Origin of the sequence: Flavobacterium sp. (assembly GCF_043756175.1) — a bacterium.
Lineage (GTDB): Bacteria > Bacteroidota > Bacteroidia > Flavobacteriales > Flavobacteriaceae > Flavobacterium.
In genome coordinates this window covers 1-52811 of sequence record NZ_JAYURN010000030.1, presented here as the reverse complement: position 1 = coordinate 52811, position 52811 = coordinate 1, and the positions used below count along the sequence as shown (strand labels likewise).

55 protein-coding genes and 1 tRNA gene are annotated in these 52811 nt (G+C 31.9%); 17 read left to right on the top strand and 39 right to left on the bottom strand.

Annotated features, from left to right (window positions below; translation table 11 throughout):
• Positions 1 to 453: 453 nt before the first annotated feature.
• The 4 genes from ACH2BP_RS01795 to ACH2BP_RS01780 all read right to left on the bottom strand — a co-directional run bounded on the left by ACH2BP_RS01795 (position 454) and on the right by ACH2BP_RS01780 (position 4269).
• Complete coding sequence (locus ACH2BP_RS01795) at positions 454 to 1305, bottom strand: S1 RNA-binding domain-containing protein (RefSeq protein ID WP_395056422.1); 852 nt, start codon at positions 1303 to 1305, stop codon at positions 454 to 456.
• Between the two features lie 105 nt (positions 1306 to 1410).
• Positions 1411 to 1755, bottom strand: coding sequence for a DUF2853 family protein (locus ACH2BP_RS01790; RefSeq protein WP_395056420.1), 345 nt, complete (start codon positions 1753 to 1755; stop codon positions 1411 to 1413).
• A gap of 66 nt (positions 1756 to 1821) precedes the next feature.
• Positions 1822 to 3474, bottom strand: coding sequence for a 2-succinyl-5-enolpyruvyl-6-hydroxy-3-cyclohexene-1-carboxylic-acid synthase (gene menD, locus ACH2BP_RS01785; protein WP_395056418.1), 1653 nt, complete (start codon positions 3472 to 3474; stop codon positions 1822 to 1824).
• Between the two features lie 120 nt (positions 3475 to 3594).
• The gene (locus tag ACH2BP_RS01780) at positions 3595 to 4269 is read right to left on the bottom strand and encodes a hypothetical protein (protein ID WP_395056416.1); all 675 of its coding nucleotides are present in this window, start codon (positions 4267 to 4269) and stop codon (positions 3595 to 3597) included.
• A gap of 76 nt (positions 4270 to 4345) precedes the next feature.
• Here ACH2BP_RS01780 and ACH2BP_RS01775 point away from each other — a divergent pair, with 76 nt between their 5' ends.
• The 5 genes from ACH2BP_RS01775 to ACH2BP_RS01755 are packed head-to-tail and all read left to right on the top strand — an operon-like array spanning position 4346 to position 8032.
• A complete protein-coding gene (locus ACH2BP_RS01775) occupies positions 4346 to 4843 on the top strand; it encodes a GNAT family N-acetyltransferase (protein ID WP_395056414.1) in 498 nt (165 codons plus the stop codon).
• A gap of 48 nt (positions 4844 to 4891) precedes the next feature.
• Positions 4892 to 5725 (top strand): 50S ribosomal protein L11 methyltransferase, encoded by an 834-nt coding sequence (gene prmA, locus ACH2BP_RS01770; RefSeq protein WP_395056412.1) that lies wholly within the window; start codon positions 4892 to 4894, stop codon positions 5723 to 5725.
• A 40-nt stretch (positions 5726 to 5765) separates the two neighbouring features.
• On the top strand, positions 5766 to 6041 hold the full coding sequence (locus ACH2BP_RS01765) for an ATP-dependent Clp protease adaptor ClpS (protein WP_395056410.1): 276 nt from the start codon (positions 5766 to 5768) through the stop codon (positions 6039 to 6041).
• Between the two features lie 40 nt (positions 6042 to 6081).
• Positions 6082 to 7371 (top strand): sterol desaturase family protein, encoded by a 1290-nt coding sequence (locus ACH2BP_RS01760; protein WP_395056408.1) that lies wholly within the window; start codon positions 6082 to 6084, stop codon positions 7369 to 7371.
• Positions 7364 to 8032, top strand: coding sequence for a lysoplasmalogenase (locus ACH2BP_RS01755; RefSeq protein WP_395056406.1), 669 nt, complete (start codon positions 7364 to 7366; stop codon positions 8030 to 8032). Before ACH2BP_RS01760 ends, ACH2BP_RS01755 begins: the two co-directional genes overlap by 8 nt.
• Here the strand turns inward: ACH2BP_RS01755 and ACH2BP_RS01750 are convergent.
• Both ACH2BP_RS01750 and ACH2BP_RS01745 read right to left on the bottom strand, forming a co-directional pair.
• Complete coding sequence (locus ACH2BP_RS01750; protein WP_395056404.1) at positions 8029 to 8442, bottom strand: DUF6691 family protein; 414 nt, start codon at positions 8440 to 8442, stop codon at positions 8029 to 8031. The genes ACH2BP_RS01755 and ACH2BP_RS01750 overlap by 4 nt on opposite strands.
• A 4-nt stretch (positions 8443 to 8446) precedes the next feature.
• Positions 8447 to 9004: a YeeE/YedE family protein gene (locus ACH2BP_RS01745; protein ID WP_395056430.1), complete on the bottom strand. Its 558-nt coding sequence runs from the start codon at positions 9002 to 9004 to the stop codon at positions 8447 to 8449.
• 68 nt (positions 9005 to 9072) lie between these two features.
• Here ACH2BP_RS01745 and ACH2BP_RS01740 point away from each other — a divergent pair, with 68 nt between their 5' ends.
• On the top strand, positions 9073 to 9525 hold the full coding sequence (locus ACH2BP_RS01740) for a 2-dehydro-3-deoxyphosphooctonate aldolase (RefSeq protein WP_395056402.1): 453 nt from the start codon (positions 9073 to 9075) through the stop codon (positions 9523 to 9525).
• A gap of 67 nt (positions 9526 to 9592) precedes the next feature.
• Here the strand turns inward: ACH2BP_RS01740 and ACH2BP_RS01735 are convergent, their stop codons facing one another.
• Positions 9593 to 9928, bottom strand: a complete 336-nt coding sequence (locus ACH2BP_RS01735; RefSeq protein ID WP_395056400.1) for a c-type cytochrome — start codon at positions 9926 to 9928, stop codon at positions 9593 to 9595.
• Positions 9929 to 9985: 57 nt separating this feature from the next.
• Entirely contained in the window at positions 9986 to 11176 is a 1191-nt protein-coding gene (locus ACH2BP_RS01730; RefSeq protein WP_395056398.1) for a pyridoxal phosphate-dependent aminotransferase, read from the bottom strand.
• 127 nt (positions 11177 to 11303) lie between these two features.
• Between ACH2BP_RS01730 and ACH2BP_RS01725 the strand changes: the two genes are divergently transcribed.
• Positions 11304 to 12620, top strand: coding sequence for an aspartyl protease family protein (locus ACH2BP_RS01725; protein ID WP_395056396.1), 1317 nt, complete (start codon positions 11304 to 11306; stop codon positions 12618 to 12620).
• Between the two features lie 32 nt (positions 12621 to 12652).
• On the opposite strand, the gene ACH2BP_RS01720 is transcribed toward ACH2BP_RS01725, so the two are convergent.
• The gene (locus ACH2BP_RS01720) at positions 12653 to 13087 is read right to left on the bottom strand and encodes a DUF1573 domain-containing protein (RefSeq protein ID WP_395056394.1); all 435 of its coding nucleotides are present in this window, start codon (positions 13085 to 13087) and stop codon (positions 12653 to 12655) included.
• A gap of 323 nt (positions 13088 to 13410) precedes the next feature.
• On the opposite strand from ACH2BP_RS01720, the gene ACH2BP_RS01715 reads away from it, so the two are divergent.
• On the top strand, positions 13411 to 16044 hold the full coding sequence (locus ACH2BP_RS01715) for a valine--tRNA ligase (protein WP_395056392.1): 2634 nt from the start codon (positions 13411 to 13413) through the stop codon (positions 16042 to 16044).
• Positions 16045 to 16119: 75 nt separating this feature from the next.
• Here the strand turns inward: ACH2BP_RS01715 and ACH2BP_RS01710 are convergent, their stop codons facing one another.
• The 17 genes from ACH2BP_RS01710 to ACH2BP_RS01630 form a co-directional block, all read right to left on the bottom strand.
• Positions 16120 to 16692, bottom strand: a complete 573-nt coding sequence (locus tag ACH2BP_RS01710) for a pentapeptide repeat-containing protein (RefSeq protein WP_395056390.1) — start codon at positions 16690 to 16692, stop codon at positions 16120 to 16122.
• Positions 16693 to 16718: 26 nt separating this feature from the next.
• Positions 16719 to 17102 (bottom strand): response regulator, encoded by a 384-nt coding sequence (locus ACH2BP_RS01705; RefSeq protein WP_395056388.1) that lies wholly within the window; start codon positions 17100 to 17102, stop codon positions 16719 to 16721.
• Complete coding sequence (locus ACH2BP_RS01700; RefSeq protein WP_395056428.1) at positions 17074 to 18561, bottom strand: PAS domain S-box protein; 1488 nt, start codon at positions 18559 to 18561, stop codon at positions 17074 to 17076. Before ACH2BP_RS01700 ends, ACH2BP_RS01705 begins: the two co-directional genes overlap by 29 nt.
• A gap of 23 nt (positions 18562 to 18584) precedes the next feature.
• Positions 18585 to 19454 (bottom strand): CHASE domain-containing protein, encoded by an 870-nt coding sequence (locus ACH2BP_RS01695; RefSeq protein WP_395056386.1) that lies wholly within the window; start codon positions 19452 to 19454, stop codon positions 18585 to 18587.
• Between the two features lie 103 nt (positions 19455 to 19557).
• Positions 19558 to 19631, bottom strand: a tRNA-Arg gene (locus ACH2BP_RS01690).
• A 77-nt stretch (positions 19632 to 19708) separates the two neighbouring features.
• Entirely contained in the window at positions 19709 to 19852 is a 144-nt protein-coding gene (locus tag ACH2BP_RS01685; protein WP_395056384.1) for an SsrA-binding protein, read from the bottom strand.
• A gap of 87 nt (positions 19853 to 19939) precedes the next feature.
• Positions 19940 to 20767 carry a DUF4249 domain-containing protein gene (locus ACH2BP_RS01680; protein WP_395056382.1) on the bottom strand — a complete coding sequence of 276 codons (828 nt, stop codon included), beginning with the start codon at positions 20765 to 20767 and terminating at the stop codon, positions 19940 to 19942.
• Positions 20768 to 20771: 4 nt separating this feature from the next.
• A complete protein-coding gene (locus ACH2BP_RS01675) occupies positions 20772 to 23144 on the bottom strand; it encodes a carboxypeptidase-like regulatory domain-containing protein (protein ID WP_395056380.1) in 2373 nt (790 codons plus the stop codon).
• A 144-nt stretch (positions 23145 to 23288) separates the two neighbouring features.
• The gene (locus tag ACH2BP_RS01670; protein WP_395056378.1) at positions 23289 to 24515 is read right to left on the bottom strand and encodes an isocitrate dehydrogenase (NADP(+)); all 1227 of its coding nucleotides are present in this window, start codon (positions 24513 to 24515) and stop codon (positions 23289 to 23291) included.
• 217 nt (positions 24516 to 24732) lie between these two features.
• On the bottom strand, positions 24733 to 25083 hold the full coding sequence (gene rplS / locus ACH2BP_RS01665) for a 50S ribosomal protein L19 (protein ID WP_395056376.1): 351 nt from the start codon (positions 25081 to 25083) through the stop codon (positions 24733 to 24735).
• 123 nt (positions 25084 to 25206) lie between these two features.
• Positions 25207 to 26340, bottom strand: a complete 1134-nt coding sequence (locus tag ACH2BP_RS01660; protein ID WP_395056374.1) for an agmatine/peptidylarginine deiminase — start codon at positions 26338 to 26340, stop codon at positions 25207 to 25209.
• 93 nt (positions 26341 to 26433) lie between these two features.
• Positions 26434 to 26754: a hypothetical protein gene (locus ACH2BP_RS01655; protein ID WP_395056372.1), complete on the bottom strand. Its 321-nt coding sequence runs from the start codon at positions 26752 to 26754 to the stop codon at positions 26434 to 26436.
• A gap of 94 nt (positions 26755 to 26848) precedes the next feature.
• Positions 26849 to 28273 (bottom strand): agmatine deiminase family protein, encoded by a 1425-nt coding sequence (locus ACH2BP_RS01650; RefSeq protein WP_395056370.1) that lies wholly within the window; start codon positions 28271 to 28273, stop codon positions 26849 to 26851.
• A 75-nt stretch (positions 28274 to 28348) separates the two neighbouring features.
• The gene (locus ACH2BP_RS01645) at positions 28349 to 29173 is read right to left on the bottom strand and encodes a GyrI-like domain-containing protein (RefSeq protein ID WP_395056368.1); all 825 of its coding nucleotides are present in this window, start codon (positions 29171 to 29173) and stop codon (positions 28349 to 28351) included.
• Positions 29174 to 29196: 23 nt separating this feature from the next.
• Positions 29197 to 29874 (bottom strand): tRNA (guanosine(37)-N1)-methyltransferase TrmD, encoded by a 678-nt coding sequence (gene trmD / locus ACH2BP_RS01640; protein ID WP_395056366.1) that lies wholly within the window; start codon positions 29872 to 29874, stop codon positions 29197 to 29199.
• A 123-nt stretch (positions 29875 to 29997) separates the two neighbouring features.
• Positions 29998 to 30441, bottom strand: coding sequence for a DUF1569 domain-containing protein (locus tag ACH2BP_RS01635; RefSeq protein WP_395056364.1), 444 nt, complete (start codon positions 30439 to 30441; stop codon positions 29998 to 30000).
• Between the two features lie 2 nt (positions 30442 to 30443).
• Positions 30444 to 31238, bottom strand: a complete 795-nt coding sequence (locus tag ACH2BP_RS01630; protein WP_395056362.1) for a class I SAM-dependent methyltransferase — start codon at positions 31236 to 31238, stop codon at positions 30444 to 30446.
• A 196-nt stretch (positions 31239 to 31434) separates the two neighbouring features.
• On the opposite strand from ACH2BP_RS01630, the gene ACH2BP_RS01625 reads away from it, so the two are divergent.
• On the top strand, positions 31435 to 32367 hold the full coding sequence (locus ACH2BP_RS01625; RefSeq protein WP_395056360.1) for a peptidylprolyl isomerase: 933 nt from the start codon (positions 31435 to 31437) through the stop codon (positions 32365 to 32367).
• A 160-nt stretch (positions 32368 to 32527) separates the two neighbouring features.
• On the opposite strand, the gene ACH2BP_RS01620 is transcribed toward ACH2BP_RS01625, so the two are convergent.
• Positions 32528 to 35947 (bottom strand): T9SS type B sorting domain-containing protein, encoded by a 3420-nt coding sequence (locus ACH2BP_RS01620; RefSeq protein ID WP_395056358.1) that lies wholly within the window; start codon positions 35945 to 35947, stop codon positions 32528 to 32530.
• 1 nt (position 35948) lies between these two features.
• Positions 35949 to 36389, bottom strand: coding sequence for a hypothetical protein (locus tag ACH2BP_RS01615; RefSeq protein ID WP_395056356.1), 441 nt, complete (start codon positions 36387 to 36389; stop codon positions 35949 to 35951).
• 172 nt (positions 36390 to 36561) lie between these two features.
• Between ACH2BP_RS01615 and folE the strand changes: the two genes are divergently transcribed.
• The 4 genes from folE to lgt all read left to right on the top strand — a co-directional run bounded on the left by folE (position 36562) and on the right by lgt (position 40141).
• The gene (gene folE, locus ACH2BP_RS01610) at positions 36562 to 37233 is read left to right on the top strand and encodes a GTP cyclohydrolase I FolE (RefSeq protein WP_395056354.1); all 672 of its coding nucleotides are present in this window, start codon (positions 36562 to 36564) and stop codon (positions 37231 to 37233) included.
• 155 nt (positions 37234 to 37388) lie between these two features.
• Positions 37389 to 38870 (top strand): cysteine--tRNA ligase, encoded by a 1482-nt coding sequence (gene cysS / locus ACH2BP_RS01605; RefSeq protein ID WP_395056426.1) that lies wholly within the window; start codon positions 37389 to 37391, stop codon positions 38868 to 38870.
• A 37-nt stretch (positions 38871 to 38907) separates the two neighbouring features.
• Positions 38908 to 39102: a membrane protein insertion efficiency factor YidD gene (gene yidD, locus ACH2BP_RS01600; RefSeq protein ID WP_395056424.1), complete on the top strand. Its 195-nt coding sequence runs from the start codon at positions 38908 to 38910 to the stop codon at positions 39100 to 39102.
• A gap of 73 nt (positions 39103 to 39175) precedes the next feature.
• A complete protein-coding gene (gene lgt, locus ACH2BP_RS01595; protein WP_395056352.1) occupies positions 39176 to 40141 on the top strand; it encodes a prolipoprotein diacylglyceryl transferase in 966 nt (321 codons plus the stop codon).
• 96 nt (positions 40142 to 40237) lie between these two features.
• On the opposite strand, the gene ACH2BP_RS01590 is transcribed toward lgt, so the two are convergent.
• The 8 genes from ACH2BP_RS01590 to rsfS form a co-directional block, all read right to left on the bottom strand.
• On the bottom strand, positions 40238 to 40861 hold the full coding sequence (locus ACH2BP_RS01590; protein WP_395056350.1) for a hypothetical protein: 624 nt from the start codon (positions 40859 to 40861) through the stop codon (positions 40238 to 40240).
• A gap of 91 nt (positions 40862 to 40952) precedes the next feature.
• Positions 40953 to 41813, bottom strand: coding sequence for a superoxide dismutase (locus ACH2BP_RS01585; RefSeq protein WP_395056348.1), 861 nt, complete (start codon positions 41811 to 41813; stop codon positions 40953 to 40955).
• A gap of 93 nt (positions 41814 to 41906) precedes the next feature.
• Positions 41907 to 42176: an acyl-CoA-binding protein gene (locus ACH2BP_RS01580; protein WP_395056346.1), complete on the bottom strand. Its 270-nt coding sequence runs from the start codon at positions 42174 to 42176 to the stop codon at positions 41907 to 41909.
• Entirely contained in the window at positions 42177 to 42827 is a 651-nt protein-coding gene (locus ACH2BP_RS01575) for a phosphatidylserine decarboxylase family protein (RefSeq protein WP_395056344.1), read from the bottom strand.
• A complete protein-coding gene (locus tag ACH2BP_RS01570) occupies positions 42817 to 43623 on the bottom strand; it encodes a phosphatidate cytidylyltransferase (RefSeq protein WP_395056342.1) in 807 nt (268 codons plus the stop codon). Before ACH2BP_RS01570 ends, ACH2BP_RS01575 begins: the two co-directional genes overlap by 11 nt.
• A 1-nt stretch (position 43624) precedes the next feature.
• A complete protein-coding gene (locus tag ACH2BP_RS01565) occupies positions 43625 to 44230 on the bottom strand; it encodes an LUD domain-containing protein (protein WP_395056340.1) in 606 nt (201 codons plus the stop codon).
• A 109-nt stretch (positions 44231 to 44339) separates the two neighbouring features.
• On the bottom strand, positions 44340 to 46274 hold the full coding sequence (gene ftsH, locus ACH2BP_RS01560) for an ATP-dependent zinc metalloprotease FtsH (protein ID WP_395056338.1): 1935 nt from the start codon (positions 46272 to 46274) through the stop codon (positions 44340 to 44342).
• 11 nt (positions 46275 to 46285) lie between these two features.
• Positions 46286 to 46657, bottom strand: coding sequence for a ribosome silencing factor (rsfS, locus tag ACH2BP_RS01555; protein WP_395056336.1), 372 nt, complete (start codon positions 46655 to 46657; stop codon positions 46286 to 46288).
• A gap of 94 nt (positions 46658 to 46751) precedes the next feature.
• Between rsfS and ACH2BP_RS01550 the strand changes: the two genes are divergently transcribed.
• Positions 46752 to 47483, top strand: a complete 732-nt coding sequence (locus ACH2BP_RS01550) for a biotin--[acetyl-CoA-carboxylase] ligase (protein WP_395056334.1) — start codon at positions 46752 to 46754, stop codon at positions 47481 to 47483.
• Positions 47484 to 47588: 105 nt separating this feature from the next.
• Here ACH2BP_RS01550 and ACH2BP_RS01545 read toward each other — a convergent pair whose 3' ends face one another.
• Positions 47589 to 47981, bottom strand: coding sequence for an SRPBCC family protein (locus tag ACH2BP_RS01545; RefSeq protein WP_395056332.1), 393 nt, complete (start codon positions 47979 to 47981; stop codon positions 47589 to 47591).
• Between the two features lie 35 nt (positions 47982 to 48016).
• Positions 48017 to 48664: an orotate phosphoribosyltransferase gene (gene pyrE, locus ACH2BP_RS01540; protein ID WP_395056330.1), complete on the bottom strand. Its 648-nt coding sequence runs from the start codon at positions 48662 to 48664 to the stop codon at positions 48017 to 48019.
• 7 nt (positions 48665 to 48671) lie between these two features.
• On the opposite strand from pyrE, the gene ACH2BP_RS01535 reads away from it, so the two are divergent.
• On the top strand, positions 48672 to 49271 hold the full coding sequence (locus ACH2BP_RS01535; protein WP_395056328.1) for an NUDIX hydrolase: 600 nt from the start codon (positions 48672 to 48674) through the stop codon (positions 49269 to 49271).
• A gap of 14 nt (positions 49272 to 49285) precedes the next feature.
• Here the strand turns inward: ACH2BP_RS01535 and ACH2BP_RS01530 are convergent, their stop codons facing one another.
• A complete protein-coding gene (locus ACH2BP_RS01530; RefSeq protein ID WP_395056326.1) occupies positions 49286 to 51016 on the bottom strand; it encodes a M14 family metallopeptidase in 1731 nt (576 codons plus the stop codon).
• Positions 51017 to 51139: 123 nt separating this feature from the next.
• On the opposite strand from ACH2BP_RS01530, the gene ACH2BP_RS01525 reads away from it, so the two are divergent.
• Both ACH2BP_RS01525 and ACH2BP_RS01520 read left to right on the top strand, forming a co-directional pair.
• Positions 51140 to 52489, top strand: a complete 1350-nt coding sequence (locus tag ACH2BP_RS01525) for a DEAD/DEAH box helicase (RefSeq protein ID WP_395056324.1) — start codon at positions 51140 to 51142, stop codon at positions 52487 to 52489.
• 55 nt (positions 52490 to 52544) lie between these two features.
• Positions 52545 to 52811 (top strand): hypothetical protein (locus ACH2BP_RS01520; RefSeq protein ID WP_395056322.1); only part of this gene is annotated, 267 nt, incomplete at its 3' end.

The following is a 52811-nucleotide window of genomic DNA, read 5'->3' as shown; positions in this document are numbered from 1 at the left end:
TTGTCGCTCTAGCATTTGGTATCTTTTTCGCAAGTTGTAAAAAAGAAATAGAAACACCAGCTGAGGAAATTACCACAGAGCAAATAACTCCAGAAGTTGTAGATAGTATAGTTACTGATACAGTAGCCCCTATGGTTGAACCAAAAGATTCGATAAGCAAGAAATAATCGCTTCAATCTTTAATATTTATAACTAAACCACAGGCAATAAAGCGAATATTGGTTTTACATTGTGGCAGCTCCGGAGAGTTGTTTAAAAGACAGAGTACAAAAAAATTAGAATAAGAATAGAGTTTGCTCTACATTGAAAGAAATTATTCTAGTTAAGTTTATTTAATTTTTTGATTTTAGTAAAGCATGTTATTATCACTTTACGTATGTTATCGTCTATTTTTGAAAAGAAATAGACAGAAAAATGCCAACCTTGATTATTAAAGTTGGCATTTTTTGTTTTTTATTCTTTTACCAAATATATTCCGTCTTCTTTTATTTCAATCAACTTTTCTTTATACAAAGTCCCAATGGCTTTTTTGAATGTTTTTTTACTCATTTTCAAGACTGTTTTGATATCTTCTGGATGAGAATCATCGTTTAGACGAAGAAAACCTCTGCTTGCTTTTAGCTCGTCGAGAATAACCTGTGCACTTGGTTCTACTTTTTCGAAACCTAATTTTGTTGCCGATACATCTATTTTTCCGTCTGGGCGAATGTTTTTTATGTAGCCTACAATTCTGTCTCCAGTTCGCAAATCATCATATACTTCATTTTTGTAAAGTAATCCTTTGTGTTTTTCATTGATAATCACATTAATCCCTACTTCGGTGATATGAGAAACGATTAGATCTACTTCTTCCCCGTTTTCGACCGTGATATTATCATTATTTAAAAACTGATTGGTTTTGCTAGAGGCTACCAATCGGTTTGTTTTTTCGTCCATATAAAGGTAAACTAAATAACGTTTTCCTTTTTCCATCGGTCTTGCTTGCTCTTTAAACGGAACTAGAATATCTTTTTCCATTCCCCAGTCCATAAATGCACCTACTTGGTTTACATAATTTACACGCAAAAGTGCAAATTCATTCAACAAAATATAAGGTTCTAATGTTGTAGCTACTGGTCTTTCTTCGTGGTCTAAATATACAAAAACGATAAGCTCCTCGCCTATTTCAAATTCGTTCGGGATATATTTTATAGGCAATAAGATGTCTTTACTTGGATCTTTATTTTCTTCGGGCAAACCTAAATATAATCCGACTTTAGTTTCTCTAAGTATCGTTAGCGTGTTGTATTTTCCTATTTCAATCATTTTATTCTATTTTCTTAATGTGGCAAAGGTACAAAGTTTAGAAGTTGTTCCAATAAAAAAGCGTTTCATTTCTGAAACGCTTATATTATATAGGAAAACTAATTACTATTTGTTGTAAACACTTTCTTTTTTGAAATGTATTGCAAGTAAATAATAAACTACTGCTCTGTATTTATTCTTGTTAGACTTACCATATTTTTCCATGACAGCTTCGATTCCATTATCTAAATCAGCACCGTCTTTTAAACCTAATTTCTTAATTAAGAAATTATTTTTCACCGTATCTAATTCAGATTGTTGGCTTCCTGCCACTGTCGCTGCATCTTTATTGTAAATAGATGGTCCGCAACCAACAGTTACTTTTGTTAACAAAGCCATATCGGCAGTATATCCACATTTTTCTTTCAAGTCTGCTGCGTAAACAGCAATAAGTTCGTCTCTTTTGCTCATAATAATAGTTTGTTGTGTTATTTTAAAATCAAATATAATAGATTTTATTATATTTTTTAAAAAAAATCAAGTCAAATTCTTAAAATAATTCAATAATATCGAATCATTAACTTTTGTAGGTGTAAACACTTCTAAAATTATCGATTTCTTAACATTTAGTACGATTTCTACGTTTTCATTTAATGATTTTTCATCAAAAGCCTTTTCATATTCAAAATCATACATTTTAGCAAGATATTCTGCTGTTAAATGATGCGTAGTTTCAAAATACGTATTAAAGGTTTCATTTTCTTCATGTCCTGGTAATATTCTAAAAATGCCACCACCACCATTATTTAGTAAGATTATTTTGAAATTTTTAGGAATATAATTATTCCATAATGCATTACTATCATACAAAAAACTAATGTCTCCAGTAATGAGAATCGTTTCTTTGCCTGAAGCTAATGCAGCTCCAATGGCTGTCGATGTACTTCCATCGATTCCGCTTGTACCACGATTACAAAATACTCCTATATTAGAATCTATAGGTAATAATTGTGCATAACGGATTGCTGAACTATTACTGATTTGCAATTGACTATACTTCGGTAAATTTTTTAATATAATTTCGAAAGCTTTAAAATCTGAAAATGGAATTGTTTCTAAATAGATTTCGGTTTTCTGGGCTCTTACTTTTTTTATTTCTAAAGTATTTTTCAAATAATCACTTTCTACAGGAATTATTTTTGGGATAAGTTCATTAAAAAACACATTTGGCGAAACTTCAAAATGTTTTGTCAAACAACCAAAAGTATCATATGCACGTAAGGCATCGATATGCCAGTGTTCTTGCGATTTGTATTTTCTAAGAAATGCTTTAATCCTTTTAGAAACTATCATTCCGCCAATAGTTACTAATATTTCTGGTTGAAAGTTGATGAAATCATCATCAGTAAATGGTGTTATAATCGTATCTATATTGGTAATAAAATTAGCGTGATGCACGTTTGATGTGACTTCGGTCATTACAACCACCGAATTATCATTTGCTAAAACATCTAGAATAGATTGTTGGATAAAATTTGGATCGCAACCACCAATTAATATTAATTTTTTCTCAGCTTTATTCCATTGGTTTACAAAAAAATCTAATTTTTCTAATTCCTTATTTTTTGTATCAAAATCTATCATTTTAGTATTAACAGAAATTGTATCAACTGTCTCATACAAAGGTTCTTCAAAAGGAGCGTTAATATGAACTGGTCCTTTTTTGGTCACAGCAAAATGTATTGCCTTTTGAATTTTAGCATCGTTTTCTTCCGATGCTTTTTCAACTAAATTAGCATTGTACAAGCTGTGATTAGCAAATACATTTTCCTGACGAATGGTTTGCCCATCACCAATATCTATCTTATTTTGTGGCCTATCGGCAGAAATTACCACTAGTGGAATTTGGCTATAAAAAGCTTCAGCAAAGGCAGGATAATAATTAAGTAATGCAGATCCTGATGTGCACACAACAGCGACTGGTTTTTGCAATTGTTGTGCTATACCTAGTGCGAAAAATGCGGCACATCGCTCATCGGCAATGCTATAACAGGTAAATTCTGGATTATTTGTAAAACCAATAGTGAGCGGCGCATTGCGTGAACCTGGAGAAATTACAATATGGCATAATCCTTTAGCTTTACAAATTTCGATGATACTTTGTGCTAAAGGTATTTTTGGGTAAATCATTTTTTTAGTTTCTTCCGAAAAGTATTTAAAATTTGGTTGTCAGGAACCGCTTTTTCAATTTTACAGGAAGAAAAATTTCTTCATGGCGGTTTCAAAGAACCAAAGTTACAAATATGAAAGCTAATTAACATATTTTTCTTCCTCTTTTAAAATCAAAAATTTATAAAAAGTGAAATGAGAAATGGCAAACGATAATATCACAATTTGATATATTGATTCGGTTTTTATGTAAAATTTATTTACAAAAAAGGCTCCTATTTGAACAACAAACAAAACACCACTTATAAGTAGCCAAAAGCTTTTTTTATCTGAATTATTCAGATAATTAATGATTCCAACCCCTCCTATAAATGAGGTTAAAAATGCATTTATAATCCATATAAAATAAACCTCTCCTAATGATGAAATTACAATTTCGATAATGTATAAATAAAAAACAAAAAAAGGAATCGAAGCTATTGCAAAAGTCAATCTGTTTTTTTTTGTTACCAAATCTAGAATTAAGATGACCAAACAAATTTTAAAAGATACAGAACACAAGGTAGCAAAAATAAAGCCTGATGGCGTATCAAGATAAAAATAAACAGTAGCTAATTGATATAACAACAAAGCAACAACGTAGAGTATTTGTATTTTTCTTGAAGTTATAAAATATAAAATAATTAAAATTGGAATTCTTATTGCCCAAGAAAATATTTTTAATTCCTCTATTCCTATTAAAGAAGAAATACTATATAAAAAAAGATTTATAAAGTATAAAATTATTAATATTTTAGATAGGTTAGTTAACTTCATAACCATAAATTTACTGTTTTTATTTTCAATAAAAAATAAAAACAGTAAATTTAAAACACACAACGCTACAAAAAGTATGTCAATAACTACCCGTTTTGCAACAATTGAAGACATGACTTCAGTATTAGAAATTGTAAATCATGAAATTTTACACTCAACCTCTATTTGGGATTATGATATTAGAACATTAGAACAACAAATCTCTATTTTGAGAAATAAAAAGGAAGATAACTTCCCTTTTATTGTGGCAGAAAAAGAAAGCAAAATTGTTGGTTTTGGGACTTATGGATCATTCAGATTTAAAGTTGGGTATCGATTTACAATCGAACATTCGGTTTATGTACATAAAGATTTTCATGGAAATGGAATAGGTAAATTACTGTTATTAGAATTAATTTCTTTGGCAAAAGCCCAAAAATTGCACACGATGATTGGCGTGATCGATTCTGAAAACCAAAGCAGTATTACTTTTCATGAGAAATTTAATTTCAAAACCGTTGGAATCATTAAGGAATCAGGTTACAAATTCGATCGTTGGTTAGATTCTGTTTTTATGCAATTGATTTTAGATTAACACCAGATTTAAAATTTGATTCTTACCTTTGCAAAAATAAAAATTACCATGTCAAACATATATTTAGGTTATCACTTCTCGATCGAGCCAAAAGAACTAGGTTCAGAAATTCTTATTGCCGAATTAGGCGAAAAAGCTTTTGAGAGTTTCATAGAAACAGAAACTGGTTTTTCAGCTTTTGTACAAAAATCACTTTGGACAGCTGATATTCTTGAAGATATTTCTATTTTAGAAAATCCAGAATTCAAGATTTCTTACACTTTCGAAGAAATTGAGCAAGTAAACTGGAACGAAGAATGGGAAAAAAACTTTGAAGCGATTGATGTAGATGGAAATTGTCACGTTCGTGCACCTTTTCATCCAAAAACCAATGCAGAATTTGATATTATTATCGAGCCAAAAATGAGTTTTGGAACTGGACATCACGAAACGACACACATGATGATTCAGCATTTATTAGAAATAGATGTTACCGGAATGAAAACCTTAGACATGGGTTGTGGCACAGCGATTCTTGCCATTCTTGCCGAAATGAAAGGCGCTCATCCAATAGATGCAATAGATATTGACAATTGGTGTTACCTGAATTCTATCGAAAATGCAGAACGTAATAATTGCAAACACATTACGGTTTACGAAGGAGATGCTGCTTTGCTAAAAGGAAAAAAATACGATTTGATTATTGCTAACATCAATCGTAATATTTTGCTAAACGATATGCAAGCCTATGTAGATTGTCTGAATCCTAAAGGAACGATTCTTTTTAGTGGTTTTTATACCGAGGACATTCCTTTTATAGACGCTTGTTGTACCGAAAAGGGATTAATTTATGTAAAAAAACTGGAACGAAACAATTGGGTATCATTAAAATATGTAAATTAGTCTTAAAATTTTAAATTCAAATGTCTTAAAGTCCTAAAAAATGGCAACAATAGAAAAAACACAAGTAGCAACTGATGTTCTAGAATCGGTAGGGATAAACAACGAAATTGTATTATTTAACGATGATGTAAATACTTTCGATCATGTTATTGATACTTTAATTAGAGTTTGCAATCACGACGAATTACAAGCCGAACAATGTGCATTACTTGTGCATTATAAAGGCAAATGTGTTGTGAAAACAGGAACTTTTGATGAGCTAAAACCGCAATGCTCTTCCCTACTTGAAGCGGGTTTGAGTGCAGAAATAATTTAGCAGCAAAAATAAATTTCAATAAAAGTTTTAAGAATTAAAGATGGAAGAATACGGAAAAATACTAATTATTGCAATGCCCCTTTTTTTATTATTAATAATAATAGAAAAAATATATGGTTATTACAAAGGCATCGACCACGCTCCTTTGATGGATAGTGTTTCGAGTATAAGTTCTGGAATTACAAATTCTGTAAAAGATGTTTTAGGCTTAAGTATTTCGTTATTAAGCTACGAATGGTTGGTTAGTAAACTAGCAATTTTTAGTTTAGAAGCAACTATACTAACCTATATTATTGCTTTTTTTATTATCGATTTTTATGGTTATTGGACACATCGTTGGGCGCATCAAATTAACTTTTTTTGGAACAAACACGCCATTCACCACAGTTCGGAAGAATTTAATCTGGCTTGTGCGTTACGACAAACTGTTTCGAGTTTTATAAATTTATTCACCTTTTTACTTATTCCTGCTGCAATTTTAGGTGTTCCTGCTACAGTTATTGCTATCACACTTCCTATTCAATTGTTTTTGCAATTTTGGTATCATACTAGATATATTGGAAAAATAGGTTTCTTGGAAAAAATATTGGTTACACCATCTCACCACAGGGTTCATCACGCTATTAATCCTGAATATATGGATAAAAATCATTCCCAAATATTCATTTTTTGGGACAAATGGTTTGGAACTTTCCAAGAAGAATTACCAGAAGTCCCAGCCGTTTTTGGAATTACGCGTCCTGCAGAAACGTGGAATCCTTTTAAAATAAACTACCAACATTTATGGATTTTAATTAAAGATGCTTGGTATGCAGAAAGTTGGAAAGACAAATTCAGAATTTGGTTTATGCCAACTGGCTGGAGACCTGAAGGTTTTGATGAAAAATATCCAATTCACAAAATAGATGATGTCTTTAATTTTGATAAATATGGAACTGAAAATTCTAACATGCTAATTGGTTGGTCACTTACACAAATGTTTATTACGCTAATTTTTGTCAGTTACTTGTTTGATAATATTTCAAACATAGGACTAACTAATATTTTTGTTTATGGTACTTTTATATTTGTCACAATATATAGTTATACCGATTTGATGGACAAAAACAAATATTCGTTTGTTTGGGAAATTATCAGATTTATTTTTGCATTAGGAATTATTCGTTATTATGGCGATTGGTTTGGGTTAAACTCAGTAATATCAATAGGAAGTTACTTAGTTTTAGGTTATTTATCTGTTTCATTATTAGTAAATATTTACTTTATAACTATCGATTTCAAATTAGAAACCTCAGAAAACAAAGAAATCTTAAATATTTCAAATGAGTAAATTATTAAATTATTTCATAGCAATAAGTACTTTTTATCTATTATTAATCATTTTTGGTCAAGACAATATTGCTTGGTATTTTAAATCATTTCTATTACCTTTTTTAATTTTAGCAACCTATAAATCTGAGGTATTTCCAACAAAAAAATGGTTGTTGCTTGCCTTGATTTTTTCTTGGATTGGTGATATTATCTTAATGTTTGCAGACAAAGGCGAATTGTATTTTATTTTCGGTTTGGTTTCGTTTTTAATTGCTCATATTTTGTTTATAGTACTTTTTCTAAAACAAAAATCTGAAGGAAATTATGCTAAAAATTGGCCATTTTGGTTGGGTTTTGTAGCGGTTTTGGTTTATTTAGGAAGTATGTTGTCGTTATTGTATCCAAAACTAGGAGATTTAAAAATCCCTGTTTCGGTTTATGCTTTTACCATTTCATTAATGCTTGTTATGGCTATAAAAGGTTATTTTTCTTGGCAAAAACCCATGAATGTATTAATCCTAATTGGCGCCATATTTTTTGTAACTTCAGATAGTTTCCTAGCAATTAATAAATTTTACAATCCTATTTTGAGTACCAACTTCATTATTATGTTTACTTATATTGTAGCACAATACTGTATTACAGTAGGGATTTTAAAACTAAATAAAAAAAAAGATTAATGAGGTAATTTATCTTTTATCACACCATAAAAGAAGGTGCCGAGAAGTGCTCCAATTAATATAATACCAACACTCATAAATCCTGCGCCAATAAGTATAAAAATAGGGCCAGGACAAGAGCCAACTAATGCCCACCCCAATCCGAAAAGCAAACCACCAATCCAATAGCGGAACGAGCCTTTTTCTTTGTCTATAATTTCGATGGGCAATCCATCTATATCTTTCAGTTTGTTTCTTTTAATAATTTGTATTCCGATGACTCCTGTGGTCACGGCAACTCCAATAATTCCGTACATGTGAAACGATTGAAACATAAACATTTCGAATATTCTGTACCAAGAAACAGCTTCAGATTTGGTTAAAACCAATCCGAAAAGAAAACCAACTGCTAAATATTTAAGTAAATTCATTGTCTTAAAATAAAAGTGGAAAAATAAAATGAGCCATAACTAAACCGCCTATAAAAAACCCAACAACTGCTTTTAGCGATGGTAATTGTAAATTACTAAGTCCCGATATTGCATGGCCAGAAGTGCAGCCGCCAGCATAACGAGAACCAAATCCTATTAAGATTCCGCCTGTTAATAAAATAGAAATCATTTTCAGAGATTGAAAAGCTTCCAATCCAAAGATACTATTGGGTGCGATTTTTCCCTCTGGTGCTTCGATGCCAAATTTAGATAACTGATTAATCGTTTCAGGATTTATAGCCACATTTGAAGTGTCTGACAAAAAATGAACCGCTACAAATCCACCCATCATAGCACCAAGAACCACTATTAGATTCCAACGTTGTGATTTCCAATCCCAATCGAAAAACGAAACGTGTTTTCCAACTCCAGTCATAGAACATAAACTCCTAAGATTAGACGACATTCCGAAATGCTTTCCAAAATATATTAATAGAAGCATGACCATTCCGATTAAAAAACCAGAAATTGACCAATGCCAAGTTTGAGAAATAAAATCCATCATTTAATTTTTTACAAAAATAGTAGAATGTTCTTATATTTGTTACAATATATTTAAAGTTTTATAAAATGAAAAAAATATTGTTTGTTATTTTGATATGTTCAATATTCACATCTTGTATTAGTACAAAATCGACTATAAAAAACATTGATGATTCCGTTATTGGACCAGCACTAAATGAAGGTTTCGGTAGTTTTATCATTACAAAAAATGCGACTTCAAAAAAATATGGTTACAATCAAGATTATCCTGTAAATGTAAATTTTACTTCGGTGGAAGATGGTCCGAAAAATCAAATTCGGTTTCTAAATGCTTTGGCAGGACCAAAAGGAGAAAAAATAATTTATGTAAAAAAAGATGCTTGTTGTCCTTTTCCAACTAAAAAAATAGATACTGGAGCTGGTACAATTGACACTTTCGAGATAACTTGGGAAGGACAAGCCAAGCCTTTTTTACTTTACATAAACAAATTCGAAAAAGGCGAATTATTAATTCCTGTTGGACTTTCGGCTCGAAAGTAATTTCAAATTAAAAAATCGCAAATTAAAATAATAATTTGCGATTTTTAATTTAAGTAAAACAGATTTATTACAACTGAGAAAATATATAATTAGAAATTCCAACCATTTGTGCATCATCGAGTCTAGCTTTCTTTTGCATACGAATTAAAACTGGTTTCCAACCTTCTTGTGTATGTCTAGCTACTTGAGGTAATTTATGACATTTTGCACAATTGTTTTCGTAAAGACTTTTTCCTGCAGCTAATTCTGGCGTAAGTTCCACTTTTGGAGCTTCATTTACTGGTGTAACAACTTTTGGCGAACAAGAATATATGAATATCCCTAAAATGGCCACTGCTATAATTCTTGCTGTACTCACAATTTTAAAATTGTTTTTTTTGTGTTCGTGAACCTTCGGTTTCATAATTTTTGGTTTTTTTTGAATTGTAAATATATATAAAAAACAACAGTTTTAAATCAACTAGTTTTTATACACTTTCAAAGCTTCTCCAAGAATTTGAACTGACTTAATTAAGTCTTCTTTTTTCAGTACGTAAGCGATTCTAACTTCATTTTTACCAACATTTGGTGAGGAATAAAATCCTGCAGCTGGAGCAACCATAACGGTTTCTTTATTATAATCGTAACTTTCTAGAAGCCATTGTGCAAAATGATCCGCATCGGTTACAGGAAGCTGTGCGATACAATAAAATGCTCCTTTTGGAGTAGCTACTTTTACGCCTGGAATTTTATTTAATTCAGTGATAAGTGTGTCACGACGTTCTTTGTATTCGGTAATTACTTCGTCGAAATAACTTTGTGGTGTGTCTAGAGCGGCTTCACTGGCAATTTGTTCGTATGTTGGCGGACTTAAACGTGCTTGCGCAAATTTCATCGCAGTTGCCATAACCTCTTTGTTTTTAGAAACAATACAACCAATACGTGCGCCACACATACTGTAACGTTTTGAAACTGAATCGATCATGATAGCATTTTCTTCGATTCCTGCTACATCCATAATAGAATAATGTTTGTATCCGTCGTAAGTAAACTCACGGTACACTTCGTCAGCAATCAAGAATAAATCATGTTTTTTGACTAAAGCGGCTAATTGCTGAATTTCTTCTTCTGAATATAAATAACCAGTAGGATTTCCTGGATTACATATAAGAATTGCTTTAGTTTTTGGTGTAATTAATTTTTCGAAATCCGAAATTGGAGGCAATGCAAAACCTGTATCGATTGTCGAAATTACTGGAACCACTTTTACACCTGATGCAGTTGCAAATCCGTTATAATTAGCATAAAAAGGTTCCGGAATGATAATTTCTTCACCAGTATCTATAGTACTTCCCATCGCAAAAAGTAAAGCTTCAGAACCACCAGTTGTAATGATAATATCTTCTTTGTTTATAGGCAATCCAATCTTCTGATAGCTTAAGGCTAATTTTGTTCTGTAACTATCAAAACCTGCAGAATGACTGTATTCTAATATTTTGATATCTGCATTTTTTACTGCATTTAGCGCTACTTCAGGTGTTTTAATATCGGGTTGACCAATATTTAAATGATATACTTTATTGCCGTTTTTTTTAGCAATTTCGGAATAAGGAACCAGTTTTCTAATCGGAGATTCTGGCATTTGATGTCCTTTGTTTGATATTTTTGGCATGATGATAAATTTTGATATGCAAATTTGCAATTTTTTATTAAATAATTTCCTCAAAAATGATTCAAAATTGTTAATTCTGTTTTTTCTTACAAAATTATTAGTAACTTTATAGAAACATCAGTCCTCAATGAAGAAATTCTATTTACTTTTATTTATCCTATTTACTGTATTATCGTTTTCTCAGGAAGGATTCCAGTTTTCAACTCATAAAAAAAAGATAAAAGTTCCTTTTGAGTTAATTAATAATTTAATAATAATTCCAGTAAGTGTAAATCAGGTAAAACTCAATTTTTTATTGGATACAGGTGTCGAAAATACAGTACTTTTTAGTTTAGATAATGTAGATTCATTAAAATTTAAGCATATTGAAAAAATAAAAATAAGTGGTTTGGGTAGCGGAAACACAATTGATGCTTTCCATTCTAAAAAAAATGACTTTACAGTAAGCGGGTTTGGAGATAACAATCATGAAATATATATTATTTTAGATCAGGAAATTAATTTTTCTTCGCATCTAGGAATACCAGTCCACGGAATTATTGGATATGAATTTTTTAAAAATAATTTTATAGAAATAAATTATAGTAGGAAAATATTAAATATTTATAAAAATAGCCAAGATTTTTCTATCAATAAACTTAAGCAATATGATGAAATTCCTATTTCTTTAGAATTACAAAAACCATATATAAAAACCCTAACAAAGTTAAACGATAAAGATATAAAAACAAAATTGCTTGTAGACTCTGGCGGAAGTGATGCTTTGTGGTTGTTTGAGGATAAAGTAAATATTCTATCTCCAAAAAAATATTTTATAGACTTTTTAGGTAGAGGTTTTAGCGGAAACATATATGGCAAACGGTCTAGAATTGAAAAAATTCAAATAGGGAAACATGAAATATCTTATCCGACAATATCATTTCCAGACTCATTGTCGCTACAAAATGCAAACATGGTCGAAGGTAGGAACGGATCTATAGGAGGCGAAATTCTAAAAAGATTTGATGTGCTTTTTGATTACCCGAACAAAAAAATGTATATCAAAAAAAATACAAATTTTGATGAGCCATTCAATTATAATATGAGCGGAATCGAAATACAACATAACGGATTACAATGGATAAAAGAAGAAGTTGAACTAAAACCTAAATTTGTAAATACAGAATTTGCAGTAATAGAAGACAGAGAAAAAAGTATAAAATATAATTTTTCACTAAAACCAGTCTATGAAGTTTCAAACGTTCGTGATGATTCCCCTGGAGCAAACGCAGGAATTAGAAAAGGAGATACAATTCGCAAAATAAACAGAAATTGGGCTTTCAAATACAAACTAAAAGACATAACGGAACTATTACAATCAGAAGAAGGAAAGATTATTTATATGGAAGTAGAAAGAAATGGCATAATCATAAAAGTCAGATTTGAACTTAAAAAAATACTATAAAAAAAGTCCCTCAATTTTGCGGGACTCATTTTTTAATTACTAGGCAAAGATTTTTTCTTTTCCATCATATTCACTTCTTCTGGGACAACTACCGTACCTTTTATTTTCAAGGGAACCATACCACCCTCGAAGTTTATAGCGTTCGATTCTACAGTAATTGTTTTTCTAATAGGACCAGGATTCATATTATATTTTACATCAATCTTCCCTGTTTTTCCTGGCAAAATTGGTTCTGTTGGCTTGGTAGGAACCGTACAACCACAAGAAGATTTCACGTCTTTAATAATAAGTGGAGCATCACCTGTATTTGTAAACTCAAATGTTCTAATTCCACTATCATCACTTTTTGTTACAGTACCATAATCAATAGTATTATCTTTGGCCGAAAACTCAATTTTAGCACCACTTTGCGCCTGAGATGCAAAACCAAAAGCACCAATTGCTATAAGAGTAAAAATTTTTTTCATTTCAATTTCAATTTCAATTTATTAGTAAAAATAGATTTGTTTCTGTAAACATACAAATGTTTTAACACTCTTTTTATATTTAATCAGTTTACCTACTTTTGCATACAATTACAAAAAGTGTACCAAAATTCTTTTGTACTGAGCTTGTCGAAGTATTAGGAGCAGAACATTCACTTTACAAAACAACATTATTCCTGCTGTACGTTGCAATCTTATCTCGTTAAAGACGAGATAAGGATTTCCACTTCCATCAGGGCTAAAAATAAAGTTAGTCGTTCTCAATAACCGATTAGCTCAATAACCGAATTAAAGAATAAACAAATATGACAATTCCAGCACAATTCAACGCCAAAGAAACTGAACAAAAATGGTATGACTATTGGATGAAAAATAATTATTTTCATTCTAAACCAGATCATCGTACACCATATACCATTGTAATACCTCCACCAAACGTGACTGGAGTATTACACATGGGACATATGCTAAACAACACCATTCAAGATGTACTTATTCGTCGTGCTAGGCTTAAAGGATTCAATGCTTGTTGGGTTCCTGGAACAGATCACGCTTCTATAGCAACAGAAGCAAAAGTTGTAGCCAAACTAAAAGCGGAAGGAATCAATAAAAACGATTTAACTCGTGAAGAATTTCTAAAACACGCATGGGAATGGACCGACAAATACGGAGGAACAATTCTTGAACAACTTAAACAATTGGGTTGCTCTTGCGATTGGGATAGAACCAAGTTCACGATGGATCCTGACATGTCAGCTTCTGTAATAAAATCATTTGTAGATTTATATAACAAAGGACAAATATACCGTGGTTACCGTATGGTAAACTGGGATCCAGAAGCAAAAACTACGCTTTCTGACGAAGAAGTAATTTTCGAAGAACGTCAAGGGAAATTATATTATATCAAATACAAAATCGAAGGAAGCGAAGATTTTTTAACCGTTGCTACCACACGTCCTGAAACCATTTTTGGAGACACTGCCATCTGTATCAATCCAAACGATGAGCGTCACACAAATCTGAAAGGTAAAAAAGCGATTATTCCAATTTCAGGAAGAATAATTCCTATTATCGAAGACGAATATGTTGATTTAGAATTCGGAACTGGTTGTCTAAAAGTGACTCCAGCACACGATATGAATGACAAAACATTAGGAGAAAAACACAATTTGGAAATCATTGATATTTTCAACGAAGATGCTACGCTAAACAGTTTCGGATTGCATTATCAAGGTAAAGATCGTTTTGTAGTTCGCGAAGAAATATCAAATGAACTTGAAACTTTAGGCGCCATTTCTAAAATAGAAAATCACATAAATAATGTAGGGACATCTGAGAGAACAAAAGCGGTTATAGAACCTCGTTTGTCTGACCAATGGTTTTTACGAATGGAAGATTTAGTAAAACCAGCTATCAAAGCAGTTCTTGAGACCGAAGAAGTAAAATTATATCCATCGCGTTTTAATAATACGTATGCACATTGGTTAAATAACATTCGTGATTGGAATATTTCTCGTCAATTATGGTGGGGACAACAAATTCCAGCTTATTTCTATGGTGATGGGAAAGAAGATTTCGTAGTTGCTGAAAACATTGAAGAAGCTTTGGTTTTAGCCAAAATAAAAACTTCAAACTCTCAACTTCAAATTTCTGATTTAACTCAAGATGCCGATGCTCTAGATACTTGGTTTTCTTCTTGGTTGTGGCCAATGGCTGTTTTTGGTGGAATTCTTGATCCTGAAAACGAAGATTTTAAATATTATTATCCAACGAATGATCTAGTTACTGGTCCAGATATTTTATTTTTCTGGGTTGCCAGAATGATCATTGCAGGTTACGAATATACAGGAAAGAAACCGTTTTCGAATGTATATTTAACTGGATTGGTTCGTGATAGTCAACGTCGTAAGATGTCTAAATCATTAGGGAATTCACCTGAACCATTAGGATTAATCGAAAAATTTGGTGCAGATGGTGTTCGTGTAGGATTATTGTTAAGTGCTTCGGCAGGAAACGATATCATGTTCGACGAAGAGTTGTGCAACCAAGGAAAAGGATTTACTAACAAAATCTGGAATGCTTTCAAACTCATAAAAGGTTGGGAAGTTTCTGAAACTATTGCGCAACCGGAATCTTCAAAAGTTGCAATAGAATGGTACGAAGCTAAATTGCAACAAACTTTATTAGCTATCGAAGATGATTTCGAAAAATACAGAATTTCCGATGCTTTAATGGCCATTTATAAATTGGTTTGGGACGATTTTTGTTCATGGTTTCTCGAAATGATAAAACCAGCTTACCAACAACCAATTGACAGCGTAACTTTTGCAAAAGCAATAGAAATGTTAGAAAACAATTTAAAATTATTGCATCCATTCATGCCATTTTTAACGGAAGAAATTTGGCAAATCATTGCCGAAAGAACACCAGAAGAAGCCTTGATTGTTTCTACTTGGCCAGAAATGAAATCTTTTAACGAAAGTTTGATTTCAGATTTTGATACTACGATTGAAGTAATTTCAGGAATTAGAACCATACGAAAAGATAAAAACATACCGTTTAAAGATGTGATTGAACTTAGAATTGTAAACAATGATAAGGCTTCAACTTATTTTGATTCGGTGGTAACCAAATTAGGGAATATATCTTCGTTAGAATATGTTTCTGAAAAAGTAAATGGTGCTTTATCATACCGAGTAAAATCGAACGAATACTTTATTCCCATTACAGGAAATATCGATGTAGAAGCTGAAATTTCTAAATTGACTGAAGAATTAAACTATACTAAAGGCTTCTTAAAATCGGTACAAGGAAAACTATCTAACGAGAAATTTGTGGCTGGAGCTCCAGAAAAAGTACTAGAAATGGAACGAAAAAAAGAAACCGATGCTTTGGCTAAAATTGCTACGATTGAGCAGAGTTTAGCTGGATTGAAGTAAAAATTTCGGCATATAACAATACGAGTTTCACTAATTATCACAAAATTATTCGTGATAATTAGTGAAACTCGTTTTTTAACGTATTATAATTTCATATTTATCCAACAGACCTTTTATATTTTCTGAAGAAAAAATCGCCTTTTTCAACTTTGTTTTTTCAGGATCGATAGAAAAGAAATAACTAGAATAAAAATCGGTTTTATTGGCAATCGCATCGCTAAAAACAGCTAAATGTAAATTACAATTGTCAAATAAAGCTTCGGTAAGATCAGATTGCATAAAATCGACAGCAACCATGCTACAATCTATAAATGACATTCCTCGTAGTTTCAAATCATAAAACTGAACATAATCTAATTTGCAATTTTTAAAATTGAATTCATAAATTATTTGGTCCGTCATCGCAAAATTTACTGAAGTAAAATCACAATCATTAAATAGTACATTCCGCAAACCTACATGTCCAATTTTTGCTTCTTTAAAGTTACAAAAATTGAAAGTGCAATCTACAAAATGCACACCTGTAAAGTTACAAGCTGTTAAATCACAATGGTTAAAAACACAATTTTCGTATTCTTTTTGTGCAATTTCGTATTTAGAAAACATAATGTTGTTGTATTCTTTATCGTAAATATATTCGGCACTCATGTTGAAATTTTTGATACAAATATAACTTAATCTTGTTCAGCTATTTTTTGTAATTTTTCTAAATTGATTGGTTTGCTCAAAAACTCTTTAACACATTTGTATTTTCTGGCTTTCAATTTATCTTCGATAGCAATAGATGAACTGGCAATATAAACCATACTTTCTTTATTGATTCTTTTCTCTAATTTACAAAATTCATCAAGAAATTCCCAGCCATCCATTTCAGGCATTTCTATGTCAAGAAGCAGAATGTCAGGTAAATAAGAAGTGGTTTCAAAATAAATTATGGCCTCATTTCCGTTATTGAATTCTATAGTTTCACTATAAAGTTTGGTTTTTTGAATCAACTTTTTAGTGATTAATTTGTATATCGGGTCATCATCAATGATGCAAATTCTCTTTTGGAGCATTATTAAAATATGTTTTAAAAGTTGTACCTATGTTTATATTACTTTCTACTTCTATTTTACCTTTCAATGTATCAATTTGATTTTTTGTAATAAAAAGACCAATTCCTCTTGATTCTGGGTTATTAGTAAATGTTTTATATAACCCGAATAATTTTTTTCCGTTTTTCTTTAAATCTATTCCTATACCATTGTCTCGGATTTCAAGTATTTGATAATTGTCTTCAGTATATGTTTTAATTTCGATTTCAGGTTTCCGGTCTGGATGTTTGTATCGAATGGCATTTGATATAAAATTAAGTAATACGCTTTCTAGATAAGCTGGATTAAAACTTACTGTCACATCATTTGAAATGGTATTTGTTATAACCGCTTCGTGTTTAACAATTTGATTTCGTAGTACTTCTATTGTTTTATTAACGTATTTATTTAGATTTAATTCTTCAATAATTGGATTTATATCAGTTTGAATGGAAACAACTTCATTAAGGTTGCTCATAGTTTGGTTTAATGTTTCAGAAACCGATTTTAACAAAACTAATAATTCGTTTCGTTCTTCTTGGTCTTCGCTCATTTCAATCAAACTAATCAAGGACTGAATGTTGCTGGTATGTGCTCGTAAATTATGCGAAATAATATGCGAAAAATTTAATAATCGTTTGTTTTGTTCTGTGACTAATTTTAAAGAATTATTCAAATCTATTTCAAATTGTTTAGATTTTGTTGTGTCAATTAAAATTCCTCTAAATTTGATTATATTTTCACTTTCATGATAAACACTTACAATATCACGAACCCAAACGACACTACCATTTTTAGCAATCATACGATATTCGTAATCAAATGGTTTTTTGTCATGCGCATATTTAGTAGTGTAATTAATAACCCAATCTCTGTCATCGGGATGAATTATTTTTCTCCAAAAATATTTATCTGCAATCCATTCTTCAGGAGTATATCCTAAAATGTCTTCCGATTTTTTACTGATATAAGTTACTCCAGACTCTTCCGAATTACCTTCCCAGACAATACCATCAATACTATCTATTAAATCTTTAATTTTTTGTTGTGATTCTTGTACTTGTCTTTCAGATTCTTTTCTACCTGAAATATCTTCAATAATAGCAATGTGATTGTTTGGTTTTTCATTTTTTCCCCATAGAGAAGAGACCGTTATGTTTATCCAAATGATTTTTCCGTTTTTGTGATAATATCTTTTTTCCACAGAAAATTGACCTATCTCTCCATTTCTCATTTTTTTCATGTTCATTAAATCTTCATCCAAATCATTTGGGTGTGTGATCATCATGAAATTCATTTTCTTTATTTCCTCTTGGTTATAACCAATAAGTTCACAAAATTTGTCATTTGCATCGATAAAAGTGCCATCGATAGAATTGGTATGTACAATTCCTAGACCAGCATGTTCAAAAATGGATTTAAATAAAAATTCACTTTGAATTATTTTTTTTGTTTGCAGATTAACTAAATGTTGTAACTCAGAAGGTTTTTTAGTAAGGTATTAACAAAAAGTCCGCAAAGCAAACTCAATAAAAAAGCAATTATCATAACAGGGAAAAAACCTAATAAATAATTTTGCTCTTTAGAGATTATGTAGAGAACCCAATCTCCCTCTGGAATTTCTGCTTTTTCAAATGATTTATCATATAGTGGAGATTTGTTTTCCAGAAAAAACTCTTCAGTATTTGTTATTGGATTTATTTTTGAAAGTTGAAAATAGTACTTATTACTTTTAAAAGACTCAATTCCCGTAGATTTTATAAGGGTTTTAAATTTTACTATTACAGCAGAAAATCCCCAAAATTTACCTTTTTTAAATATAGGTAAACGACCAACAACACCTAAACCTCCTTGTTTTAACTCGACGGGTCCAGAAAAATAAATTGACTTTGTTTCAATGGCTTTTAAAGCAGCTTTACGATGTAAAGGACTATGAAGTATATCGAAATTTGTTGCAACTTCATTACCCTTTAAAGGGTAAGTGTATTTTATAACTCCTTTAGGAACTAACTGTACAGCATCTATATAATTGTTACTATTAATAATTTGTTTGGCAACTTGTTCAAAATCTTTAGGATTTCCATTATCGTCAATGGTTAATGCCAAAGTAATAGTTGCTGCGTAATTAATTTTTAAATTTTGTTCAATATTTTTTTTAACAACAGCTAAAATACTTTCCATTTCGTGTTGTTCATCTTGTTTTAAAGCTTGTTGTTTAAAAAAGAAAATAATGCTTAAAAAAGAAAATAAACATATAAAAACAATAAGCCCAGAGGTTTTTGGACGTGATAAAAACCAACTGACTAGAGCTGTTATTTTCTTTTCGATATTCACAAAAATGTTTTTAGTATACAAATATAGCTAAAAATCAGACAAATAGGGAATTGGGCTAAAAAGAGATTAAAATAAAAAAGCCCACCAATTGGTGAGCTTTTTGTGACCTCGACTGGATTCAAACCAGTAACCTCTTGAGCCGTAATCAAGTGCGCTATTCAGTTGCGCCACGAGGCCTTTTTTGTGAGTGCAAATATAGTTATAAATGTTAAATTTGCAAATCAAAATTCAAAAAGATTTCAAAAAAGATAAAATCAAGAATCTAAAGCCTTTTTGGTAACAAAATAACGGTAACCAATGATTACCATTTGCCATTTTTTAGCTTTGGCTAAATCTAGTCTTTGTTTGGTAAAACTCGGCAAGAGCAGTTTGTTTATTTGAGCTAATATTTTGTACATGTTTTTTTTCAAAGATAAAAAAAGACTGCTGTTGAATTTTAATAATTACAAATATATTTTTCCTTTTTTAAAATAAAAGCAAAATTACTATTGAACAACATAAATATCAGTATCAACTTCACCTAAACTAAAATAGCCTAATGGGAAATTTGCTTCATTTGTTTGGTTTATAATATTTCCTCTTAAGGTTGCTGGCGGTGTTGCAAATGGATTTCCACCATCGATAGCAGCAATATTAAGTAGTTTTTCCATGTAATTATTGTAACGTTCTGATATACCTTGTAGATAAATGTCTAGTTTATCTCCTGCTTTCAATTTATCATCTGTGTAGAAACCAAACATTTGATTTCCTTGAAAAAAACGATCTTTTATAACACCAAATTCTGTAAATGCTTTGGTACTGTTTTTAAAACCAATTAAATAGAAATTATCTTCTAAACCGTTGTCTTGGTAGAAAAATTTTACTTGAATTAAGTCAGTTCCTCCAACGCCTGGAACGGATATCTGGTTTGTAGTATCAATATTTGGTGTGGCTAATAATTTATCGGTAGCTTTATAAGTTTGCCCATTATTGATTACTGTTAACGTGTAATTTTCATTTACAACTGGAACAAAATTAGTACAGATATATTCACCGGTATTTGGAGTTTCTATAAAATTGAAAACTGTATTTGCGCTATTTGTAATGTAAACAGTAGCGCCAGAAACTGCTGGAATTATATTGGTATAAAAATCAGTTGTTGTAGTAAGTTTTATTTTTTGTTCGTTTCCTGAAGTTCCTTTTTGCCATTTTATAACAGCATCTATAACGAGTTTTGGTTGTGCTGTGTCTAAAGAAATATCTACAGGATTTTCACAACTTGTTAAGAAAAGTACAGCTATAATTATAAATAAATAATTTGAAATTGTCTTCATATTTTTAGAATTTGAAATTATAAGAAACGGATGGTACAATTCCGAAGATTGATAGTTTAATCGCTTCGTTACTTCCATTATCAGCATTTTGGCGAAAGCTTATCGAAGCAGCATTTTTTCGAGCATAAACATTATAAATACTAAAAACCCATTCGCCCTGCCTACCTTTCTTTTTGTCAGGTTTGGGCACATAAGTTGCCGAAATGTCTAAATGATGATAAGTTGGTAAGCTATTTTTGTTTCTTAATCCATAACTAGGAATTGTAATGCCTTGATACACGTATTGTCCGTTAGGATAAGTTACTGGTTGACCAGTTTGTAGTGTAAAATTAGCTCCAAAAGTCCATTTTTTATTCAAATTATAAGTACTTGTAACTGCAAGATTATGTAATTTGTCATAAGCAGAGCGATACCAATCACCGTTATTTACTCCAACCTCCGTTGGAGTTCTTCCCGGAGTTTGTTGTTGTGATTTTGAAATCGTACAAGCAATCCAACCATTTAGTTTTCCTTCGTTTTTTCGGATTAAAAATTCTAAACCATAGGAACGCATTCTACCATCTAGAATTACTTGTTCGATGGCTTCATTTGCAATTAGATCAGCGCCATCTATATAATCCATTCTGTTTTGTATTTTTTTGAAAAAACTTTCAATTTCAACAGAATATTTATCATCACTAAAATTATTAAAATAACCAACAGCAACTTGGTCTGCAATTTGAGGTTTTATATAATTGTCACTAGGTGTCCAAACATCTAGAGGAGTTGGTGAGGCTGTATTCGAAATGAGTTGTAAATACTGTACCATTCGATTGTAACTTGCTTTTACCGATTGATTATTATTTAATTCATAAGCTACAGAGAAACGAGGTTCGAGGTTATTAAAACTAGCGATGGTTTTGTTTTTTCCAAAAGATTCAGTTCCAATAGGTTTTGCTTTTTCATAAATTTTCAGATCTGAATCATAAAATACAGGTTGGTCGTTTGTATAAAGATTTACTGTCGAACTTCCTAAACGATAAAACATACTATAACGAAAACCATAATTTACGGATAATTTATCTGTTATTTTTTGCTCTGCATCTACATACAAAGCAGGTTCGAAAGCATATTTTTTTTCTAGCTGTTTGTAGTTTATACCAGATTCGGAATTTATTGGCTCGATGGTTCCAGGATTGAAGTTGTAATAAATACCATTAGCACCATAATTTAGTTTTATTTTATCTGATAAATAATATTTAAAATCATATTTAAGATTGTAATTTTTAATGCCTGAATTCCAATTAAAACCAATAAAATCTAATGTTAATCCGTAATAATAATCACTATAAATCATCGATAAATTGGAGAATAGCTTATCAGAATACAAATGATTCCAGCGTAAGTTTAAAGTCGAATTTCCGTAAGTATTTGTAAAAGTTTTATTTAATGAAAACACATCACGTCCAAAATATCCAGAAACATATAAATTGTTATTCTTGTTTAATTTGTAATTTAATTTTGCATTTAAATCATAAAAGTAAGCAACATTCTTATTGTCTGTTAATTTCAGAAATAAATGTGCATAAGAAGCACGACCGCCTATAAGAAAAGAACCTTTGTCTTTTACAATTGGGCCTTCAGCAAGAAGACGACTGGAAATTAATCCAATTCCACCATTTACATGAAAATTTTTACTGTTTCCATCTTTCTGATAAATATCTAAAACTGATGATGCTCTACCTCCAAAACGTGCCGGAATTCCTCCTTTGTATAATTTTAAATCTTTTATTGCATCTGGATTAAAAACTGAAAAGAATCCAAAAACATGAGAAGAATTAAAAATAGTTGCTTCATCTAATAAGATTAAATTTTGATCTGCACCACCACCACGAACATTAAAACCAGATTGTCCTTCGCCAGCATTTGTAACACCTGGAAGAAACAATATAGCTTTTAGAACATCAACTTCTCCTAGAACAACAGGCATTTGTTTGATGGTTGAAATAGATAATTTATTTACACTCATTTCAGGTTTTCGAATGTTAGATTTTGTTTTTTCGGTAATAACAACTTCTTCTAATTCTTTTCCTGAATCTGATAAACTGTAATTTAGTTTTGTGTTTTCCGTAAGCGAAACAGTCTCTTCGATGGTTTGAAAACCCACGTAACTTATGATGATTTCATACTCTCCTTTAGGAAGTGTTAGTGAATAGAACCCGTATTCGTTTGTGACGGCAAAAGCTTTTGTGTTTTTTGATAAAATATTAACTCCAATAAGGGTTTCATTGCTTTTTGCGTCAGAAATTATTCCTGAAATTGTAAATTTATCTTGCGAAAAACTTGTTGCAAAAGCGAATAAAAAAACGAATTGAATGAGGATTTTTTTTGTAATCATAGCTTTTATATTTTCAATTTCTAGAACTACAAATTTGACGAATTAATACGATTTTTGTTACATATCAACTGTTAATCTATGGTTAAAAAAAAAGACAATCATTTCTGATTGCCTTTTTTGTAATTTATTTAAATATAAGAAAGATTAAACTAATTTCTTATCTAAATTTTCTTTGATTGCTGCTAAGAAATCTTCGGTAGTTAGATAATCAGCACCAGTTAAACCTTCTGGTTTTACTAGTGTAGCTAAATCTTTAGTCATTTTTCCGCTTTCTACAGTTTCTACACAAACTTGTTCTAGTTTTAAACAAAAATCTATTAATTCTTGATTATTATCTAACTTTCCTCTGTGCTCTAAACCACGAGTCCAAGCAAAAATAGAAGCGATTGGATTAGTTGAAGTAGCTCGTCCTTTCTGGTGTTCTCTGTAATGACGTGTTACAGTTCCGTGTGCTGCTTCTGCTTCAACAGTTTTTCCGTCAGGAGTTACTAGTACAGAAGTCATTAGTCCTAATGAACCAAATCCTTGTGCCACAGTGTCTGACTGAACATCACCATCATAATTTTTACAAGCCCAAACAAAACCACCACTCCATTTCATGCAAGAAGCAACCATGTCATCGATAAGTCTGTGTTCGTAAGTAATTTTTAGTGCTTCGAATTTAGATTTATAGTCGCTTTGATATACTTCTTCAAAAATATCTTTGAAACGTCCGTCGTAAGCTTTAAGAATCGTATTTTTTGTAGATAAATATAATGGCCATTTTTTTGTTAATGCCATTTGGAAAGATGAATGTGCAAATCCGTATATACTTTCGTCAGTATTATACATAGACATAGCTACTCCGTCTCCATCAAAGTTATACACTTCCCAGTTTTGAGTTTCGCCCCCGTTTTCAGGAACAAAAGTCATGGTTAGTTTTCCTTTTCCTTTTATAACTGTATCAGTCGCTTTGTATTGGTCTCCAAAAGCGTGACGACCAATTACGATTGGTTTTGTCCAACCTTGTACATATCTGGGAACATTACTCATAATAATCGGCTCACGAAAAACAGTTCCGCCAACAATATTACGGATAGTTCCGTTTGGAGATTTCCACATTTTAGAAAGGTTAAATTCTTTAACACGTTCTTCATCTGGAGTAATAGTAGCACATTTGATACCTACATTGTATTTTTTGATTGCTTCTGCCGAATCGATAGTTATTTGATCCTTTGTAGCTTCACGACTTTCTATTCCTAAATCGTAATATTTGATATCTAATTCAAGATATGGAAGAATTAATTTATCTTTAATAAATGCCCAAATAATTCTTGTCATTTCATCGCCATCCAATTCTACAACCGGATTGGCTACTTTAATTTTTGCCATTATAATGTAAGTTAGTTTATTTTTTTTGTAAATTCTGATAGCAAATATAAGAAATCAATTTTTAAAATAATTACTTTGAATAACTATATCGATTGATTTATGATTTTCGTAATATAGAAAGTTGTAATTATTGAATTCATAATTTAAGACTCATTTTTTTTACATAAAAAAAGCTCCAAATTTCTTTGGAGCTTCTATAATATAAAAAGATATTTGATTATCTTCTTTTATCTCTAATTTTTGCTTTTTTACCAGTAAGTTCTCTGAAGTAGAAAATTCTAGCTCTACGAACTGCACCTTTTTTGTTGATTTCAATTTTCTGTAAAGCTGGTAAGTTTACTGGAAAGATACGCTCTACTCCAACTGCACCTGACATTTTACGGATTGTAAAAGTTTCAGTGTTACCTGAACCTCTTCTTTGAATAACAACTCCTTTAAAAAACTGAGTTCTAGTTTTTTCACCCTCTTTAATTTCGTAATAAACTGTGATTGTGTCTCCAGCTCCGTAAACAGGGAAATTTTTTCTTGTTACAAATTCGTCTTGAACGAATTTCATTAAATCTGCCATGATAATTTTTTTAATTATGGTTTTAAATCAGAACAACATTCACGGATTTCGCCAGAGGTTGGTCTAAGTGGGTGCAAAAGTAAGAAATAATTAGCAATTAATAATTAATAATTGATAATTATTTTATTGCGGTTGTTGTTGTGTTACACAATGTACCATACCGCCATTCTCATATAAGTTTCTAACATCAATTCCTACAACGGTTCTACCTGGATATAAACCAGCAATAATTGCGTTTGCCACAACATCATTCGGGTCATTATAATTGGGTACAAGAACTTTTCCGTTGGCTACATAAAAATTAATATAACAACCTTTGTAACCTAAATTAGTACCGTTTGTAGTTATCACATTGTTTTGCGACAAAGGCAAAATCGTTTTTGCATACACTTGGTTGTTTTTGTTTGAGGCGTTATTTAAAAGATCTATATCGCTTTGTATTAGTCCCCATTCTAATAAATTGGCACTACTCATTGTAACTATTTTAGTATCGGAAACAAATTTTGCCACACCATCTATATGCATATCGGTAACATCTTGTGCGCTAAAACCACCTTCTAACCATATAAATTTGGTAGCTCCTAAGTATTTTGTAAAATAAGCTTCTGCTTGAGCTTGCGTCATTCCTGCATTTCTGACAGAATTGGCTGGACTTTGACTAATTATTGAACTTTTAGTTGCCATAAAAACACCGTGCCCATCTAATTCTACCGAGCCACCTTCGTTTACCATAGAAACATTTACGGGTGTCATACCAATACCAGAACCTATCAAACTTGGGATTGGATTACATTTCGCAAAACCATGTTTACCGCCCCAACCATTGAAACCCCAATCTTGAAGGACAAGTTGACCTGTTTTGTCTTTTACAAAAATAGGCCCATTATCTCTTATCCAAACATCATTTGTTTGGTGTATTTTGAAATTTATATTCGTTAATGGTACTCCAGCAGTTGTTAATAATCCTTCAATTCTGGTTTGTTCGGTAGTATCATAAGCAATAATATGCACTTTTTCTGTCGATTGTAATGCGCTAGTCATAGCAACCCATGTTGCATCTAAACTATTTCTGTATGCCAAGCCATATTCATAATGATGTGGCCATTGTAACCAAGTCCCTTCATGTGTTGCAGATTCTTCGGGCATGGTATATAAAACTTCTGTTGTAATAGGATTTTCAGTACTGTCAGTTTCTTCATTGTTGCATGATACAATTGTCATTGCTGAAATCATAGATAATAAGATTAACTTTTTCATAATTGTTTTATTTAAATTATAAGACAAATTTAGGTTAATGTATTTCTTAAGCGATTGTCCAAAATGGACATTTTTTAAATGGTATAGTCAGTTTTAATTGCTTAATATAGTTTGAAATATAGAAACTATAATTCCTATAAATGCCAAAGACAATCCAGTAATAAAAATCATTAAAGTTTTTCGATAATATAGCGCAACTGTATCTGTTGGAAAATTATTATTTAAGATTCTAAACAAAGCAGTAATCATAAGTACAATGCTTAATAATAATCCGAGAATAACAATATAATCTGTAATTTGTGTTTCTGCAACTGGCTCGGTTGCCCATTTTCCTGTAAAACCTAACACAAAACCTAAAATTATCCCTATTGCGGTAACCATGGGTTGTCTGTAATTTTGAATATTTTCGTCCATAAATGTTTATTTTGATATAAGTTTAATAAAAAAATGAAGTGTTAGAAGAAATTCTTACACTTCATTTGAAAGATATAATGTTTGAATTAAATAACTATTTAGAGATAACTAATTTTGTACTTGCTATTTGTTTTCCTTCGGAACTTATTTGACAGATGTATACTCCGTTGCTTAAGTTACTTGAATTTAATGCTATTGTATTTTCTCCTATATTGTAATTAGTTTCTTTTACTTCTCCAACTTTTGTACCAATGATATTATAAATTTCAACTTTTATAGATTTAGTTTCTGTTAATGAAAAACGAATAGAAGCATTTCCATTAGTCGGATTTGGATATATTCCTAAATCGATTGAATTTTCTAATGTATGGTTTACAGTGCCCAATGCCGTAGTTGGTTGTTGTTGTGTTACACAATGTACCATACCACCGCTTTTGTATAAGTTCCTGCAGTCGATACCTACAACGGTTCTTCCTGGATATAGTCCTGCAATAATAGCATTAGCCACAGCATCATTCGGGTCGTTGTAATTGGGAACTAAAACACGATTGTTTGCCACGTAGTAATTAGCGTAACTCCCGTTATAAGTTAGTGCTGCACCACTTGTCGGTTGTACATTATTTGCAGTAAGCGGAATAATAACTTTCGTATAAACCACATTATTTACGTTTGAAGCGGCATATAATTTATCTATATCAGATTGTGGCGCTCCCCAATATAACAAATCGGCTTGGCTCATAGTAACCAGTTTATTTCCTGGAGCAAATTTTGCAAATCCATCAATATGAGCATCGGTAATGTCATCTTGGCTAAACCAACCATCTAACCAGATAAATTTTGTGGCTCCTATGTATTGAGTAAGTATTGCTTCTACTTGTGCTTGTGTTTTTCCTACATTCCTAAGGGCTTTAATTCCCGTAGGTGTTGTAGGATTAGTTTGTGCTGTAATTGCCGATTTTGTAGCTAAAAAAGTTCCTGCACCATCTAACTCCCATGAACCACCTTCAATAGTTAATATGCTATTTAAGTTTAATGGTGTGAGCCCTGTTGCTGTTCCCATAGCTGTTGGGACGGTATTGTCTTTGTCGAAGGCATAATCTCCTCCCCAACCATTAAAACCCCAATCTTGCATAACTAATGCACCAGCTGAATTGCGAACAAAAATGCCACCAGTATCTCTCATCCAAACATCGTTTGTAGTTTTTATAATGAAATTCACATTAGTTAATGGCACACTTGCAGCGGTTAGGAGGTTTGTTATTCTTGTTCGCTCGGTTGTGTTATAGGCAATGATATGCACTTTTTCGTTGGCTTGTAAAGCATTTGTCATTGCAACCCAGGTGGCATCATTCTCGTTTCGATAGGCAGCTCCGTATTCGAAACTATGTGGCCAAGCCAACCATGTTCCTTCATGTGGCTCTGATTCGTCTGGGAAAGTGTAAGTTTGAGCGTAGTTACTATTCATAGAAAAAAGGAATATTACTAATAGGGTTTTTGCAAAAGTAAATGTAGCTTTCATTGTTTTATTTTTATGTAGTTAGACAAGACAAAACTATATTTTTATAAAACTTATATGTTGTCCAAAATGGACAAATTATAAAAGCGGAATTAATATTTCGGTTATAAAATCAGCTTCCGAAGTTGTATTAGAATCATAATTTATATACTGTTCGATAATAGGAGAATGGGAAAATTCTAACTGATTGTCTAATATCCAACCACCATAAATTTGAGCATAGGTTTTTTCGATACTATTGTAACTGCCATGATGAATAAACTTAGCATATTTGTCCCCAAAAATTTCTTTTACAGGTAATTTTGGATTTAAAATTTCGGTAAAAACACAAGCGTCATAATTGCATTTTGCTTTGTTTGTAATAATTACGTCATCGGAAATCAAACCAAAATATTCTGAATTTGCATCATCAAAATTATTTTTCAGAATATTATTCCAAAGCGATTCAATTTCTGGATTTACATAATTTGTTCTGCAACTAGAGTAATTAACTAGTTTTTTGGGTATAAAAATAATTTCAGGCTCAAGATTATACGCAATAGATTGTATAAAATTATTATCTCTAAAAAGTATTTCTTTGTTATTTCTTGCCACAGAAGGAGAAATGCCAAAATGTTTTTTGAATGTTTTAGAAAAAGATTGCAAATCAGAGAAACCAACTTCGATAGCAATATCCGAAATTTGTTTTTTCGAATAGAGTAATATTTTGTAACCATTTTCGACTTTCAATCGGGTTTGATAACCGCCAATTGTTTCGTTAAATAGTGAGAAGAAAATGCGTTGCAAGTTTCTATAAGAATAACAAGAAATAGCTTCAAGTTCGCTTACAGCAATTAGCTTGTTATAATTTTTCTCAATATAATTTTGAGTGTCGTAAATACGTTTCAAATAAAATTCACTCATTTTTTTCAGATTTCAGAATATTATTACTCCTCTAATAAGTCTGGTCTTCTATTTTTTGTATGTTCATAAGCCATATCCTCTCTCCATTTGTCGATTTTTGCGAAATGTCCACTGGTTAAAACTTCTGGAACTTTCCAACCTTTATAATCTGCTGGTCGAGTATATATAGGTCCAGATAATAAATTATCCTGAAAACTATCTGTTAATGCCGAAGTTTCATCACTCAAAACACCAGGGATTAATCGGATTAATGCATCACATAAAACCAAAGCGCCTAATTCCCCACCAGATAAAACATAATCACCTATAGAAATTTCTCTTGTAATAAAATGATCACGAACACGCTGATCGACACCTTTATAATGACCACAAAGAATAATTATATTCCCTAATAATGACATAGTATTTGCCATTTTTTGATTCATAGTTTCTCCGTCTGGCGACATATAAATGATTTCGTCGTAGGTTCTTTCGGATTTGAGATGCGTGATACAATCATCTATAGGTTGTACATTCATGACCATTCCCGCGCCACCACCATATGGATAATCATCTACCGATTTTTGTTTGTTTGTTGTATAATCTCGTAAATTATGAAAATGAACTTCGACCAATCCTTTGTCAATAGCACGTTTCATAATCGAAGCTTCAAACGGGCTTCGCAATAATTCTGGTAAAACGGTAATAATATCTATTCGCATGTTCTTTATTGAAAAGTGCAAAGTTACAAAGATAAAAGTTTTTTTAGGAGCTATTTCCTGCTGTCCGTTGCAATCTTTTACTTTTTAAAGAAAAAAGCAAAAGGATTTCCACTTCCATCAGGGCTAAACACCAAACTGACGCAAATGATGATCTACGTGATTCCACATGAGTTTGTTCCAATCGTCGTAAGTCATTTTTCCCCAAAATGGATGGTCAGTGATTTTTATTGATTGATGTCCTTCGGCAAAACGACTAAAATTTGTAATTAATTCATTTTTAGAAGCCTCAAAATCATATTTGTCTGTAAAAATAAATTCCTTTGCCGTTGGACTATTTCTTTTGAATTCGGAATTGAAAACCTTATTTTTCATTAGGCGACCTAAAAGTCTAAAAACAAAATTCACTTTTACCTTGTTTTCTCCAAAAGCAACTATAAGTGCTTCGTTTGTATGTTTGCACATTTGGTCTACACTCATTTTCCCCCAAACGGCTTGACTTTCTGGAGTTAGTTTTTGTATTCTAAAAATTATTTCTTGGTTGTTCGTGGTATCGAAAATACTTTTCATAATTATTGTTTTTTAGTAGCTTCTATAGAAAAAACCATTGGGATTTTATTTTCTAAATGTTTGATTCTAAATTTTCCAGTTTCAAATTCTTCTGTCATATTAAAACAATTGTATGGCGAATAATCGTATTCGTTGAATGAGTTAATTTCTAATCCTGATTGAATTAAAGAGTTTAAAACTTCTGATGTTGGATGGTTCCAGCCTACAGAAGTTGTTTTTATTTCGGATGTTTGGTCTGCGTAAGTTCCTTCCTCATGTTCAATTATTGGTTCTGTATTAAAGTAAGAATAAAAAACCGCTGCAAAATTATTATCATACATCCAAACTACTGGATGAAAATAGGCCATGATGAATTTTCCGTTTGGTTTTAAGTATTGAGCAACGATGTTTGCCCACTTTGTTAAATCAGGTAACCAACCAATAGTTCCGTAACTGGTAAAAACAATATCAAATTCCTCATTAAGATGATTGGGTAAATCATAAATATCACAACAAATAAATGTGGCATCAAGATTTAATTGGGTATTAAATTCCTGTGCTTTTGCAATGGCTTTGTCAGACAAATCGACTCCAGTTACTTTTGCGCCCAGTCTTACGAGCGACAATGAATCTTGACCAAAATGACATTGCAAATGCAATATTTTTTTGCCAGACACATCACCTAATATCTCTAATTCAATAGAATTTAATGATGATTTTCCGTTGAGGAAATTCTCATTGTCATAAAACTCAGAGGTGATATGAACCTCGGTTTTGTTGTTCCATGTTTGTTTGTTGATATTTATGTAATCTTCCATTTTTGAAATGTGGTTAGAAATTGGAATGTTGAATGATAGCCCTGATAGAGCCAAATAGCTTCCGATTTTTTATCGGAACTATGGGCGAAAGCAGGAGTAATGTTTAAAATAAGAGAAATGTTATGCTCCTAAAAAAATCAATTCAAATTTAGTATTTATTTTGTAAATTTGCACTTTAAAAATAAAAATCACAACAATGGAAAATGGAATATACGCTAAATTTAACACTGCAAAAGGTTCGATTTTAGTAAAACTAACACACGATTTGACTCCAGGAACAGTAGGGAATTTTGTTGCACTTGCTGAAGGAAATCTAGAAAATAAAGTTAAACCACAAGGAACACCTTATTATGACGGACTAACATTTCACCGTGTTATTCCTGATTTTATGATACAAGGAGGATGTCCACAAGGAACTGGAACTGGAGCGCCTGGTTATAAATTTGACGATGAGTTTCACCCAAGTTTGAAACATGACAGACCAGGAGTTTTGGCTATGGCAAATTCTGGACCAGGAACAAATGGCTCTCAGTTTTATATCACACATGTTCCAACTACTTGGTTAGATGGCAAGCATACTGTTTTCGGTCATGTTGTAGAAGGTCAAGATGTTGTTGATGCAGTGGAAGGAAATGATATTCTAGAAACTTTAGAAATAGTTAGAGTTGGTGAAGAATCTGAAAAATGGAATGCTGTAGAAGCTTTTAGAACTTTTGAAGGTTCTCGTGCAAAACGTGAAGCTGCAGAAAAAGCAGAAGGTGAAGCAAAAATGGAGCAATTGGCTGCTGGTTTTGATAAAACAGAAAGCGGTTTACGTTACAAAATGATTCAGAAAGGTTCTGGTAAAAAAGCTGAAAATGGTAAAACAGTTTCAGTACATTACGAAGGTTCTTTAGAGTCTGGAAAAGTTTTTGATTCTTCTTATCCACGCAAAAAACCAATTGATTTTAGATTAGGTCAAGGTCAAGTGATTGAAGGCTGGGACGAAGGAATTGCTTTACTTCAAGTAGGCGACAAAGCACGTTTTGTGATTCCGTCGCATTTGGCTTACGGATCTCGTGGTGCTGGTGGTGCGATTCCGCCAAACGCTACTTTGATTTTTGATGTAGAATTAATGGATGTAAAATAATATTTTCTTTAAAATATACTTAAATCCTATTCGCCGCTGCGAATGGGATTTTTTTATACAAAAAACTGACTTTTGTAATGTTTTTTGTACTGATTAGAAGGTAAAGCAAAAAAGGCTTCTCAAAATTGAGAAGCCTTTTTTGCTTTACAAATATTTATAATTATCGTTTCATAGAAAAATGTGCTTTATGCTCTTTTGTAATTCCATTTCCATCTTTATAAGTAACTATAAACCAGTAATCAGTTGATGGTAATTCTTTTCCATTAAAAGTTCCATTCCAACCACTTCCAGAAGGTCTAATTTCTTTTATTAATTTTCCAAATCTATCAAAAATTAAAACTTTAGAATTTGCTTGACCTTTCAGTTCAGGAATGTTCCATGTATCATGATAACCATCTGAATTGGGTGTAAAATATCTAGGATAATCTACTATATAAGCAGTAGTTGATTTTGAATCACATTCATTTCTTATTGTTATGGTATGTAAACCGGCTCCTACATTTGTAAATACATTACTACTTTGAAAAGCACCATTATCAATTTGATATTCATAGTTACCTATTGGCAAAACAGTTATTGTTTGCAAATCTGCAAAATACTCGGATGGTGTTGCAACAGGAGTTGGTGGTGGCTCAGAAATATTAACCGTAATTACAGCTCTTAGACTCTCACAACCACCTATATCTTGACTTACGTAATAATTTGTATTACCTATTGTAGTCGTCAATGGTGTGGGCGCGATAGCTGAACCTGTACCTCCAGTTGAAGTTACATACCATAATAAAGTACCTCCAAAAGTAGGAGTAGCGCTAAGCGGGTTTGCTAGATCATTTAAGCAATATACTATTGGTGTTGTTACTGTTGGTAAAGGTGTAACAGATACTGCATTAACTGTAAGTACTGTCCCTGATGATGTACAACTATTTAACGTAGTCGTAACACTATAATTTCCTGAAGCCAATCCTGAAAAGATACCTGTTGCATTGCTTACTGCTGCTACAACTGGTGCTGTTCCTGTTACCGTGTATGTGATTCCTGCACCTGCTGCTGGAACACTCACTGTAATTGTTCCTGTGGCTACAGTACAAGTAGGTTGTGAGGTTACACTAGCGGTTGGTGCTGATGGAGTAACTGGTTGCGCATTTACTGTTAATGCAGTCCCTGATGATGTACAACTATTTAACGTAGTAGTAACACTATAATTTCCTGAAGCCAATCCTGAAAAGATACCTGTTGCATTGCTTACTGCTGCTCCAACTGGTGCTGTTCCTGTTAACGTGTATGTGACTCCTGCACCTGCTGCTGGAACACTCACCGTAATTGTTCCTGTGGCTACAGTACAAGTAGGTTGTGAAGTTACACTGGCGGTTGGTGCTGGTGGAGTAACTGGTTGCGCGTTAACTGTTAAAGCTATTCCTATTGATGTACAACTATTTAACGTAGTCGTAACACTATAATTTCCTGAAGCCAATCCTGAAAAGATACCCGTAGAATTTGTTACTGATGCTACAACCGGTGCAGTTCCTATTAAAGTGTAAGTAATTCCTGCACCTGCTGCTGGAACACTCACTGTAATTGTTCCTGTGGCTACAGTACAAGTAGGTTGTAAGGTTACACTAGCGGTTGGTGCTGGTGGAGTAACTGGTTGCGTATTAACTGTTAATGCAGCCCCCGATGATGTACAACCACTTATCGTAGTCGTAACATTATAATTTCCTGAAGCCAATCCTGAAAAGATACCTGTTGCATTACTTACTGCGGCTACAATTGGTGCTGTTCCTGTTAACGTGTATGTGATTCCTGCACCTAGTGCTGGAACACTCACAGTAATTGTTCCTGCGGCTAACGCACAAGTAGGTTGTGAGGTTACACTAGCGATTGGTGCTGGCGGCGGTGTACAATTATTTGCTATACAACTTTGTGTATTTGGTAAAAAACAACTACTTGCTGGTCCGGTTGGTGTTACTGTAATTAGAACTGTATCTCCTGGTGTTAGACCTGTTACGGAATAGGTTAATACATTACCAATTGCTCCAATATTTACCAGAGCACTTGGAGGATTTATTTGATAAGATACGTTATAACCTGTTGCTCCTGTAACTGCAGCCCAATTAAATATTACCGAAGTAGTTGTAGACGTCCCACAATTTATTGTTGGTATTAATACCGGATTAATTGTAACTGTTGTACTGGTATTAAATGCTGGGCAAGAAGCCGTTAAACCAATATCATAATTTACTATATAATTTCCTGATGTACTCGTACTAGGAATAATTTCTCCAGTAGTTGAATTTATTGTTAACCCAGTTGACGGAATTGTTGTAAAGTTTCCGCTAGGAGTTAAACCTGAAGTAAATATAGGTTGTGGCGTCGTAACACTTGTACAATATGTTGGACTAGCGTAAGAAAATGTACCCGCTGGTGCAGTAGCCACAATTAAATTAAATTGTCTTACAGTATAACAGCCAGTTCCAGTTCCAATATCTTCAATTCTAACATAAATTGTGACTGGTGAAGTTGAAATAGGATAATTAGTTAAACTTGCAGGAGGAATGGATGGAAATCCATTATTTGCAGCTACTGGATCTGTATAATATGTAATATCATAATCCGAAGCTGGAAGAGCCCCTAAAATTTGACTGTCTTTATTTATTGAAGGAAATATATAAGGCGCTGCTGAGCTTGTGCAAAGTATAATATCCGTAGGTTGTATTACTGGTATTGGAGCGTAATATGTAAGTACCATACTATCGGTAACTTGATAACATCCTCCAGCCCTAGTCGTTCTTACTGACCAAGTTCCTGCTGTGCTTACAGATATCGTTTGCATATTATCATAAGTAGGTTGTGGTACACCATTTAACAACCATTGATAAGGTGCTGTACCCGATGTGATTGGTAAAGCAAATGTTGTTGTTATGTTTATAGAAGTACCAGCACATTCATTACGATCTGGACCTAAAGAAATACCACAAACAATATCGCAATCGGTCGAACCATAAGTTGGCAAAATAGGTTGTCTTTGTTCTAGCTTTATAAATCCAGCAGGCCCACTATAGTTGGTAACCATAGCAAGATAATATTGCCCTGGAGTAGCTCCAGCAATAGTCATTTTTTCTACTGGTGAACCATCATAACTACAATCTACTAAATTCCCTGGTGCAGGTCTTGGATAATCTCCTGCAAATAATGTATTATTACGACAACCTGTCGTACCTGGGCAGTTATTAATTAAATTACTACAATTTCCCGTTGCCGAAGCAAAAGGACCCCAAACTGCAAAATCGACATCAAGAGGAGTTCCTACAGGAAAACCAGCAGCATTAAAAGAAGTATTTTGAATAATATCAAAAATTAAAGTTCCTGTTTGATCAACTTTAAAATAAAACCATGCAGGTCTTGGTGTTAATCCTAAACATGCAAAAGCTCCACCTCCACCAGTTGTTGCATTTGGGAATATCAGCGATGGTGTAGTACCATCAGCTCCACAAAAAGCTGTTGCAGCTGTACACGTCGCTCCTTGTGAATAAACATTTACAGTAATTAAACTAAAAACTAAAAATAGTATTATTTTTTTCATCTTAATTTTTTATATGTTTTTTATAATCTGTTACAGGAATAAAATAATGGTATTGCCAATTGGAGATTTTTTCGCAATTTGTTTTGGTAACAATCACCCTCCATTTGAAGCATTTACTCATCATTTCAACATGAATTAATTTTTTTGAACCAATAATTCCATTTTCATCAATCACAATATTTAAGAAAATAGCATCTTTATAACTAACGGCATTGTCTTTATTAAAGCAATCTAAAATAGGAACTATTTCAATTTTGATTGAAGCATCTACCACTTCTGAAAAATCCCAATTTACTATAGCATATTTTTCAGCATTAGTAGTTTCTTTTGGGCATTCTACAATCTCGGCCTTATAATTTACATTACAATTTGTATTTTCTTGCGAATAAATAAATTGAGATATCATAAAAACAAAGATAATCTTGAGGTAAATAAATTTCATCTCTTAGTTGGTTTAGTTAAATTCGTTCGAAATTTAAGAAATATTTAAGAAATATTTAAGCAATAATTAATATTTGTTTCCACTTTTTAATAGTTAAAATCAATTAATAAATTTGAATATATTACATATATTTGCAATTAATAAACTTTTTAATTGTTTAAACCCTTATTCAATGGCTCATAACGACGATTTTCAAGACGAAATTGGAAACAATCATATTGCAACAAGCGCAAAAAACCCTATAAGAAAAGACGCATTTGTTCTGACCGACGATCAAAAAATAGAATCTATAAAAAAAGATGTAGAAAATATTTTGCAAACCCTTGGGATGGATCTTACTGACGATAGCCTCTCAGGAACACCCAATCGTGTGGCAAAAATGTTTGTAAAAGAAATTTTTGGTGGCCTAAATCCTAATAAAAAACCAAAACCTTCTACTTTTGACAATAATTATAAATACGGCGAAATGCTGGTCGAGAAAAACATTATTGTTTACTCTACTTGCGAGCATCATTTGCTTCCTATTATAGGTCGTGCACATGTTGCGTATATATCTAACGGGACTGTAATTGGTTTATCTAAAATGAATCGAATTGTCGAATATTATTCGAAAAGACCACAAGTTCAGGAAAGACTTACGATGCAAATTGTACAAGAACTTCAAATTGCTTTAGGAACCGACGATGTTGCTTGTGTTATTGATGCAAAACATCTTTGTGTTAACTCTCGCGGAATAAAAGATATAGAAAGTAGTACTGTTACCTCTGAATTTGGTGGGAAATTTAAAAATTTAGAAACAAGAAGAGAATTCTTAGATTATATTAAATTGGAAACGAAGTTTTAGACGAATAGATGATAGACGGATAGATAATAGACTTTTAAAAAATATCCTAAAAGTAACAAAATACCCTAGCCCTGATTGTAGTGGAAATCCTTTTTTGAGGTACGAAAAAAAGATTGAAACGTAAAGCAGGAATAGCTCCTAAAAAAATAATCAAAATGCCATTATACAAAACTAATCCCATAAAAATATACAACACGCTTTCTGGCGAAAAAGAAAATTTTACTTCTATTCATGAAGGAAATATTGGCATGTATGTTTGTGGACCAACTGTTTACAGTAATGTTCATTTGGGAAATGTGCGAACTTTTATGTCGTTTGATATGATTTTTAGGTATTTATTGCACCTAGGATACAAAGTTCGTTATGTGCGAAATATTACCGATGCTGGGCACCTTACCGATGATGGTGATGTAAATAACGACCGATTTGTAAAACAAACCCGACTCGAAAAATTAGAACCTATGGAAGTGGTTCAGAAATATACTGTCTATTTTCATAAAGTTTTAGATTTATTTAATTTTTTGCCACCAAGTATCGAACCTACTGCTACAGGTCATATTGTAGAACAAATAGAACTTATCGAAAAATTAGTTGCCAATGATTTTGCTTATGTAAGCAATGGTTCTGTTTATTTTGATGTTTTAGAATACAACAAAAAAGGGCTTAATTATGGTGAACTAAACAACCGAAATGTTGAAGAATTATTGGCCAATACCAGAGATTTAGACGGTCAAAACGAAAAGAAAAATCCACAAGATTTTGCTTTATGGAAAAATGCTTCTCCTGCTCACATTATGAGATGGAATTCGCCTTGGGGTGAAGGATTTCCTGGTTGGCATTTAGAATGTACTGCTATGAGTACAAAATATTTAGGAGAATATTTTGATATTCACGGTGGCGGAATGGATTTAAAATTCCCGCACCATGAATGCGAAATAGCACAAGGCAAAGCTTGCAACGGAAGTTCGCCAGTAAAATATTGGATGCATGCCAACATGCTTACTATGAACGGGCTTCGCATGAGTAAATCTACTGGGAATTATATTTTACCAATGGAACTTATAAATGGTGAAAATAACTTTTTTGAAAAAGCTTTTCACCCAAATATAGTACGTTTTTGTTTTTTGCAAGCACATTATCGTAGCGTTTTAGACATTTCTAACGAAGCTATGGTTGCTAGCGAAAAAGGATTTAATAGATTGATGGAAAGCATCGCTGTTTTAAACAATTTACAAGCCAAAAGCACATCGTCTATTGACATTCAATCATGGAGACAAAATTGTTATGATGCAATAAATGATGATTTTAACACACCAATTCTAATTGCGCAATTGTTTGAAGGAGCTCGTTATATCAATTTAGTTAATGATGAGAAAGAATCTTTAACTCAAGATGATTTAGAAGTGCTAAAAAACACGATGCATAGTTTCCTTTTTGATGTTTTAGGTGTTAAAAACGAAAAAGCAAGCGATAACAATTCCGATAAACTAGAAGGCGTTGTAGAAATGCTTATCAGCATGAGAAAACAAGCAAGAGACAATAAGGATTTTGCTATGTCTGATCAAATTAGAGATCAGTTATTGGCTTTAGGGATTCAGTTGAAAGACGGAAAAGAAGGCACAACATTTTCAATATAATATTTTGAGTTTAAAAAAGATTCTGATATTTCCATTTATGTTTGTGGTTCGATTTTACCAAATCGTAATCTCGCCGCTTACGCCAGCAACCTGTAGGTTCACTCCTACTTGCTCTCATTATACTGCTGAAGCTTTGCAAAAACATGGATTAATTAAAGGAAGTTATCTTGGCGCTAAAAGAATTCTGAGTTGCCACCCTTGGGGACGAAGCGGTTACGATCCTGTACCGTAGAATTACGAATTAAAAATTACGAATTACAAATTAAAATAGTATTTTTGATTGTTAGCAAATACTACAAAAAAATATGACACACTTTTTACAGATCGTTTGGAATCCTTCGGAAGGAATAAACATAGGTTCGTTTACACTTCATTTTTACAGTTTAATGTTCGTCGTAGCCTTTGTTTTGGGTTGGTTTATTATGAAACCAATTTTTAAAAGAGAAAACGAGCCTATCGAAAAATTAGATAGTTTACTAATATATATGGTACTAGCTATATTAATTGGTGCACGATTGGGCGATGTTATATTTTACAATTGGAGCAGTTATTATCCAGATCATTTACTTGAAATTTTCTTACCAATACGAGAAAACCCAAATGCTACTTTGTTTTATTTTATAAAAGGTTGGGAATTTACTGGATTTAGAGGTTTAGCAAGTCATGGCGCAGCTATTGCAGTGATTATTACCATGTATTTTTATACTACCAAAGTGCTTAAAAGGCCTATTTTATGGATTCTCGACAGAGTGGTAATTCCTGTTGCCAGTGGCGCAATATTTGTACGATTGGGTAATTTCTTTAATTCTGAAATTTATGGCCCAATTGTTTCTGGCAAACCTTTTTACGGTGTTAAATTTATACGTGAAGATGAGTTTTGGATGGATAAAAACTTATATCAATTGACACAAACAAACAATTTAAACAAAGCTTATAAACTTATAGAAACTGACCCGAATTTTGTACAAACTCTAAATGCCATTCCGTTTAGACATCCTTCACAATTGTATGAAGCTTTTGGTTACATTTTTGTATTTGCCATTTTATTCTTTTTGTATTGGAAAACTGATGCCCGTCAAAAACAAGGTTTCCTTTTCGGAATATTCTTAATCACGCTATTTTCTGTACGAATTCTAGTAGAATTTGTAAAAGAAAGCCAAGGTGGTTTCGAGTCTGTTTTGGGATTATTATCTACAGGACAATGGTTGAGTATTCCGTTTATAATTGGTGGATTATTCTTTGTTTTTAGAGCAAAAAAGGAAGTAGTTTAAGAATTATTTTACAGATTAAAACATATTTTAACCCCAAATTCACAGATTTTTTTAATAATTTGTCAATCTGCGGTAATTTTTTTAGTAGTTAAAAAGTTATTGATTCAAACCGCTTTTAGCTGCTGTGCGTTTACAATAATCTTTAAAATCACTTATTTCTCCAGTTTTTTCAAGTCCTAATAAATATGTCAAAATGCTAAATTCAAGTTTATCTTGTAAATAGTAAGCTATTAATTCAGACTTTATTTTCTGAAAATCTGCTGAATTATAAATTTCAAAGTTATATAATTTCACTTTTGATGTGTTCAATTCTATTAAAAGTTCATTATCTACTCCGTTTGAATATGATGCATTAAAATTACCTCTTCCTAAGTATTTATTTTTTCCGTAATAATCATCATTTGTAATTTTAATTATTTTGATATCACTTAGATTAAAAACCTCTTTTTCAACAGTAATATTATCATTATTAAATGAAATAAATCCGTCTAATTTTCCTCTAAGTGGTGGTGATTTAAGTTTTCCAATAAGCATCGCTAATAAGGCGACTAACCAAGATATTGCGACAGCGAATCCAAGAATACGACTAAATTTTTCTGTTTTAATTATCTTCTCTAAAACAATCCAAATCGATATAGCTACAACATTGAAAGCATAAAATACTTGATTTGTTGTTGGATGAAATCTTTTTGACTTATGATATATTGCAAATCTTTGCATAGTGTTTCATTAAGCATTCTAGCTAACTTACAAATTACACAATTTATAAACAATAAAATCCATTGAAAAAGAAGTAATTATTAGCCTAAAACTATTTAAACTCATCATCTACTGCTGTTGGTGTTTCGGCAGGAATAGTCGTTTCGATTGGTGTGCTAGTTGGCGCAACTGAAACTGCAACTTTAGGGAATGCGTCGTATTTCTTTAGTACTTCATTCCAGTTTACAACACTAAAAAAAGTATTTACGTATTCTCTCTTTTTATTTTGAAATTTCAAATAATAAGCGTGTTCCCACATATCTAAATTTAAAAGCGGAATACCTGAAAAACCTAGATTTTTCATCAAAGGATTGTCGTTATTTGGTGTAGTTACAATTCGTAATTTTCCTGTTTTGTCTGAAACGAGCCATGTCCAACCTGAGCCAACTATTTTGAGTGATATTTCGGTAAATTGTGATCTAAAAGCGTCAAAAGAACCAAAATCTCTAGTAATTGCTTCCATCAAAGTTCCTTCTGGTTCTCCGACAGTATTGACTGCCATGTTTCCCCAAAAAAAGTTATGATTGTAAAATCCTCCTGCGTTATTTCTAATTTCGGTATCGGATAAATTCAGGTTTTTAAATATATCGTTTAACGTAAGTGTTTCGTATTTTGTTCCAATTAACGCTTTATTCAGATTATTTACATAACCCAAATGGTGTTTAGAATAATGGATTTCGATAGTAGGAGCATCAAAATTAGGTTCGAGTGCTTTGTAATTATAGGGCAATTGAAACATTTCAAAAGCGCCTTCAATAGCTTTTACGTCTGTTGCTTTACTAGATCCACCTTTTACTGTTACAACTTCAATAGGAGTTGCTGGCACATCTACTTGCTCGATTAATGTATTTTTTTTACATGAAACTACAGTTGTTAATGCCAATGTAATAACGAATAACTGAGTTGATTTCATATGGAGATAATGTTTGTTTTTTTTGGAATATGGTATATTTATGAGGAAATCTTAATTTGAGTTCGTGATTTAGTATCCTAAATATTTCATATACTATTTTTTTGAAATTTTATTGATAATATCAATATAACATTCTTTTGCTTCTTCGGCAGAAATATGACTTATTTGCAACCAGGCATTATTCTTAAAAGCATCTCTAACATCTAGATTTGAGTAATTTACACTTCCTAAAGAACCAAAAGTTGCTTGCTTATAATAGGCATAGCATCTTAATTGAACATCTTGTGGCAACGAGGCTTGAGGAATCGTTAGCGCAAGTTGCACAGCTTCTTGAAATCGTGTATCTAAATCTTTTTCAGACATTTAAACTAAAGCTATAATCGTTTTATTTCCTATTGCCACTTCATTTAGTTTCACATTAACTTTTGTTCCTAAAGGTAAAAACAAATCTACTCGTGAACCAAATTTTATAAATCCAGCATCGGTTCCTTGAACTACTTGTGTACCTTCTTCGGCATAATTTACAATTCTTTTTGCCAATGCACCAGCAATTTGACGGTACAGTATTTCGCCAAAAATTTTATTTTCGATAACTACTGTAGTACGCTCGTTTTCGGTACTGGCTTTTGGATGCCAAGCGACAAGGAATTTTCCTGGGTGGTATTTGCTATATTTTACCAATCCTGAAACAGCATAACGAGTAACATGCACATTTATAGGTGACATAAATATTGAAACCTGTAAGCGTTTGTCTTTGAAATATTCTGGCTCGAAAACCTCTTCTATAACCACTACTTTGCCATCAACTGGCGCAACAATCTGATTATCATTGGCAATAATATCTCGGTTTGGATTTCTAAAAAACTGTAATATTATGATATAGAAAAACAAAGCTATAAGCTGAATTCCCATTCTTAGCCAAGTTAAATCGATAAATTCTCCCGCTAACAAAATTGTTGCAACAAATAATAATGTTGCTACTAAAATAATTTTTGAACCTTCTTTATGAAACATATACTATAATTTTATAAAATAAAAATAAAAATGGAGCTACAAATATAATACTATCTAATCGATCTAACATACCACCGTGACCTGGCATTATATTCCCACTATCTTTTACGTTGGCTATTCGTTTGAATTTAGACTCGACCAAATCGCCAATTGTACCAAAAAAACTAATTATTAATGCAGTTATTATCCAAACATAAACTGGCATTTGAAAATAATATTTTGAAATTATAACACTCGCAATTATTGCAAAAACTACTCCGCCTACAAATCCTTCTATCGTTTTTTTAGGAGAAATAGATTCGAATAATTTATTTTTTCCAATAGATTTTCCTACAATATAAGCAAACGTATCATTTGTCCAAATAAGTATAAAGATAGCAATTATTAGTCTTGGTTGAAAGGATTCCTCTAAATTTGAAATTTTTACAATAAAGATAAAAGGCAAAATAATATATCCTATTAAGTTCACCCATTTTCCTTGAGCATCTATCATAATATTTTGCCCTTTAAACAACCAAAATAATAATCTGACAGAAACAAACAAAGAAGCCGCAATTAACCCAAAATCGGTAAATTTATTTTCTGGTAAAAAACAAGCGAAGATAAAATATAACAAACCAGCAACTAGCGTGGCTGGTATTTTTGGTAAAAGTATTAAATTGCAAAATTCACGAACGGTTTGCAACATAAATAATCCAAAAAGCAACAAAAACGACTCTCTAGAAAAAAGTGTAGCAAAGACTAATGCGAATATATATACCAGTCCTGATAATGAACGTGTTACGTTTTCATTCATTTTACAAATCTTCTAAAAGCAATAAATATAAATGTTTTGGAGAACTTCCGTAATGTAAGAAGTCTTCTTCTTTTACTTTTTCAAAATATTTAAAAGTGGTAATATTCGTAGGATAATCGGTAGTGTAACGCTTTTTTATCTCTCTTAAACCGTCACTTTTATTTAATATAATTTGGCTTGTAGTAGCAACTAAAATGATATTATCTGGTAAATCGTTTGGTTTGTTTTGTTTAATTTGATTTGATGAAAACAATACAGAACCTTCATCGGCAATTAGATTCTCACAACTAGCCAAGAAAAATTTAGGGTTTTGCGGTTTATTGAAAGAAATTTTATTGTCTTCAAGCATTTTAAACAATCTTGGTTCTATACACATCGCTTCAGATTCGAACCAATCATTTTCTTCAAGAATATTTTCAAATTGTTCGTTTAGTTCCGCTAGATTTTCGCAATACAAAAACTTACCTCCATTTTTTTTGAAATTATGAGTAAATTGTTCGTCTACAGGAAGTTGAGAATGAATATCCTGAAACGGATTAAAATCATTTTCGTTAGTATCGTTTGAAGTTTCGCTACTAGAACCAAATATTTTTCTAAAAATACTCATATTACTTGAAATACGTGGGAATTATTGCTTAATTGCTACCAAAGATAAAAAAATCTCAATCCAATTAAGCAATTAGATTGAGATTTTTAAGTATGTTATTAACTAAGTTTTAAACAATTTCAGGAACAACTTCGTCAGCAACCTCTTTGTCAAAGGGTCTTTTCCCGAAAATAGTTTCTAAATCGTCTTTAAAAATAACTTCTTTTTCGATAAGAATATCCGCCAACTGATTTAGTTTGTCTTTGTGTAATTCAAGAAGCGTAATGGCTCTTTGGTACTGTTCTTCAATCATTAACGATATTTCTTTATCGATAGTTATAGCTGTTTCTTCAGAATATGGTTTAGAAAAATTATAATCTGATTGCCCCGATGAATCGTAATAAGTTATGTTTCCTAGCTTTTCATTCAGACCATAAATCGTAACCATTGCTCTGGCTTGTTTAGTAACTTTTTCTAAATCGCTTAACGCTCCTGTCGAAATATTATTAAAAATAACTTTCTCGGCTGCTCTTCCGCCCATAGTTGCGCACATTTCGTCTAGCATTTGGTTAGGACGCACAATTTGTCTTTCTTCAGGCAAATACCAAGCAGCTCCTAAACTTTGACCACGAGGCACAATAGTCACCTTGATAAGTGGCGCAGCGTGCTCTAACATCCAACTTACAGTTGCATGACCAGCTTCGTGAATCGCAATTGCTTTCTTTTCTTCTGGTGTTATAATTTTATTTTTCTTTTCTAGTCCACCTACAATTCTATCGACAGCATCAAGGAAATCTTGTTTGTCGACAGCAGTTTTATTATAACGCGCTGCAATAAGTGCCGCTTCATTACAAACATTTGCAATATCAGCTCCTGAAAAACCTGGAGTTTGTTTTGCCAGGAAATCTAAATCGAGACCTTCTACTTTTTTAAGTGGTGCAAGATGTACCGCAAAAATTTCGGCACGCTCACGAACATCTGGTAAATCAACATAAATCTGTCTATCAAAACGACCTGCACGCATTAAAGCTTTGTCTAAAACATCAGCTCTATTTGTTGCTGCGATTACGATTACGTTCGAATTTGTTCCGAAACCATCCATTTCTGTCAATAACTGATTTAGGGTGTTTTCACGTTCATCATTTCCGCCTGACATATTTCCTTTTCCACGAGCACGCCCTACGGCATCAATCTCATCTATAAAAATAATAGCTGGTGCTTTATCTTTGGCTTGTTTAAACAAATCTCTAACACGAGAAGCTCCTACTCCTACAAACATTTCGACAAAATCAGATCCTGATAATGAGAAAAAAGGAACTTGTGCTTCGCCTGCAACGGCTTTGGCTAATAATGTTTTTCCTGTTCCTGGAGGCCCTACAAGTAAAGCTCCTTTTGGGATTTTACCTCCTAAATCGGTATATTTTGTAGGATTTTTAAGAAACTCTACTATTTCTTGTATTTCTTCTTTCGCTCCTTCTAATCCTGCTACATCTTTGAAAGTTGTTTTAATATCTGTTTTCTCATCAAAAAGTTTTGCTTTAGATTTTCCGATACTAAAAATTTGTGTTCCACCGCCACCTGAACCACCGCCTGACATTCGTCGCATCATGTAAATCCAAAAACCTATTAATAAAATAATTGGAAGAAATCCAACTAAATCAGTCCACTCACTTGATGTTTTAAATTCAAATGAATTTAACTTATTTGCTTTTTGAGCTTCATCTAATTTTGTTTGAAAATTTTCAGAATTATTCGCAATTTGAAAAGTATAATGTGGTCCAAGATTTGGTTTTTGCAACAAATCTACTTTAGAAATTTTAGCATGTACTTTGTCTGATAAAGCTTCTTTTTTTAGATAAACTTCTACTGTTTTGTCATTTATAATTTCAACTTTTTCTACTTGATTTGCATTCAAATACTCGTAGAATTTAGAAACTGAAGTTTTTGTAGGTTCGACCCAACGAGATTGACCAGAAAACCACATTGTTACAAAAATAGCTGTAATCACACCGTAAATCCACCATGGATTAAACTTGAAACTATTCTTTTTTATCTCTTTAGACATAAATACTTTATTTAATATTTGTTTTCAATAGTTGTGATTTTTGCATCACCCCAAAGACTCTCAATGTTATAATATTCACGAATGTGCTTTTGAAAAACGTGTACTACAATGTGAACATAATCCATCAGAACCCAATCCGCAACATCTGATCCTTCTACGTGCCAAGGCTTGTCTTTTAGCTCTTTCGAAACTACTTTCTGTACAGAGTTTACAATTGCATTTACTTGCGTATTCGAATTTCCGTTACAAATTACAAAATAATCACAAACTGTATTTTCTAATGCTCTTAAATCAAGTATTGTTATGTCGTTACCTTTTACTTCTTCTATTCCCTTGATAATGTTTGCTAACAAAACATCATTATTAATTTCTTTTTTAGCCATCTAATTTTTAAAATATTTTTGCAAAGTTATTCATTTTTGAGCTTATTTTGGTGGTAAATAAATGTTAATTACAAATAGTTACAAAAACCTACACATGAAGTTAATCAAACTCGATGCCATAGATTCTACTAATGATTTCCTGAAAGGATTATCACAAAAAGAAAATCTAGAAAATTATACGGTTGTAATTGCAAAATACCAAACAAAAGGTAAAGGTCAAATGGGGTCTAATTGGGCCTCAGAAGACAATAAAAACTTAATAACCAGCATATTAATAAAAAATAGAATTGTTAATATAAATCAAATTTTCAACCTAAACATTGTTGTTGCCGTAAGTATTATTCAGGTATTAAATGACTTAAAAATTAGTTATTTAAATATAAAATGGCCTAACGACATTATGGCAGAAAATAAAAAAATTGCTGGCATACTTATAGAGAATAGTATTAAAGAAAATGGAAAAATAGAATCTATTGTAGGAATTGGAATGAACGTAAATCAAACCAACTTCGGAAATTTGCCTAAAGCTTCTTCTTTAAAGAACGTAATGCATCAAGATTTTGATATTGATACGCTTCTAGAAAATATTGTTCTTAAAATTGAAAACAATATCGAAAAACTAAAAAATAATGAGATTGATTCTTTTTGGAATGAATACGAAAACTATTTATTTAAAAAAGGAAAACCAACTCTTTTTGAAGATACAAACCAACAAAGATTTATGGGCATTATAAATGGTGTAAATCGCAAAGGGCAACTGGAACTTTTATTAGAAAACGATAGTTTGAAATTCTTTGAAGTAAAAGAAATTATGATGATTTATTAAATAAAAAGATAATATTTAATATACAGATAGATAAAAGACAAAAATTAATTAGAATCAACTTTGTTATAAATCTACTATCTATCCGTCTTTTATATCCTAGTCTATTTATAACTTAGTCATATTCTCACTCAAAGTTTCAATAAACTTACTTATTGGTCCTTTTATCATCATCGCCATCATTGCATTAAACTCACCATCAAAAAGTAATTGTACTTCAGTCGCTTCTGGAGAAACTTCACTAATATTTGCAGTCAGTGTAAATGGTAACTTATCGCTTGCAGCACCTAAAATAACTTGAGAATTTGCGTTTTTCTCTTTCATTTTAAGTTTTATTTCTGGCATTCCTTTTAATCCAAAAATAAAAGCATTTTCATCTAAAACTTCAAATTTTGCAATATTGTCAGGCATTAATTTTTCGAAATTTTTAACTTGAGACAATTCGTTAAAAATATATTCTGAACTTTTTTGAACAGTAACTTTTTGGCTTTCTAAATTCATTATTAGATTATTAGATTGTTAGACTATTTGTATTTTTAAACTTCAACATTCCATTCAGATGGGCTTTTTCGCCATTCTTGCAGTAAATTTTGTTCGTTTCTTGTTATATATTCTTTGGCAACAGCTAGTTCTAATAAGCTTTCGTAATTACTCAAGGTAAATAAATCGACCTTAGCATTGGCAAAATTATCGTTAGCGACTTGAAATCCGTAAGAAAAAACGGCCGCCATTCCTTTTACATTGACCCCTTCGTTACGCAAAGCTTCTACAGCAAGTAAACTACTATTTCCTGTACTAATTAAATCTTCTACCACAATTACATTCTGGCCTTTTTGCAAAAAACCTTCCACTTGATTAAGTCGTCCGTGTTTTTTTGCTTCGGGACGAACATAAACAAAAGGAAGACCTAATTCCTGAGCAACCAAAATTCCAATGCCTATTGCACCAGTGGCGACTCCAGCAATAACATCTGGTTTACCAAATTGTTTTTCGATATTTTTAGAAAATTCGTCGCGAATATAATTTCTTATCGCTGGAAACGAGAGAATTACCCTATTATCACAATAAATAGGAGATTTCCATCCTGAAGCCCATGTAAAAGGATTTTCAGAATTCAATTTAATTGCATTTATTTGTAAAAGCAATTCAGCAGTTTTGCTAGCAGTATCTTTATTAAAAATCATAGTACAAATGTATAAAGTTTTTGTGAACGACAAGCCACTTTTTCTAACAAATGAAATCAAAAAAGAAACTGATTTTAAATTTTTCTTGTTAGAAAGCGCCGATATTAATCAGATTATAATCAATTTTTTTCAGAACAAATTACAGAAAGCTTATCTGTATCATCCTGACGAAAAAGAAATTATGAAAACCCTTAAGGCTAAAATTCCTGTTAATAAAGCCGGTGGCGGATTAGTTTATAACAAAAAAGGTGCCGTTCTTTTTATTTTTAGAAATGGAAAATGGGATTTGCCAAAAGGCGGAATCGAGAAAGGCGAACTCATAGAAGACACTGCCATTCGTGAAGTAGAAGAAGAAACCGGAGTAACTGGCCTTACCATTACTGGAAAACTGCAAAAAACGTATCACATTTTTAAACGCAATGGTCGTTATAAACTAAAGGTAACGCATTGGTACGAAATGAAAACTGATTTTGAAGGAACGCCAACAGGTCAAATTGAAGAAGGAATAGAAAAAGTCGCTTGGCTTAATCCTGATGAAATTAAAGATGCGCTGAAAAACTCTTACGAAAATATTAAATTGTTGTTTGTAGAAGAAAAAGTGATTTAAAAAACCCTAATTTTTTATTTCATTATTCTGTAAATTGGATATTGCAAATGTTCTTTTTCGTAATAAATCGAGTGCTTGTGTACCCAATCTAACTGCTCTTCTGGATTTTTAGCAAAAGTAGAATCAGAAATTAATTTTTCGTCAAATTGCTTTTTTAAATTTGGATTTTCGGTGAGAATTTTAGTAGCTAAATCTTCAAAAAAATAATCAGAATAACCTTCTTTTTGTTGCAAAATAGCATCGAAGAAATTCCAATTAAAAAATGAATCAACTCCTTGTGGCTCTAAAGTTTCAAGTAAATACTTAATACCTGACTGAGAAGTAGGAAACAAATAATCACCTTTAGCAAATGTTTTTTTCTCAATAGATTTTGTTATAACCGTGTTTCTGTGATTATAATGTCCTTCGTAAGCAGAAGTTGCGGTTTTATAATTAGCAATTTTATAGCTTTCTACATCGATAATCGTATCGTTCTTTAAAATAGAATAGTTGCATTTATTACTTTTTAGCAAATCTATGATCGTCCACCATGATTTCGGAATGACATAAGCTTTTGGTACAACAATATCTAAGCTCGATTTATATGCTGGATAAAAATCTATTTCTTTTTCATAAGGCTTGGTTCTGTCATAAAACAAACGATCACCAGTTGTTACTTTGCTTTTAATTATATCACCTTCATATCCTAAAAATACCATCTTTTTTAGTTTCGATGAGTCTAAAACCCACTGAATAGGGTAACTATCTTTTGGTTTAAACTGAGTTTCATTTCTTTTGCGGATGTTTTTAATTTCAACAGAATTCGAATCAACATAATTGATCGTGCTTTTCATAAATTGATACGTTGCATTAACTCTTTTTTTATAATCTTTCCACATATGAGTTTCTACAACATAACCAATAGTGTTAAACAAAGATGTATAACCTGTTGTATATCTTGGAGAATCATTAAACTGTGCAAATCCTTTATCTGGAGTTCCTCCCCAAACATTTACGTATGGAGTAGATTCGATAGAATTTGATTTTAAATTAGCAACAATTGCAGGAGTCATTTTGTCTTTCATAAAATCACCCAATTCTTTCCCTAACTTAGTTGGTTCAGTTTGAATATAGGTTAGCGTGTACTGATAATCGGCACCATTACTCACATGATTATCTATAAAAACATCTGGGTTAATTTTATGAAAAATTTCAACCAAACTTTTAGTATTCCTAGTATCCGATTTAATCATATCTCTATTTAAATCATAGTTTCTTCCGTTTCCTCGAAAACCATACTCTTCTGGCCCGTTTTGATTGGTTCTAGTTGTCGTATTTCGGTTTATAGCACCATCTATATTATAAACAGGAATAGCTACAATGATGGTATTCTTAGGGATTTTTATTTTAGATAAAGCCAAATCACGAAACAGCATCATCGTGGCATCTATCCCGTCGGGTTCTCCTGCATGAATAGCATTATTAATAAGAATGATAGATTTTGTTTTTGATATTGTTTTAAAATCAAATTGTTTTTCAGGATTAAAAATCACTATATGTAATGGTTCTCCAGAATCTGTTAACCCCATTTTTTCTATTTTGATAGATTGAAAATCTTGATCTAAAGTTTTATAAAATGAAATAGTCTCTTGGTATGTAGCCGATTGATTTCCGTTTCCTTTTTCGAAGAAAGTTTCATACTTATTACTTTTTTGAGCAGAAATTGAGATAGAAATTAATAGAAAAATCGATTTTATAAAACGCATAATATATAATATTGGAATGTCTATCAAAAGTAAATAAAAAAATGAGAATGATGGTAAAACTGATTTTCAAAAAAAGCATAAGTCATAATTCGTAATTCATAATTCAAAGTCTATCTTTGCAAAATGAATAACAATCACCATTCCAATAATATATTGCTCAATTTAGGTATCGAAAACCTAAATGAAATGCAAGAAGTTGCTCAAGATGCTATTTTGAACGACAACAATGTTTTATTACTTTCTCCTACAGGTTCGGGAAAAACATTGGCTTTTTTATTGCCAATTTTCGAAATGTTGCAAGAAAATGTAACATCTGTTCAGTGTTTAATTTTAGTTCCATCACGAGAATTGGGTTTGCAAATTGAACAAGTTTGGAAAAAAATGGGAACCAATTATAAAGTAAATGTTTGCTATGGCGGACATTCTATTGATACCGAAATAAAAAATTTAAGCAATCCGCCTGCAGTTCTTACAGGAACACCAGGAAGAATTGCCGATCATATAGACAGAGGAACTTTTAGCGTAGATGCTATTCAAACCTTAATTTTAGATGAATTTGACAAATCCTTACAATTGGGTTTTCATGAGCAAATGTCATTTATAATTAACAGGTTACCAAAGCTAAACAAACGCGTTTTGGTTTCTGCTACTTCCGATATCGAAATCCCGAAATACACTCGAGTTATCAATCCAACGGTTTTAGATTTTATTCCTTCGGAAGAAGAAAAGACAAATCTTTCGATGAAAATGGTCGTTTCTAAAGACAAAGACAAAATGGGGAGTTTGTTTAATTTAATTTGTTCTTTAAAATCGGAATCGGCTATTATTTTTTGCAACCATCGTGATGCAGCTGAGAGAATTAGCGATACACTAAACGAAAAAGGAATTTATGCCACATATTATCATGGCGGAATGGATCAGGACGAACGCGAACGTGCTTTAATCCAATTTAGAAACGGAAGTGTGAGTTATCTAATCACTACCGATTTAGCTGCTCGTGGATTGGATATTCCCGAAATGAAACATGTAATTCATTATCATTTGCCCTCTAAAGAAGATGAATTTACGCACAGAAACGGACGAACTGCGAGAATGCTAGCATCGGGAACATCGTATATTTTGATACACGAAAGTGAGAAAAAACTAGATTATATCGATTATAAAATGCCTGTATTAAATGTAGAAAATTCAACTTCATTACCCAAAGCACCAGAATTCCAGACGATTTATATTTCTGGCGGAAAGAAAACAAAACTAAACAAAATAGATATTGTAGGTTTCTTTTCACAAAAAGGAAAACTCGAAAAAGGCGATTTAGGGCTTATTGAAGTAAAAGATTTTATCTCGTTTGCTGCTGTAAAATCTAAAAAAGTAAACAATTTACTAAAAAATATTCGTGACGAAAAAATGAAAGGCAAAAAATTTAAGATTGAAGTGGCGAGAAAAGTGATTAAGAAAGAGGAAGAAAAATAGGTTAGCAGTAATTCTGAAACACATAAATCGACTCAAAAGAATTTAAAGTAATCTAATGAAAATTTATCTATTCATCTTTCTTTTTATAGTAAGTAGTTGCAATCAGATTTCAGACATGAGTATACAAATACAACATGATTATGAGTTTAATGAAGATATCTGTAATACAAACCGAATCGTAATAAGAACTAAAAAATCTAATCAAATTGAAGGTACTAATGAAGAAAAATGTTTTGAAAATAATTATTTAGAAACAAAAAATTTGCAACAAGTAAAATTTATAGATAGTATACTAAACCAAACTCCAAAGACAAAATATTGT

Bases quoted from the DNA above. Each gene is read 5' to 3' on its own strand.
- ACH2BP_RS01790 (WP_395056420.1), bottom strand. From the start codon at position 1,755: ATGAGCAAAAGAGACGAACTTATTGCTGTTTACGCAGCAGACTTGAAA.
- ACH2BP_RS01685 (WP_395056384.1), bottom strand. From the start codon at position 19,852: ATGTACAAAATATTAGCTCAAATAAACAAACTGCTCTTGCCGAGTTTT.
- ACH2BP_RS01745 (WP_395056430.1), bottom strand. From the start codon at position 9,004: ATGGATTTTATTTCTCAAACTTGGCATTGGTCAATTTCTGGTTTTTTA.
- ACH2BP_RS01775 (WP_395056414.1), top strand. From the start codon at position 4,346: ATGTCAATAACTACCCGTTTTGCAACAATTGAAGACATGACTTCAGTA.
- ACH2BP_RS01660 (WP_395056374.1), bottom strand. From the start codon at position 26,340: ATGAAAAAGTTAATCTTATTATCTATGATTTCAGCAATGACAATTGTA.
- rplS (WP_395056376.1), bottom strand. From the start codon at position 25,083: ATGGCAGATTTAATGAAATTCGTTCAAGACGAATTTGTAACAAGAAAA.
- ACH2BP_RS01565 (WP_395056340.1), bottom strand. From the start codon at position 44,230: ATGAGTATTTTTAGAAAAATATTTGGTTCTAGTAGCGAAACTTCAAAC.
- ACH2BP_RS01620 (WP_395056358.1), bottom strand. From the start codon at position 35,947: ATGAAAAAAATAATACTATTTTTAGTTTTTAGTTTAATTACTGTAAAT.
- yidD (WP_395056424.1), top strand. From the start codon at position 38,908: ATGTTTGTGGTTCGATTTTACCAAATCGTAATCTCGCCGCTTACGCCA.
- ACH2BP_RS01570 (WP_395056342.1), bottom strand. From the start codon at position 43,623: ATGAATGAAAACGTAACACGTTCATTATCAGGACTGGTATATATATTC.
- ACH2BP_RS01710 (WP_395056390.1), bottom strand. From the start codon at position 16,692: ATGAGTGCCGAATATATTTACGATAAAGAATACAACAACATTATGTTT.
- ftsH (WP_395056338.1), bottom strand. From the start codon at position 46,274: ATGTCTAAAGAGATAAAAAAGAATAGTTTCAAGTTTAATCCATGGTGG.
- prmA (WP_395056412.1), top strand. From the start codon at position 4,892: ATGTCAAACATATATTTAGGTTATCACTTCTCGATCGAGCCAAAAGAA.
- ACH2BP_RS01705 (WP_395056388.1), bottom strand. From the start codon at position 17,102: ATGCTCCAAAAGAGAATTTGCATCATTGATGATGACCCGATATACAAA.
- ACH2BP_RS01750 (WP_395056404.1), bottom strand. From the start codon at position 8,442: ATGAATTTACTTAAATATTTAGCAGTTGGTTTTCTTTTCGGATTGGTT.
- ACH2BP_RS01670 (WP_395056378.1), bottom strand. From the start codon at position 24,515: ATGGCAAAAATTAAAGTAGCCAATCCGGTTGTAGAATTGGATGGCGAT.
- ACH2BP_RS01580 (WP_395056346.1), bottom strand. From the start codon at position 42,176: ATGTCTGAAAAAGATTTAGATACACGATTTCAAGAAGCTGTGCAACTT.
- ACH2BP_RS01630 (WP_395056362.1), bottom strand. From the start codon at position 31,238: ATGGAAGATTACATAAATATCAACAAACAAACATGGAACAACAAAACC.
- ACH2BP_RS01675 (WP_395056380.1), bottom strand. From the start codon at position 23,144: ATGATTACAAAAAAAATCCTCATTCAATTCGTTTTTTTATTCGCTTTT.
- ACH2BP_RS01780 (WP_395056416.1), bottom strand. From the start codon at position 4,269: ATGAAGTTAACTAACCTATCTAAAATATTAATAATTTTATACTTTATA.
- trmD (WP_395056366.1), bottom strand. From the start codon at position 29,874: ATGCGAATAGATATTATTACCGTTTTACCAGAATTATTGCGAAGCCCG.
- ACH2BP_RS01525 (WP_395056324.1), top strand. From the start codon at position 51,140: ATGAATAACAATCACCATTCCAATAATATATTGCTCAATTTAGGTATC.
- ACH2BP_RS01795 (WP_395056422.1), bottom strand. From the start codon at position 1,305: ATGATTGAAATAGGAAAATACAACACGCTAACGATACTTAGAGAAACT.
- ACH2BP_RS01735 (WP_395056400.1), bottom strand. From the start codon at position 9,928: ATGAAACCGAAGGTTCACGAACACAAAAAAAACAATTTTAAAATTGTG.
- ACH2BP_RS01585 (WP_395056348.1), bottom strand. From the start codon at position 41,813: ATGAAATCAACTCAGTTATTCGTTATTACATTGGCATTAACAACTGTA.
- menD (WP_395056418.1), bottom strand. From the start codon at position 3,474: ATGATTTACCCAAAAATACCTTTAGCACAAAGTATCATCGAAATTTGT.
- rsfS (WP_395056336.1), bottom strand. From the start codon at position 46,657: ATGGCTAAAAAAGAAATTAATAATGATGTTTTGTTAGCAAACATTATC.
- ACH2BP_RS01545 (WP_395056332.1), bottom strand. From the start codon at position 47,981: ATGAATTTAGAAAGCCAAAAAGTTACTGTTCAAAAAAGTTCAGAATAT.
- ACH2BP_RS01575 (WP_395056344.1), bottom strand. From the start codon at position 42,827: ATGTTTCATAAAGAAGGTTCAAAAATTATTTTAGTAGCAACATTATTA.
- ACH2BP_RS01625 (WP_395056360.1), top strand. From the start codon at position 31,435: ATGGAAAATGGAATATACGCTAAATTTAACACTGCAAAAGGTTCGATT.
- ACH2BP_RS01535 (WP_395056328.1), top strand. From the start codon at position 48,672: ATGTATAAAGTTTTTGTGAACGACAAGCCACTTTTTCTAACAAATGAA.
- ACH2BP_RS01715 (WP_395056392.1), top strand. From the start codon at position 13,411: ATGACAATTCCAGCACAATTCAACGCCAAAGAAACTGAACAAAAATGG.
- ACH2BP_RS01590 (WP_395056350.1), bottom strand. From the start codon at position 40,861: ATGCAAAGATTTGCAATATATCATAAGTCAAAAAGATTTCATCCAACA.
- cysS (WP_395056426.1), top strand. From the start codon at position 37,389: ATGCCATTATACAAAACTAATCCCATAAAAATATACAACACGCTTTCT.
- ACH2BP_RS01550 (WP_395056334.1), top strand. From the start codon at position 46,752: ATGAAGTTAATCAAACTCGATGCCATAGATTCTACTAATGATTTCCTG.
- ACH2BP_RS01530 (WP_395056326.1), bottom strand. From the start codon at position 51,016: ATGCGTTTTATAAAATCGATTTTTCTATTAATTTCTATCTCAATTTCT.
- folE (WP_395056354.1), top strand. From the start codon at position 36,562: ATGGCTCATAACGACGATTTTCAAGACGAAATTGGAAACAATCATATT.
- pyrE (WP_395056330.1), bottom strand. From the start codon at position 48,664: ATGATTTTTAATAAAGATACTGCTAGCAAAACTGCTGAATTGCTTTTA.
- ACH2BP_RS01725 (WP_395056396.1), top strand. From the start codon at position 11,304: ATGAAGAAATTCTATTTACTTTTATTTATCCTATTTACTGTATTATCG.
- ACH2BP_RS01755 (WP_395056406.1), top strand. From the start codon at position 7,364: ATGAGTAAATTATTAAATTATTTCATAGCAATAAGTACTTTTTATCTA.
- ACH2BP_RS01680 (WP_395056382.1), bottom strand. From the start codon at position 20,767: ATGAAGACAATTTCAAATTATTTATTTATAATTATAGCTGTACTTTTC.
- ACH2BP_RS01650 (WP_395056370.1), bottom strand. From the start codon at position 28,273: ATGAAAGCTACATTTACTTTTGCAAAAACCCTATTAGTAATATTCCTT.
- ACH2BP_RS01720 (WP_395056394.1), bottom strand. From the start codon at position 13,087: ATGAAAAAAATTTTTACTCTTATAGCAATTGGTGCTTTTGGTTTTGCA.
- ACH2BP_RS01765 (WP_395056410.1), top strand. From the start codon at position 5,766: ATGGCAACAATAGAAAAAACACAAGTAGCAACTGATGTTCTAGAATCG.
- ACH2BP_RS01635 (WP_395056364.1), bottom strand. From the start codon at position 30,441: ATGAAAAGTATTTTCGATACCACGAACAACCAAGAAATAATTTTTAGA.
- ACH2BP_RS01740 (WP_395056402.1), top strand. From the start codon at position 9,073: ATGAAAAAAATATTGTTTGTTATTTTGATATGTTCAATATTCACATCT.
- ACH2BP_RS01615 (WP_395056356.1), bottom strand. From the start codon at position 36,389: ATGAAATTTATTTACCTCAAGATTATCTTTGTTTTTATGATATCTCAA.
- lgt (WP_395056352.1), top strand. From the start codon at position 39,176: ATGACACACTTTTTACAGATCGTTTGGAATCCTTCGGAAGGAATAAAC.
- ACH2BP_RS01760 (WP_395056408.1), top strand. From the start codon at position 6,082: ATGGAAGAATACGGAAAAATACTAATTATTGCAATGCCCCTTTTTTTA.
- ACH2BP_RS01655 (WP_395056372.1), bottom strand. From the start codon at position 26,754: ATGGACGAAAATATTCAAAATTACAGACAACCCATGGTTACCGCAATA.
- ACH2BP_RS01730 (WP_395056398.1), bottom strand. From the start codon at position 11,176: ATGCCAAAAATATCAAACAAAGGACATCAAATGCCAGAATCTCCGATT.
- ACH2BP_RS01645 (WP_395056368.1), bottom strand. From the start codon at position 29,173: ATGAGTGAATTTTATTTGAAACGTATTTACGACACTCAAAATTATATT.